The organism is Streptomyces sp. NPDC045955 (genome assembly GCF_056430805.1).
On the sequence record NZ_JBWKKY010000020.1, the window covers coordinates 1 to 56,526 of the forward strand.

The following is a 56,526-nucleotide window of genomic DNA, read 5'->3' on the forward strand; positions in this document are numbered from 1 at the left end:
GGGGGGGGGGGGGGGGGTGGGGGGGGGGGGGGGGGGGGGGGGGGGGGGGGGGGGGGGGGGGGGGGGGGTGTGTTTTTCCCCCCCCCCCCCCACCAAAAGGGGTGAACGGTCGTAACTTTCCCGTGCGGATCGCGTTCTGTCGCGCTAGGAGATCAGCCGGGCACGGATCGTCACGCCGCGGATCGTCATGCCGCGGCCGACTCCCGTCGCTCCGCCCGGCGTCGCGCGGCGACCTCCGGACCGAGCGCCGGTACGGCGGCCGGCGGCTGCCTGGTGTACGGGTCCTGCGGCGCCCCGTACACCTCGCACGCCTGTCAACTCCCGGGATACGGCCACGGGTTGGCGCGGCAGTGGATGCCGTCGTGGTCGAGGAACTTGGTCTGCTGCTGCATGACCGGGGCGAGGCCGCCGTCCTTGTCGCAGGTGACATGGCCGTAGCCGAGGCGGTGGCCGACCTCGTGGTTGATCAGCATCTGCCGGTAGGCGTGGATCTTGTCGCCGTACGTCTCGGAGCCCTGCGCCCACCGGTAGGCGTTGATCATCACGCGCTCGGTGGCGGCCGAGTCGCAGGAGACGTTGTCCACGGTGGTGTCCAGACCGGACTTGGCGCACCAGTCGGCGGTGGTGCCGGGGCTGGCGAGCGTGATCACGAAGTCGGGCTTGCCGGAGTAGATCCGCTCGAAGGTACGCGCGCCGTTGTGCGCCCAACTGCGCTGGTCGTTGAGCGTCTTCTGCACGGCCTCGGCGAACAGTTCGGCGTCGAGCCCGAGCCCCTGCTCCACGTCCACCCGGTAGGTGAACTTCTGCCCCGTCCCCGGCGCCTCGGCGATGCCGGGTACGGCGTCGAACTTCCCCGAGGCCTTGAGCTTGGCGCCGAGCGGGTACGTCCTGCCCATCTTCTCGTCGTACGTCAGCGACTTGGCGCCGGGGGCCGGTACGGGCGCCCGCCCGTCCGCGCGGGACGGGGAGTCCCGGAGGTCGCGGGCCTGGTCGGTGGCGGACTGCGACTGCACGCCGGAGCCGCCGGAGTCGTCGGTGACCTGACCGGCGACGACGACGGCCAGCACGGTGGTGACGGCGGCGGCCGCGATGCCCGTGAACGTACGGCCCTTGCCGCCCTTGGCCGGGGCGGGCGTGCCGGTGGGCGCCATGTCGTCGTCATCGTCAACGTCGTCGTCGGAGCGGATGCCGACCGGGGCGCCGGCCTCCCAGTCCGACACGGAGGCGTAGGCGTCCGCCGCGTGTGCGGAGGCGGGCGTACGGGGTGCGAAGACGTCGTCCTCCTCGTCGAAGGCGTTGAGATACTCCTGCCGCGGTCCGGGCCCGGGGGCCCGTCGCTGCCGCGGTATGGGAGCACCACCACTGCCCCTCAACTCACCCCAGCCACCCCCGGCTTCGCGCTGCTCGGGGTGCTCTCCCCGGGCGTGGGGGAAGCCGTGCGCGGGAGTGCCGTGCGCCGGAGTCCCATCCGGAAGCCGCGGAACACCCCGCGCCGGCGAGCCGTCGGGAAGCCGTGGGCCCCCCTGCGCAGGAGCCCCGTCGGGCAGCCGAGGAACCCCACTCGCCGGCGTGCCGTCAGGAAAACGCGGCAGCCCGCGCGCCGGCGTGCCGTCGGGCAGACGCGGAACGCCGTGCACGGGCGTGCCGTCCGGCAGCCAGCCGTCCGGAAGACGCGGCATCCCGGGCGCAGGCGTCCCATACGAAGGCCCAGGCGAAGCCGTTCCATGCGCAGACGACCCATACGAAGGCGTTCCCTGTGCAGGCGTAACATCCACCGTCGCGGGCCGGGGCCCCGGTGTCCGGCGCGGTCCCGCACCCGGCGGCGGCCAGCCGCCCTGCGACGCGGCCCGGGGCGGAGCCGTCCGGCCTCCCCGGCTGATGTCCGCTGTCTGGCCCGGCCCCTGTCCCGGCCCGGCCCGGCCGTCCCGTACCTCGGCGGTGTCCGCGGTGTCGCCCTTGGCGACCGGCCCACGGCGGCTGTGGCGTCCCACGTCGCGCCTCAGCCCCCCATGCTCTCGTCGGTGCCCACGTCGTCGACGGCCTCGTCCGCGCGAGCCCGCTTCGCTCGCCGTTCGCCCAACTCCCCCACATCTTCGAGGAGTTCACGAAACGCCATGGCCACCGTCTCCGGGTACTCCATCATGGCCACGTGCCCCGCGTCCGGCAACGTCACCAGCCGCGAGTCGCGATACGCCCGGGCGGCCTTCTGTGCCATCCGGAAGCCTACGAGTTGGTCGCGACCACCGTAGACGAGGAGCGTCGGCGCGAGAACGCGTTCGGCCTGGCGCCACAGTCCGTGCTGGCCACCCAGCGTGTACGCGTTGACGATCCCGCGCGCGGAACGCGCCATGGCGTCCCAGAAGTATGGCAGCCGAAGCCGCCGCTCCATCTCCTGGACGGCGTTGCTGAATCCTTCCGGCGTCACCCGTCCAGGATCCCCGTAACACAGTGCCATCACGCCGCGGACGCGCTGCTCCACCGTCCACTCCCGGGTCAACCGGGTGAAGAGCGGGGCGACACCGGGCACCGCCAGCAGCGCGGTGGGCACGGCGGTGCGCTGCACTCGGATTTCGGGCAGAGCAGGTGACACGAGCGTGAGCGTACGGACCAGATCGGGCCGAACCGCGGCGACACGGGTGGCGATGGCGCCGCCGAGCGAGTTCCCGAACAGGTGCACGGGACCGCGCCCCGTGGCGTCGAGGTAACGGATGACCGCGCGCGCGTGCCCCATGACCGAGTAGTCGCCGTCGTCCGGCGGTGGGGAGTCGCCGAAGCCCGGCAGGTCGAGGGCCTCGTTGTCGACGACGTCGTCCAGCAGCGGCATCAGCGCCGACCAGTTCTGCGAGGAGCCCCCGAGCCCGTGCACGTACAGCGCCGGTGCCAGCCCCTTGCGCGCCGGGCGCCTCGACCGCACCGCCAGCGTGAACCCGGGCAGCTCGACCGAGCTGAGCCGCTCGCCCTCGGCGACCCTGACGGCTGCCACCTTCGGCAGCACAGTGGCGGGCGGCACGAACGGCAGCTCGGTCGAAGACATGCGGCAATGTTACGAGACGATCACGTAGTGACTCATGTGTTCGCCGTCACAAGAATCGGCCATGCGGGAGGCGCACATGGGGTGAACACGGGGAAGGCGCGGGGAAGGAAAGGCACCCGAGGACAGGGAGGCACCTGGGAAAGACAGGGCACAGCGGAAGCAGTCAACGGGATGCGCACTGCGTCACGTCCCGGACGCGGATCGCATAGCGTCCGGATCGGGTGTCTCCTAGGCTCGTGGAGAGGGCACCCGCGTGTGGCCCCTGCACTCCCAGGGACGTTCGAAGGAAGGGAGCCCAGCATGGCCGTAGACCCCACCGACCCGGAGACGTTCGAGGCCGAGGAGGAACCGGAGACGCCGGAGTACGACGTCGAGGCCCCCGAGGTCGACGCTGCCGAGCAGCACACGGACGTCGCGCCGAACCGCGACGACCCGCTGACCGGTGTCGACCCGGACCGCGCCAATGAGGCCGACCTGGTGGAGCAGGCCCGGATCGTCTCTCTCGACGAGGACGACTACCGGTGACGCATGCCGCCGGGTGGCGACGAGCAGCAGCACCGAGCAGGAAAGGAGCCGCTTTTTGCCCGCTCTGCCCCTGTTTGAAACTTTCTCAACCGCTTTCGTGACCGTCCGGTCCGTGAAATTCTGCGCTCTCACCGCGCGCACCACGGTTACCGAAAAGTACGATGGCGACGCGGCCAGATCCGCAGTTGGACGACTTTGGGAGGCGGCGTGACAGCCATCGAGCAGACAGAGGCGGTACGCCCGCGCGGCACACGCCTGCCACGCCGTGCCCGACGGAACCAGCTTCTGGGCGCGGCCCAGGAGGTCTTCGTGGCCCAGGGCTACCACGCGGCCGCGATGGACGACATCGCCGAGCGCGCCGGTGTCAGCAAGCCGGTGCTCTACCAGCATTTCCCGGGCAAGCTCGACCTGTACCTCGCGCTGCTGGACCAGCACTGCGAGTCGCTCATCCAGGCCGTGCGGAACGCGCTGGCGTCGACGACGGACAACAAGCAGCGCGTCCGGGCGACCATGGACGCCTACTTCGCGTACGTCGAGGACGACGGCGGCGCCTTCCGCCTGGTCTTCGAGTCGGACCTGACGAACGAGCCCGCCGTGCGCGAGCGCGTCGACAAGGTCACCAACGAGTGCGCGGAGGCGATCTGCGACGTCATCGCCGAGGACACGGGCCTGTCGCGCGCGGAGTCGATGCTGCTCGCCTCGGGCCTGGGCGGCCTCGCCCAGGTGGTGGCCCGGTCCTGGCTGCACAGCGACCGCAGCGTGCCGCGCGACCAGGCCGTTCAGCTGCTCGCCTCGCTGGCGTGGCGTGGCATCGCGGGCTTCCCGCTGCACGGAACCGACCAGCAGCACCACTGACGGTCGCTTTGTTCCCGCCCGCTGTTCGCTCGTGGCGTTCTCGGGCGGAGCGTGCCGGTCCCCTCACCGGGCTAATGTGTGCTGCGTACGGCGCGGAAGGTCGCGCACATCACTGACCGTCGGAGGGACATAGCCGTGGAGGTCAAGATCGGCGTGCAGCACGCGCCCCGCGAGATCGTTCTGGAGAGCGGTCAGAGTGCCGAGGAGGTCGAGCGGGCGGTGTCCGAGGCGCTGGCCGGGAAGTCGCCGCTGCTGACCCTCGTGGACGAGCACGGCCGCAAGGTCCTGGTCCCGGCCGACCGTCTCGCGTACGTCGAGATCGGTGAGCCGGCCCCGCGCAAGGTGGGCTTCGGCGCTCTGTAGGCGCATGCGGGGACGGGGCGGGACGGCTGTCGGCCGGCCCGCCCCGTTCGCGTTCCCTCTCCCGTGCGGCAGCCCGGGCGATACCCGTACGGACACCCCGTGCGGCACACGGGTTCCTCCACGGACGGAGCACAGTCAACCCACAGAAGTAGGTTGGATTCCGCAGGTCAGGGGTAAGACGGGCTACGACCGATGTAGGCAGCCGGCCATGTGGGAGGGACCCCGACATGCTCCTGGAAGCGCTGAGTTCCGCGATTCTCGGCCTGGCTCTGTCATGGGCGGCCACGCATCGCCTGGCGCACCGGCTCCCGGCCCGCCCCCTGGTCCTGTCGACCGGCGTCGCGGGCGCCCTCTTCGGGGCCTTCGTCATGCACAGCGCGCTGGACGCCGGGCACCTGCTGGTGGTGCTGCTCGGCGCGGTGATCGTCTCGGTCGCCTCGCTGTCACTGCTGCTGCGCCCCTCGGGCCGCCTGCGCCGACGATCGGCGACGGCGTAGCCGGAGCCGTCAGCCGCGCGGGAAACCGCGCGTCCGGCCGACACCGGCCCGCAGCCGCGAAACGGCCGGAACCACGGCCGGCGCGTAGCGCTCACGGCCGCCACGCCCCTGCGCGGAGCGCCACACGACCGGAAACACCACGCGACCGGCCCCCTGCGCGGACCGCTACGCCGCCAGCCCCAACGCGGCCATCCGCTTCGTGTGCGCCTCGGTGATGCGGGAGAACATCTTGCCGACCTCGGCGAGGTCGAAGCCGTCCGCGACGCCGCCCACCAGCATGGTCGACAGCGCGTCCCGGTCGGCGACCACCCGCTGGGACTGCGACAGGGCCTCGCCCATCAGCCGCCGCGCCCACAGCGCGAGCCGCCCGCCCACGCGCGGGTCCGCGTCGATCGCGGCACGCACCTTCTCCACGGCGAAGCCGCCGTGTCCGGTGTCGTCGAGCACGGCCAGCACCAGACCGCGGGAATCGGAGTCCAGCCGGGCCGCGACCTCCCGGTAGAAGTCACTGGCGATGGAGTCGCCGACGTAGGCCTTGACGAGGCCCTCCAGCCAGTCCGAGGGGGCCGTCTGCTTGTGGAACCCGTCGTAGGCCGCGACGAACGGCTCCATCGCCCGCGTCGGCTCCTCCCCGATCTCGGCGAGCCGGTCGCGCAGCCTCTCGAAGTGGTGGAACTCGGCCGACGCCATCTTCGCCAGCTCCGCCTTGTCCTCCAGCGTCGGCGCCAGCTTGGCGTCCTCCGCGAGCCGCTCGAACGCCGCCAGCTCCCCGTACGCGAGCGCACCCAGCAGGTCCACGACCGCGGCGCGGTACTGAGGGTCGGCGGAGGCCGTCGCCCAGTCCCGGGCGGCGACTCCGGTGTGTTCGGCCGGGGTGGCGGTGGTGTCCGAGGCGTTCTCAGGCTTGTCAGAGCTCGTCATGAAGCGCACAATAGCCCGCCCGCCGGGAGGCGTAAGGCCCTGGTCAATCAGTGTGACGACGACTACGTGACCAAATCGGCCGTCGCGAGTGCGGGATTCCGGGGTATGGTGGTAATGCGCCTGCTGGTACGTCGACGTACCTCGACAGGCCGCACGTATGAGGATGCCCGGTCGGTGGCCCGATCGGCTCCGACCCGACAGACCTCCCGTCCATACGGCAGATTGCGTACGGATGCCGGAGGGACACCCTCAGCGGCATGAGCGCTAGAGCGTCGGCGCGGTCCCGTGCTCTACGGCCCGCCCGTAGGCAGCCGACGTCCCCGGCACGGTCCGACCAAGACCCCCGCGCTCGCCTCGCGCCGCCCACACAGAAGAGGCAGCACCCTGACTACGACGTTCCGAGAGCTCGGAATTCTCCCCGAGACCGCCGAGGCCCTGGAGGCCGTCGGCATCACCACCGCCTTCCCCATCCAGGAGATGACGCTCCCCGTGGCCCTTTCGGGCGCGGACGTCATCGGCCAGGCCAAGACCGGCACCGGCAAGACGCTGGGCTTCGGCCTCCCGCTCCTCGAGCGCGTCACCGTCCCCGCCGACGTCGAGGCCGGCCGCGCCAAGCCCGAAGACCTCACCGACGCCCCGCAGGCGCTCGTCGTCGTCCCCACGCGCGAGCTGTGCACGCAGGTCACCAACGACCTGCTGACCGCGGGCAAGGTGCGCAACGTGCGCGTCCTCGCGATCTACGGCGGCCGGGCCTACGAGCCCCAGGTCGAAGCCCTGAAGAAGGGCGTCGACGTGGTCGTCGGCACCCCGGGCCGGCTGCTCGACCTCGCCGGGCAGAAGAAGCTCAACCTGAAGCACGTCCGGTGCCTGGTGCTCGACGAGGCCGACGAGATGCTCGACCTGGGCTTCCTGCCCGACGTCGAGAAGATCATCAACATGCTGCCGGTGCGGCGCCAGACCATGCTGTTCTCGGCGACCATGCCGGGCGCGGTCATCGGACTGGCCCGCCGCTACATGTCGCAGCCCACGCACATCAGCGCCACGGCGCCGGACGACGCGGGCAAGACGGTCGCGAACACCAAGCAGTACGTCTACCGCGCGCACAACATGGACAAGCCGGAGATGGTCGCGCGCATACTGCAGGCCGACGGCCGGGGACTGGTCATGGTCTTCTGCCGTACGAAGCGCACGGCGGCGGATCTCGCCGACCAGCTCCAGCAGCGCGGCTTCGCCTCCGGCGCGGTCCACGGCGACCTCGGCCAGGGCGCCCGCGAGCAGGCCCTGCGGGCCTTCCGCAACGGCAAGGTGGACGTCCTCGTCTGCACCGACGTCGCCGCCCGCGGCATCGACGTCGAGGGCGTGACGCACGTCATCAACTACCAGTCGCCGGAAGACGAGAAGACGTACCTGCACCGCATCGGCCGTACGGGCCGCGCGGGCGCCAAGGGCATCGCGATCACGCTCGTCGACTGGGACGACATCCCGCGCTGGCAGCTCATCAACAAGGCGCTGGACCTGGGCTTCACCGACCCGCCGGAGACGTACTCCACGTCCCCGCACCTCTACGCCGACCTCGGCATCCCCGAGGGCACGAAGGGCGTCCTGCCGCGCTCGGAGCGCAAGCGCGCCGGACTGGACGCGGAGGAGCTGGAGGACCTGGGCGAGACGGGCGGCCGCGGGCAGCGCGGACGCGGTGGCCGCGGCCGCGGCGGCCGGGACGAGTCCCCGGCGGCCGACCGCGAGCGTTCGGCCCGTACCCCGCGACGCCGCCGCCGTATGCGCGGCGGAACGCCGCTGGACGGCACGCCGGAGTCCGCCGGCACCGCCGCCGCGGGCACCACGGCCACGGGCGGCTCCGCCGAGGCGGAGGCCGTCACGGCTCCTCGCACCCCGCGTCGCCGTCGCCGCACCCGCGGCGGCACCCCGGCGGCCGAGTCGGCGCCGGTCACGGCGGTCGAGTCCGCCGCGTCCGCACCGGCGGAGAACGCCGTGGCGACCGCGGAGAGCACGAGCACGGAGGCGGCGAAGCCGCGCCGGCGCCGTACGCGCAGGTCCGAGACGCCGGCGGCGGAAGCCGCGGTGACGCCTTCGGCTGCTGTGGACACCCCGGCGCAGGCGGACGCGGATGCCGCGTCGGCCGTGGCCGCCCCGGTGACCGAACAGCCCGAGGCGCCTGCGGCCACGCCGCGCCGCCGCACCCGCAAGGCCGCGGCTGCCTCCGCGGCCGAGCAGGCGGTCGACACGGCCGAGGGAACCATCGAGTCCGCACCGGAGCCGACGGAGACCAAGCCGCGCCGCACCCGCAAGACGGCCACCGAGTCCGAGGGCCCTGCCGCTCCGGCCGAGGCCGCGGAGACCAAGCCGCGCCGCACGCGCAAGGCCGCAGCCGAGGCGCAGGACGCCGTCGACACGGCCGAGACCGCCGAAGCCAAGCCCAGGCGCACGCGGAAGACGGCTGCCACGGCTGCGGATGCCGAGACCGCCGACGCCAAGCCGCGCCGCACCCGCAAGGCCGCAGCCGCGGCGCAGGACGCCGTCGACACGGCCGAGACCGCCGACGCCAAGCCACGGCGCACCCGCAAGGCCACGGCAGCGACCGAGGACACCGCCGGCGAGGCACAGGCCACCGAGCCCAAGCCCCGCAGGACGCGGAAGACCGCCGCAGCGGCCGAGACCGCCGTCGACACGGCGGAAGGCACGGAAGCCAAGCCGCGCCGCCGCACCCGCAAGGCCGTCCAGACCGCCGAGCCCGCCGAGTCCGTCGCCGCCGGGATCCCGGCCCAGACGGCTCAGGAGCCGGAGGCCACCGAGGCCAAGCCGCGGCGTACGCGCAAGGCGACGGCCAAGGCCGAGGCGAGCGTCGACACGGCCGAGGCGACCGAGGCGAAGCCGCGCCGGACGCGGAAGACGGCCGCCACGGCCGCGGATGCCGAGACCGCCGAGGCCAAGCCCCGCCGGACGCGGAAGACCGCCGCAGCGGCCGAGACCGCCGTCGACACGGCAGAGGGCACGGAGGCCAAGCCGCGCCGCCGCACCCGCAAGGCCGTCGAAGCCGCCGACATCCCGGCGCAGGCCGGGCAGGAGCCGGAGGCCGCCAAGCCGCGTCGCACGCGGAAGTCGGCAGCGGCCGCCACGGCCTCCGCCGAGGTCGCGGACGACGAGGCGAAGCCGAAGGCCCGCCGCACCCGCAAGGCCACGGCCGCCGCGGAGCCCACGGAGGGCTGACACTCCCTCGATGGCCCGGCCCCACCGCGTGTGGGGCCGGGCCATCGGCATTCCCCGAGCGCGGCCCGCCCCGCGTCTCACCGGCCGCCCCCGCCGGCACGGGTCACCAGCCCGCCACCCCACCCCCAGCCGCTACCCTCACCCCGTGACCAGGCAAGCCACCTTCACCCCACCCCCGGGCGCCCGCGCATACCCCCTGCGCACCACCCGCGGCGAGTTCGCCGTCGTCGACTCGTCGCCGAAGGCGGGGTCCGAGGCGGGCTCTCAGTCCAGGGGAGTCGCCCTGATGCTGCCCGGATTCACCGGCAGCAAGGAGGACTTCAGGCTGCTCCACGAGCCGCTCGCGGAGCGCGGGTACCGGGTCGTCGCCGTGGACGGGCGGGGGCAGCACGAGTCGTACGGCCCCGTGGACGACGAATCCGCCTACGCCCAGCGGGAACTGGCTCGGGACGTGCTGGCGCAGGCCGAGGCGCTCGGCGGGCCCGTGCACCTCGTCGGGCACTCGCTCGGCGGGCAGATCGCGCGGGCGGCCGTGCTGCTGGACCACTCCCCCTTCCTCTCCCTCACCCTGATCTCGTCCGGCCCGGCGCAGATCTCCGTCTCCCAGCAGCAGCGCGTGAAGCTGCTGCGGGACGCGCTCGCCGTGCTGTCGATGGAGGAGGTGTGGGAGGCCATCCAGGCGATGGGTCCGCCGGAGGAGGTCGGCGGGCCGGCTCGCGGTCCCGGCGATCCGGAGCAGTTGCGCCGCCGCTGGCTGGGCCACAGCCCGGCCCAACTTCTCGCCACGGGGCGCCAGTTGTGCACCGAGCCGGACCGTGTCGACGAACTCGCCGCCGTGCCGCTGCCGTTCCACGTCCTGTCGGGCGCGCACGACGACACCTGGCCGGTGGCGATCCTCGACGACATGGCCGTGCGGCTGAACGCGCACCGCACGGTCGTCGCGGGCGCCGAGCACTCCCCGGGCGCCGACCAGCCCCTGCCGACCGCCCGCGCCCTCGCCGACTTCTGGGACAGGGTCCTTCGGGACAGCACCCACAGGCCCTAGTACTGCGTCTGCAGGTGCTCCCAGAAGCCGTCCCGCAGTGCGCGCCGCAGGTCCGCCTGGCCGCGCAGCGAGTACTGCAGCAGGCCCTCCGCCTCCACGAGCAGGTCCTGGTCCACCGATCCGGGCAGGTAGGGGTGGCCGGGCAGCAGCTCGACCAGCGTGTCCCGGCCGCGGGCCGCCAGCCACTTCGCCGCGATCTGCGCGCCCACGAACCGCACGTCGTCACGGGTGGGCCGGCCCGCGGCGGCTTCGTGGGCGGGGGCCGTGCGGCGGGAGACGTAGGGCTTGAAGAAGTCGAGGTCGAAGGTGCGCTGGCTGTCGACCTCCCACAGGAGGGGCTCCGCCTGGTTGCGGCCCTCCGGCGCCTCGATGCCCCAGAGGTGGACGCGGGCGCCGTACCCCTGGGCCGCCTCGACCGCCGACACCAGGTCCTCGTCGCCGCCGAGCAGGGCCGCGTCGCTGATGGCGCGGTGCCGGGCGAGGGACTCCAGGTCGGTGCGGATCAGCGAGTCGACGCCCTTCTGCTGGTTGCTGGAGTTCAGGTTGCCCAGCCGCACCTTGACGTCCGGCAGTTCCGCGATGCTCTGCTGCTCCGCCGTGTGGATGCGGCGGCGGGCGCCGTCGTACCAGTAGACCCGCAGCAGCCGGCTGTCCGCGAAGATCGTGCGGGCCGTGTCGATGAGCGCGTCGATCAGGCCCTCCGCGTCGAGGTCGAAGGCCCGGCGGTCCTCCGTGCCGGCGACGAGCCGTCCCGCGGCCGCGTACAGGTACCCGGCATCGACGAAGATCGCATGGGTCGAGGGTGTCTTCGCCACCTCGGCGAGCATGCGCTGCAGCAGCTCGTTGGTGCGGTCGATGCGGGCGCTCAGGGCCGCGAGGTCGTCGTTCATCACTTCCATTGTCCCGGCGGTCACGCTGCGAACACAACCGGTCCCGGTCGGTCCCGTAACGACAACCTTACGGCTCGGTAATTAGTCAGACGAAAAATTTCCTTAGCGTAGGGAATGTTTCAACAGCCTCATGCTGTTGACCCATACGGAACACCAGGCACCGCTGCCTCGTGGGCCGACCACTCAGTAGTTCTCCTCAGGAGGATGACCAGACGAAGGGAGAAGCCCTTGCGCTTCGAAATCATGCACCTCGACGACGTCGACGGCACGCCCGTGGACACGACCGTCGTGGACGCCGCCTCCGTCAACCGCATCGTTCAGCAGGCCGCCGCCACAGGGCAGCGCCTCTGGATCCGCCCGGCCGGGACCACGGCCTCATAACGCGCGACGCTCTCCCCCACTTCAGAGCCCCCGCACGGCATCGGCCGTGCGGGGGCTCTGCTGTTGCGGACCTCCGTGGTGGCGGGCGTACTGGCTGAGGGGGCCGGCGAGAGCGAGAACAGGACGGTGGACGGCATGTCCGTGACGGGCCGGTCGAACGAGGAGCTGCACGAGCGGGCCACGGCCGAGGCCGCGCAGCGGTACGAGGAATCCGCCGCGGAGCGTGAGCGGGTCGAGGGCCGGATCGCGGCCGGTGTGCGGTTCCCGGACAACCCGGACGCGCTCGCCGTGCGCGCCGACCGGATCCTCGACCGGGGCGGTCTGTCGCCCTCGGCGGTGGTGGCGGACATCCGCGGCGAGGCCATGGACCTGCCCCAGGCCAACGAACGCATCATCGACCTGTCGAACGAGCTCCAGGCCTGGAGCTTCCTGCCGCGCGGGGTCAGGGCCGGAGCCACGGTCGCCCGGATCACCCTGCGCCGCGACGGCCGCGAGCTTCCGCACGGCACCGGCTTCCTGGTCTCGCCGCGGCTGCTGATGACCAACCACCACGTGCTGCCCGACGAGGGTTTCGCCCGCCAGTGCTTCGCGGAGTTCAACGCGCAGGTCACGGTCGACAACGTCCCCGACACGGCCGTCCGCATGGAGCTCGACCCGGGGACCTTCTTCGCGGCGGACCAGCGGCTGGACTTCGCCCTCGTGGCGGTGATGCCCACCCAGGACGGCCGCCCGCCGGGCGAGGTCTTCGGCTGGAACCGGCTCAGCGTGCAGCTCGGCAAGCTGGTGCTCGGCGAGAAGGTGAACATCATCGGTCACCCGGACGGGCGCCTCAAGGAGATCGTCCTGCGTGACAACGCGGTGCTGGTACGGCTCGACGACTTCGTCCAGTACCGGACCGACACCCGCCCCGGAAACTCGGGCTCCCCCGTCTTCAACGACCAGTGGGAGGTCGTGGCCCTGCACCACAGCGGCGTACCGAAGAAGGACGACCAGGGCCGCGTCCTGCGGAAGGACGGCAGGCCCTGGAGCCAGGGCGACGGCGACGACGCGATCGACTGGGTCGCCAACGAGGGCGTCCGCATCAGCTCGATCCTGAAGCACCTGGCCCGGCTGGACCTCGACCCCGGACGCCGCGCGCTGCTGGCCGAGATGGGCCCGGACTCCGGCCTGGACCAGAGCACGGCCGTCCTCGCGCCCCGGCCGGACAGAAGCACGCCGGGCCTGCCCGGCGTCACGACCCCGCCGGTCCCGGACACCCTCGTGACGGCGGCCATGCCCGAGAGCGAGGCGGGGACGACCCGGACGCAGGGCCCCAAGAAGGGACGCCCGGCCCGCAGCACCGCCTTCGGCGGCCGTCGGCACCTGGTCTTCCTGCACGGCAGGGACCAGCAGAGCAAGGAGCCCGACGTCCTCCGCCGGGAGTGGACGTCCGGCCTGAACCGCGGCCTCACGCTCGCGGCACTGCCCACGGTCGAACCGGAGGACGTGTGGTTCCCGTTCTACGGCACGCGACTGGCCGGCCTGGTGAGCGGGCGGGAGAGCACGGCCCGGCCCGTCGGACTCGACGAGGTGAGCGCCGCCGCTGCCGCCGAGGTCTTCGCCGCCGAATCACCCACCGGCTCCTACGAGCAGCTGCTCTACGAGGCGGCCGCCCGGGCCGGCATGCCCCAGAACGGGCCGGCGGCCACGGAGGGCTTCGGAACGGGCCTGGTCGGCGCACTGCACCGGCCGCTGAGCTGGCTCGCCGCCCGGTCCGACCTGGACGAGTGGACCATCGCCACGTTCCTGCGGGACGTCGACCTGTACCTCGGCGACAGCTCCGTGCGTCAGGCGGTTCTGGACAGCGTCCTGGAGACGATGCCCACCACGGGTGAACTGGTCCTGGTCACGCACAGCCTGGGCACGGTCGTCGGTGTGGACCTGCTGACCCGGCTCCCGGACGGCCTCGACCCCGTACTGCTGGTCACCGCGGGCAGCCCGCTCGGGCTGGACGGCGTCAACGAGCGGCTCCTGGCGCGCGGCCCGCACCGGCCGCCGAAGGTCCGCGACTGGGTCAACGTCTGGTGCCCCACCGACGCGGTGGCCATCGGCTGCCCCCTGGAGGACGAGCGGTGGGGCAAGCTCACGCAGCTGGCCGTCCAGAACGGCCGGGACCGCGCGCACAAGATCGAGGAGTACCTCGCCCACACGGGACCGGCCAGGGAGATTGGCGCCGTACTCACCCGCTCCGCCTGACGCGGCGGCGACTCAGCTCCCCTGGATCACCTGCGTGACCCCGTTGATGATCTGCTGCACGGCGATCGCGGAGAGCATCATGCCCGCGAGCCGCGTCACCAGGACCACACCGCCGTCCTTGATGATCCGGATGATCACCAGCGAGTAGCGCATGACCAGCCACAGCACGACGTGGATGGCGAGGATCGCCGTCCACACGGAGACCTGCGTGGCGACGCTGTGGGCCTTCTGCACGGCGAGGATGACCGACACGATCGCCCCCGGCCCGGCCAGCAGCGGCATGCCCAGCGGCACGAGAGCGACGTTGACGTCCTTGGTCTGCTTGGGCTCGTCCGTCTTGCCGGTCAGCAGATCGAGGGCGATCAGCAGGAGCAGCAGCCCGCCCGCGATCATCAGCGCGGGCACGGACACGTGCAGGTAGTTCAGGATCTGGTGCCCGAGCAGCCCGAACACGGTGATCACACCACCGGCGACGCAGACGGCCTGGAAGGCCATCCGCTTCTGCACCTTGCCGGGCCGTCCGGCGGTGAGCGCGAGGAAGATCGGGGTGATCCCGGGGGGATCCATGATGACGAAGAGGGTCAGGAACAGGGAGCCGAAAACGGCGAGGTCGAACATGACAGCGATGGCCTTGCGGAGTCGGTGAAAGAACGCGGCGGACGGTGCTGCCGCTCTGGGCAGGCGTTCCGCTGGGGATCCCCCAGGCCTTCAGGGCAGTGGGGGAGGAACGGGTGGGCACAGCCGACAACGCCGGGTGCCTGAACACGGAGCTACAGGACAGAAACCTCAGACCCCGCCGGCCACCGGCACGGGAAACGCCCCGAAGGCCCGCCGCGTGATCTCCCCGTACACCTCGGGATCCGTCGTGTACTCCCCGAGCACACAGGTCTTCCGGCTGCCGTGATAGTCGCTGGACCCGGTCACCAGGAGCCCCAGCTCCTTCGCCAGCCCCCGCAGCCGCGCCCGCGTGTCCGTGTCGTGGTCCATGTGGTCGACCTCGACGCCGTCCAGCCCGGCCGCGGCCATCTCGGCGATCGCGGCCTCCGGAACCGTACGCCCCCGCTTGTTCGCCCCGGGGTGCGCGAACACCGCGACCCCGCCCGCGCCCTTGATCAGCCGGATGGCCTCGAAGGGGTCGGTCTCGTGCTTCTCCACGTAGGCCCGGCCGCCGTCGGCCAGCCAGTCCTGGGTGAAGGCGTCGCTGACGGTCGGCACGACGCCCAGCTCGACGAGCGCGGTCGCCACGTGCGGACGCCCGACGGACCCGTCACCGGCGATCCGCGCCACCTGCTCCCAGGTCACGTGCACGCCCAGCTCCTGAAGCTTGGCGATCATGCCCTGCGCCCGGGGCACCCGGTCGTCCCGGACCAGCTCACGCTCGGCGAGCAGCGCCGGCTCCTCGGCGTCGAAGAGGTACGCCAGCATGTGCATGCTGATGCCGTCGAGCCGGCAGGAGAGCTCGGCTCCGGTGACCAGCGTCAGCCCCTGGGGCAACGCGGCGATCGCCTCGGCGTGGCCGCGGGTGGTGTCGTGATCGGTCAGCGCGACGACGTCCAGTCCCGTCGCGGCGGCCTTCCGCACCAGCTCGGCGGGAGCGTCCGTACCGTCGGAAGCGGTGGAGTGGGTGTGCAGATCGATGCGCACGACGCGGACTCCAGACACTGACGGGACGAGCAGAGCTGCTCCAGGATAACCGCATTTTCGACAACCCCTGTCACACCCGAACCCCCCAGGCGCCCCCTACAGCAACGCGTCGAAGGGGCGCGGGGAACCGCGCGACAAGCCCCCCCCCGCAGCCACCCGCACACCCGAAGCCCCACCCTCCGAAGCCCCACCCCCTGGGTGCTACGGCTGAAGCAATCGCGGCGACAGGGCCCCACACGGCACCAGCTCCACCTCCGCCCCGGCCTCCCGCAGATCCGCCAGCACCAACTCGTCGTACATCAGCAAGCCCGACTGCTCCGGCCACACGACCGCCCACAGCCACATCCCGAGCGCCTCACCGGCGAAAACCGCACGATCGTCCGGAGCGCCGGACACATGCCACAGCGGCGTGGGACGCCCGGCGGCGAGCACCTTCGCCTGCGCCGGCTTCCCGACGTCGATGTACGGCCCCGGGTCCGGACCCTCCATGCCCGCGTACCGCGCACCGAGTCCGACGCCGAGTTCCTCCGCCACCAGGATCAGCTCGCCCACCCCGCCGAGCGGCCCGGGCCCCGTGCAGGCCACGGCCGTGGCGCGGCCACCGGTGCGGTCGTCCCCCGCGCAGGCGACGCCCGTGAACAGCCATCCGACCGGCAGCGGCCAGGGCATCCACACCGGCACCTGAGTGCGGTGCACCACGACGGTGAGGGCGTCGACGCTCGGCGGTATCACGGGCTGCACCGGATGGACGGTGCCGTGCACATCGCACTGCCACGAGTCGGAGAAGAGGCCGGGAGCCCTGACCCGGCCACCACACTTCGGGCAACTGGGTTCGCCCCTCATAGGGCCCCACGGTCCTACCCGCGCCCCGTCGCGTCAAGGACGATCACCCAACCGGACGGAACCCTTCACGCCCACATTGGCTGTAGTTTGCATTAATTAGCCTCTCTAACTTAGTGTGTGTATATACCAACTACTTTCGTTCGGGAAAGGGAGCACGCAATGGACCCCTTCGACGCCGGAGCGGGCGGCCTCCTGAAGCAGCCCAAGTCCGTGTGGGCGACCGCCGGGGCGTCGGTCGTCGCCTTCATGGGCATCGGACTCGTCGACCCGATCCTGCCGTCCATCGCCCAGGGTCTGCACGCCACGGCCAGTCAGGTCTCCCTGCTCTTCACCTCCTACTTCCTCATCACCGCCGTCGCGATGCTGGTGACCGGCTTCGTCTCCAGCCGGATCGGCGGCAGGAAGACCCTGCTGCTCGGCCTCGCGTTCGTCGTGGTGTTCGCCGGGCTCGCGGGCACCTCCGGATCCGTCGGCGAACTGGTCGGCTTCCGGGCCGGCTGGGGTCTGGGCAACGCGCTGTTCGTCTCGACGGCCCTCGCGGTCATCGTCGGCGCGGCGGCCGGCGGAAGCGCCGCGGCGATCCTGCTGTACGAGTCGGCCCTGGGCCTCGGCATGGCGTGCGGTCCGCTGCTGGGCGCCCTGCTCGGCGACGCCAGCTGGCGCTACCCGTTCTTCGGGACGGCGTTCCTGATGGCGGTCGGCTTCCTGTGCATCGCCGTGTTCCTGAAGGAGCAGCCGAAGCCGGCCCGCAAGACCTCGCTCCTGGACCCGGTCAAGGCCCTCGGCCACGGCGGCCTCGCCTCGGCGGCGGTCTCGGCGTTCTTCTACAACTACACGTTCTTCACCGTGCTGGCCTTCACGCCGTTCGTGCTGAACATGAGCCCGTACCGGTCGGGGGCGGTGTTCTTCGCCTGGGGTGTGCTGCTCGCCGTCTTCTCGGTGATCGTGGCGCCGCGGCTGCAGAAGTGGTTCGGTTCGCTGAAGGTGCTCGGCGGTTCGCTCGTGCTGCTCGCGGCCGACGTGCTCGTGCTCGGCTACGGCTCCCACGCGACGGCCGTCGTCTGCACGATCCTGTCCGGCGCCTTCATCGGCGTGAACAACACCGTCTACACCGAGCTGGCCCTCGGCGTCTCGGACGCACCCCGGCCGGTGGCGAGCGCGGGCTACAACTTCGTGCGCTGGTTCGCAGCAGCGGCCGCCCCCTACTTCGCGCCGAAGATAGAGGAGTGGACCGACCTCCACATCCCGTTCGTCGTGGCGGCGGTCACCGCGGTCGTGGGCGCACTCGTGGTCGTCGTACGGCGGAAGGCCCTCACTCACGAAGCCGAAGAGCTGGAGCCGAAGCACGCGACCGAGGACAGTGTCGCCGTCTTCGCCAACTGACGCTTGTCAGCCAAGGGTTGGTGAGCTTCCTCACTCCAGCGGGACGGACTTCCGGGACGGATCCCGGAGGTCCGTCCCCTGGTTCAGCCACCTCTCCTGGAGCGCCTGCGCCCCGTGCACGCGCTTCCAGGCGGCCTCGTTCGGGGTCATCGGCAGCAACGGCAGGAACCGCACGGGGTCGAGGGGCTCGTCGAGCTCCAGGTCCTCGACCAGGCCGCCCGGCTCGGCGACCAGGACCGAGGTGAAGGAGGCTCCGGGCCACAACGGCTCGCCGACGTCGAGCGAGGCTCCCGGGGCCACGACCAGGCCCTCCACCTGCGGAGACGCGGCGAGTACGGCGAGCGGGCGGAGCACCTTGTCGGTGTCGGCCAGCCCGGCGCGCACGGAGAGGACCAGCTCGGCGCGCGCGCCCTTGACCGGGTCGGCGACCACTGCCGTGGGCTCGGTCATGGGGTGCGCGGACATGCCGAGCGTGGCGTAGCGGACGATCTCTCCCTCCTGGAAGCGGAGCACCTCGATGCGGTCCGTGCCCAGGAAGGTGACCGCCGCGCGCCCGTCCGGTTCGCCCAGCGCGCTGCGCAACCGGGCTTCGACCAGAGGAAGAACATTCGCCATGCGGCGAGCATAGAACTCGTCAGTAGCGGGCAAACAAGGGCCTTGACACGTCGGGCGGCTGATACTCTTGCCCGGTGGTTCGGGGCAGCACGCAGAAGCGTCGCGATCAAGCCCCGACGCCGAAGGAACTCCCTTACGAGGGACCGGCCGGAGGAGGTGGGACTGCAATGGACCGAAGTCGACCGTGCAGTAGCACCACGCTCTTCCCGCCGCTGACGTAGCTGTTCTGGCTCTGGCTGGTCGCCACCTCTCGCACTCGCTTCACGCGGAAGAGCGCTTCGTTTCGCTTTGCCTGATCTGCCTCAGTAGCTGAATCAGTAACGAGACTCGCCACCGCGACGGTGCGGTGCTCCCCGCTTTGTGGACGTGCCAAACATCATCGGTCCCAACGTCCTCATTCCGGGTAGTTCCACCTGTCGGGTCCGGCGCCTTTCGTTGCCTGTCGCGAAGGAGCCCGCCATGTCGATGATCCGCGACCTGCGCGCCGTCGTCCGTCCGTCCCGCGTGTCGCTGCGCAAGGAGGGCGGGACGTACGACGCCACCCGCAGCCCCGCGACGTCCTCCGCCGTCGTCGACTGCGCCGTCTACCGGGACGGCCGCCGCATCGAGACCGAGACCCCGCTGACCCCGCACGAGGCGGTGCGCCTGGCGCGCCGCGACGGCGGCTTCGTGTGGATCGGCCTGCACGAGCCCACCGAGGCCGAATTCTCCGGCATCGCCAGTGAGTTCGGGCTGCACCCGCTGGCCGTGGAGGACGCCGTCCAGGCCCACCAGCGGCCCAAGCTGGAGCGCTACGACGACTCCCTCTTCACGGTCTTCAAGACCATCCACTACGTGGAGCACGACCAGCTCGACGCCAACAGCGAGGTCGTCGAGACCGGCGAGGTCATGTGCTTCACCGGACGGGACTTCTTCATCACCGTCCGGCACGGCGGACAGGGCTCCCTGCGGGCCCTGCGGCACCGGCTCCAGGACGACCCCGAGCTGCTGGCCAAGGGCCCCTCGGCGGTGCTGCACGCCATCGCCGACCACGTCGTCGACGGCTACATCGCGGTCGCCGACGCCGTGCAGGACGACATCGACGAGGTCGAGACCGAGGTGTTCTCCCCGGGGCGCAAGGGCTCGCCGCGCGGCTCGGACGCCGGCCGGATCTACCAACTCAAGCGTGAGGTGCTGGAGTTCAAGCGGGCCGTGTCGCCGCTGCTGCGGCCCATGCAGCTGCTGAGCGAGCGGCCGATGCGGCTGATCGACCCGGACATCCAGAAGTACTTCCGGGACGTCGCCGACCACCTGGCCCGGGTCCAGGAGCAGGTCCTCGGCTTCGACGAACTGCTCAACTCCATCCTCCAGGCCAACCTCGCGCAGGCGTCCGTGGCGCAGAACGAGGACATGCGGAAGATCACCTCGTGGGCCGCGATCATCGCCGTGCCGACAATGGTGTGCGGGGTGTACGGCATGAACTTCGACCACATGCCGGAGCTGCACTGGCGGTACGGCTACCCGGTGATCATGGGCATCACGGTGGCCATCTGCCTGGGCATCCACCGCACGCTCAAGCGGAACGGCTGGCTGTGAACGGCGTGGATAGGCTGGGGGCCATGACAAGCGAGCTGCTCGGCCAGGCCCTCGTCGAGGAGGCCACGAAGAAGTCCGGCCTCGTCTGGGTCCAGGGCCCCGACGGCCCGGCGCGCGCGCTGTGGCACGTGTGGCACGAGGGGGCCGCTTGCCTGGTCGGTGACGGGCCCGGCGAGCAGCCGCTGCCGGATCTGTCCGACGGGGCCGAGGCCCGGGTGACGGTCCGCAGCAAGGACAAGGGGGGCCGGCTGGTCTCCTGGACGGCCCGGGTCACCCAGCTCGCACCGGGCTCCGAGGCGTGGGACGCGGCGGTCGCCGAGCTCAAGGGCAAACGGCTGAACGCGCCCGACGGCGAGGCCATGACCGAGCGCTGGGCCCGCGAGTGCCGGGTGCTGCGCCTGGAGCCGACCGGGACGAGAGCGCCGCTGCCCGACGACTCCCTGTCCGAGCCGCCGCTGCCGACCCCGGCGACCACCCGCCGGCCGATTCCGGCGGGTCTGCCCCGCCTGCTGCTGAGGAAGCGCAAACGCAGGTGACGGCCTACGAGGCCGGCAGCTGCCTGCCGTAGTCCACCGTCTCGTTCTTCTCCGGCTCCCTCAGGGAGAAGTCCTGCCCCCACGCGGAGAACGTGAGGGTACCCGCCCCACCGGCCCGCTCCAGGCGCAGCGGATACGGCTTGCCCTCCAAGGACACCTCCAGGGTGCCGCCGGAGCCCTTGTCGCCCGAGATGCGGATGGTGTGGATGCCCGCCTGCTCGTCGTGGCCCTCGGTCGCGAGCTTGCCGTGCAGGGTCAGCAGACCGTCGAGGAGGACACCCTTGTCCGTGAAACCGCTGAACTTCTTGTACGAAGGGTCGCCCTGCGGCACCTTCACGAACTTGCCGCCGAGCTTGGCGGCCGCGGCGGCGTCCGCCTTGCCGTCCCCGCCCTGGTCCGCGCCATGACTCCAGAACTCCGCGTCGGCCATGACGAAGAGCTGCTCGCCCACGCGCAGCAGCCGGAAGGTCGTCCCCTTGGTGGTGACCGACCCCTCGCCGCCGTCGGTCTTCAGCCGCATGTCGAGCGCGTAGCTGCGCCCGCCGCTGACGACGCTGCCGTGCACCCGGACCGCCCCCGCGGACTCGGCGGCCGTACGGGTCTTGGCCTGGATCTTCTCGGCGGGCAGTCTGCCGACCCCGTTGGTGCCCTCGTTCGGATCCTCCTCCGCGCAGCCCGTGAGCACCGTTCCGGTCACGGCCAGTACGCACATCACGCTCGCGAGTGCGGCACGGTGGTTGCGGCCCTGGCGAATCGGAGTCACAGGTGGGGCTGCCTCTCTGACGGGAGACCTGAACGGCGTACCGCAGGGTACCGGGGACGTGCGGGCAGGTCGGAGCCAGTCCGTCCGGTGCGCCCGCCGACGCGTCCCCGATCAGGACGGGCTAGCCTGAAGCCCACCCGAGCGGGCAATTCGGAACAGACAGGTACACAGACAGGCAGCACGGAACACCCCGCACGAAAAGGAGCCGCGGCCATGGCAGCGGGCGCCCCCCGGATCTTCGTATCGCACCTCTCCGGTGTCGCCGTCTTCGACCCCGCCGGCGACCAGGTGGGGCGTGTCCGCGATCTGGTCGTCATGCTGCGGGTGGGGCAGCGACCGCCCCGGCTGCTCGGCCTCGTCGTCGAACTCGCCACGCGCCGCCGCATCTTCCTGCCGATGACCCGGGTCACGGCCATCCAGTCGGGTCAGGTCATCACCACCGGTGTGCTCAACGTCCGGCGTTTCGAGCAGCGGCCCACCGAGCGGCTGGTCTTCGGCGAACTGCTGGACCGGCGGGTCGTCCTCACCGAGACCGGCGAGGAGGTCACCGTCCTCGATCTGTCGGTGCATCAGCTGCCGGCCCGCCGGGAGTGGGAGATCGACCGGGTCTTCGTCCGCAAGGGCCGCAAGGGCAGTGCCTTCCGGCGCGCCAAGGGCGAGGCACTGACCGTCGAGTGGACCGCCGTCACCGGCTTCTCGCTGGAGGAACAGGGACAGGGCGCCGAGAGCCTGCTCGCCACGTTCGAGCAGCTGCGCCCCGCGGACCTGGCCAACGTCCTGCACCACCTCTCCCCCAAGCGCCGGGCCGAGGTCGCCGCCGCCCTCGACGACGACCGGCTGGCCGACGTGCTGGAGGAGCTCCCGGAGGACGACCAGATCGAGATCCTCGGCAAGCTGAAGGAGGAGCGCGCCGCCGATGTCCTGGAGGCCATGGACCCCGACGACGCGGCCGACCTGCTGGGCGAGCTGCCGACGGACGAGCAGGAGCGGCTGCTGAGCCTGATGCAGCCCGGCGACGCGGCCGACATGCGGCGCCTGATGTCGTACGAGGACCGCACGGCGGGCGGTCTGATGACCACCGAGCCGATCGTGCTGCGCCCGGACGCCACCGTCGCCGACGCCCTCGCCCGCGTCCGCAACCCCGACCTCTCCCCCGCCCTGGCCGCCCAGGTCTACGTCTGCCGGCCACCGGACGAGACGCCGACCGGCAAGTACCTCGGCACGGTCCATTTCCAGCGCCTGCTGCGCGAGCCACCGCCCTCCCTGGTCAGTTCGATCGTGGACAGCGACCTGCAGCCGCTCGACCCCGACGCGGACCTGCACGCCATCGCCGGGTTCTTCGCCACGTACGACATGGTCGCGGCGCCCGTGGTCGACGAGGCCGGCTCGCTGCTGGGCGCGGTGACCGTGGACGACGTACTCGACCACATGCTCCCGGAGGACTGGCGGGAGACGGAGTTCCACCTGGACGAGGAGGAGGTGGCGACCGATGGTTCCTGAGCGCGAGAACCTGCGCGAGCGCACGCCGTCCGGCTCCACGGCCGCGGGCCGGCCGCGGACCGCCCGCCTCGACCAGCCGGGCGTGCCCAAGCGCCGGATCCTGCCCGAGTACGACCCGGAGGCTTTCGGGCGGCTGTCGGAACGCATCGCGCGCTTCCTCGGCACCGGACGGTTCCTGGTCTGGATGACGGCCGTCATCATCCTGTGGGTCGCCTGGAACAGCCTCGCCCCGCGCGACCTGCGCTTCGACGAGTACCCGTTCATCTTCCTGACCCTGATGCTGTCGCTCCAGGCCTCCTACGCCGCCCCGCTGATCCTGCTCGCGCAGAACCGGCAGGACGACCGCGACCGGGTCAACCTGGAGCAGGACCGCAAGCAGAACGAGCGGTCGATCGCGGACACCGAGTATCTGACCCGCGAGGTCGCGGCCCTGCGCATCGGCCTCGGCGAGGTCGCCACCCGCGACTGGATCCGCTCGGAACTCCAGGACGTGGTCAAGGAACTGGAGGAGCGGCACAACGGCCACCGTCACGACCCGGTCGTATTCCCGGCGGAACGGTCACGGGGACGTGACGCAGACGACCGCTGAGACGCTTTCCTACGCACCGGTACAGCGCCGTACCATCGTCCTTATGGCTACGGAAGACGCGGTGCGCGAGGCACTGGCGACGGTGAACGACCCCGAGATCCACAAGCCCATCACCGAACTCGGGATGGTCAAATCCGTGGAGATCGGCGCGGACGGGGCGGTCGCGGTCACCGTGTACCTGACGGTCTCGGGCTGCCCGATGCGGGACACGATCACGCAGCGCGTGACCGAGGCGGTGTCCCGGGTCGAGGGCGTCACCCGCGTCGACGTCACGCTCGACGTGATGAGCGACGAGCAGCGCCGCGAGCTGGCGTCCGCCCTGCGCGGCGGCCAGACCGAGCGCGAGGTGCCCTTCGCCAAGCCGGGCAGCCTGACCCGCGTCTACGCGGTCGCCTCCGGCAAGGGCGGTGTGGGCAAGTCCTCGGTGACGGTGAACCTGGCGGCGGCGATGGCGGCCGACGGCCTCAAGGTCGGTGTCGTCGACGCCGACATCTACGGCCACAGCGTGCCGCGCATGCTGGGTGCCGACGGCCGTCCCACTCAGGTCGAGAACATGATCATGCCGCCGTCGGCGAACGGTGTGAAGGTCATCTCCATCGGCATGTTCACCCCCGGCAACGCCCCGGTCGTCTGGCGCGGCCCGATGCTCCACCGCGCCCTCCAGCAGTTCCTGGCCGACGTGTACTGGGGCGACCTGGACGTCCTCCTGCTGGACCTGCCGCCCGGCACCGGCGACATCGCGATCTCCGTCGCCCAGCTGGTCCCGAACGCCGAGATCCTGGTCGTCACGACCCCGCAGCAGGCCGCCGCCGAGGTCGCCGAGCGCGCCGGCTCCATCGCGGTCCAGACTCACCAGAAGATCGTCGGCGTGGTCGAGAACATGTCCGGCCTGCCCTGCCCGCACTGCGGCGAGATGGTCGACGTCTTCGGCACGGGCGGCGGCCAGGTCGTCGCCGACGGCCTGACCCGCACGACCGGCACCAACGTCCCGGTCCTCGGCAACATCCCCATCGACGTCCGCCTGCGCGAGGGCGGCGACGAGGGCAAGCCGGTGGTCCTGACGGACCCGGACTCCCCGGCGGGCTCGGCCCTCCGGGCGATCGCCGGAAAGCTGGGAGGACGGCAGCGGGGCCTTTCGGGCCTGTCCCTGGGGATCACTCCGAGGAACAAGTTCTGATCGAAGCGCGGTAGGGGCAGCGCCCTCAGGGGCGCGGGGAACTGCGCGAGCAACCACACACGGCCCGCAGCCGCACGACGCCATCGAGCCCTACGGCGAAGGGGCGCCGAATCGAACCCGGCGCCCCACACTCACGCGTAAGCGGCGATGTCCTTCACCACGGCGAAGCCGAGCCCGTACGCACTCATGCCCCGCCCGTACGCCCCCACGTGCACACCCGAGGACGTCGACCCGGCCAGCACCCACCCGAACTCGGACTCCCGGTAGTGGAAGACCGTCGGCACACCGTCCACCGGCAGCGACAGCGTCGACCAGTCGGCCCCGTCCAGGTCATCCGCCAGCACCCACGCCGTCTCCGTCTGCTGCTCCAGCCAGTCGTCCCGCAGGGAGTGGTCCATCTGCCCGGGCCACGTGAAGGACAGCAGCCCCACACCCGCGAGCCACGCCGCCGAGGACACCGACGTCGCTTCCAGCAGCCCCGTGCCGTCCGCGCTGCGCCGTGAGGGATTCGCCGCCACGGTCACCACGACCGCGAACTTCTCCTTGGCCTCCGGATCACCCGCGGCGGCATGCTCGTTGCGCACCGTGGGCTCGTCACCGTGCCCGATCGACCCGTGTTCCACGGCTCCGTCGGCCGTCGTACCGACCTGCATCAGCCAGCGCGGCCCCGTGAACGCCTCGTCGAGGCCGTACCACGGGAAGGGCGCACGCAGGTAGCCGTCGACCGTGCCCCGGGCGGAGGGGACCTGTTGTCCGCCCTCCGCGGCCGGCGCCTGTGCGACTGCCCGACTCGTCGTCTCCATATGCCCGGACGCCTCCTCGCTCTCGTCGGGCCGGAACGGCCCGCCCCCCTTCGGGCGGCGTTGCTGGTCCAGTACGGCCCGCCCATCAACTCGGCAGCATAGCCACACCGCTGCGAGCAGCAGGGAAACCGCCCGGCGCATGGGCCGCACGGGCGCCTGGTTCAGGCCGTACGCAGCCCGACCGGAGTATGAAACGCGTCACGCGCGGCGGGAGCGTACGCCCCGGTGTGTCACTCAGGTGGCGTCCGCGTCGAAGGGCGGCCGGTCGTCCCGGTCCGGGGTCTCGGGCTTCTTCGTCATGTCGATACGGCCGCCGGAGGACGACGAGGAGGAGGTGTCGGAGTCCCGGCTGTGGACGGCGTCGGTGACCTCGGCCATCTCCTTCTTCAGGTCGAAGCCGTTGCGGATCTCCTTGAGCCCCAGGTCCTCGTTGTCCAGCTGCTTGCGGATGAACGTCTTGGGGTTGAGATCCTCGAACTCGAAGTCCTTGAACTCCGGGCCCAGCTCCTCCCGGATGTCGTTCTTGGCGCTCTCCGAGAACTCACGGATCTTCCGGATCGTGCGCGTCACGTCCTGGATGACCTTCGGGAGCTTGTCCGGACCGAAAACGAGCACGGCGAGGACGATGAGCGTCACCAGCTCGAGTGGTCCTATGTCATTGAACACCTGAAGCTCCTAGCGATGTCCTCGGTCCTCGGCCCTCGGTGGTCATGCGGGTCTTGCCGTGGTCCGGGCCGGATCCACGGTACCCGGCGATCCTGTCCGACCGGTACCGTCCCGAGACCTCCGAGTGCGGCCAGTGGGAGCGCTTTCCCGATTGTTTGCCTTCTTCGTCCCTGTATGTACCGGACATCACGACTCAGCTGCTGCCGGAGGACCCGAGGACGAGCGACACCGTCCGCTCCTTGCCGCCGCGCTCCACGGTCAGCTCCAGCCGGTCGCCGGGGCGGCGGGCACGGGTCTTGACGATCAGTTCCTCGCCGGAGTGGACGCGCCGGCCGTCGACCCGGGTGATGACGTCGCCCGCCTTGATGCCTGCCTTGGCGCCCGGGCCCCCCGTGGTCACCGGTGGTCCGCCGGCACTGCCCTCGGCGGCGACGCGGGCGCCGTCGCCCGCGTAGTCCATGTCGAGGGTGATGCCGATGACCGGGTGGGTCGCCTTCCCGGTATTGATCAGTTCCTCGGCGACGCGCTTGCCCTGGTTGATGGGTATGGCGAAGCCGAGGCCTATCGAGCCGGCCCGGCCGCCGTCCAGCTCGGAGCCGCTGTCCGCCGACCGGATGGCCGAGTTGATGCCGATGACCCGGGCCTTGGCGTCGAGCAGGGGCCCGCCGGAGTTGCCCGGGTTGATGGGGGCGTCGGTCTGGAGCGCGTCGACGTACGACACGTCGCTGCCGTCGCCCTTCTCGCCGCCCGCCGTGATGGGCCGCTGCTTGGCGCTGATGATGCCGGAGGTGACGGTGCCGGCCAGGTCGAAGGGCGCGCCGATGGCCACGACCGGGTCGCCGACCTGCACGTTGTCCGAGTTGCCGAGGGCCAGCGGGGTGAGTCCGCGCACGCCCTTCACCTTCACGACGGCGAGGTCGTAGCCGCTGTCCCGGCCGACGAGTTCGGCCTCGGCGGTCTCCCCGCCGTTGAAGGTGACCGTGATCTCACCGGTCACCCCTGCGGCTCGCACGACGTGGTTGTTGGTGAGGATGTGCCCTCGGGTGTCGAGCACGAAGCCGGTGCCCGTGCCCTGTTCGCCGGAGCCGCTCACATGCAGCGTGACCACGCTGGGCAGGGCCCGCCCGGCGATCCCGGCCACACTGTCCGCGTCCCGCCCGGCGGGCTCCTTCCCGGCCTGCGGCAGTTCGACGGTCCCGATGCCGCCGTTGCGCTCCAGATACGTCCCTATGCCGCCGCCGACGCCCCCGGACACGAGCGCCAGCAGCACGGCACCGGCGAGCAGCGCCTTCCTGCCCCGCCGGCGCCGCTGTTCCGTGCTGAGCACTCCGGCCCCGGTCTGCTGGAGAGGGCCGTGGCCGCCGGGGGCCGCGGGGGCTGCCCACGGGTCGTAGCGCTGCCAGGGGCCGGGGGCGGGCGCCGGAGGCTGGGCGTCGGCGTAGACGGCCGCAGCGGGCACCGGCACGGGGGCACTGGGCGGCAGGGGCGCGGCAGGCGCGGGGATGCCGGGAGGCGCCCCCGGTGGCCCCTGCGGCGGCGCAACGGGCGTGCCGGGCACGGCCGGCCGGTCCGCCGTCACCACACCACGCGCCGGAGTCGCCGCCGGATGCTGCACCGGCGGCGCGGGCGCCCAGGGCCCGGGTTCACCGTAGGGCGGCGTGCTGTACGGGTCGGGATCGTGCAGGGGCTTGGGCCGGCCATCGACCGGCACGGCGGAGGCGGCGTCCGCGGCCTCCACAGCGCCCCGGGTCTCCACGGCGCCCCCGGCGGGCCTGCCCGGGGCCGGCACGGCGGAGGGGACGTCCCCGTCCCCCACAGCACTCCGGGATTCCACGGCGCTTCCGGCCTCCGCCACACTCCCGGCAGATCCGCCCGGGGCCGCCGCCACGGCAGAGGGGGCACCCCCAGCCTCCGCCACACTCCCGGCGGGCCTGCCCGGGGCCGGCACGGCGGAGGGGACGTCCCCCTCCCCCACAGCACTCCCGGATTCCACGGCGCTTCCGGCCTCCGCCACACTCCCGGCGGGCCTGCCCGGGGCCGGCACGGCGGAGACGGCGCCCCCGGCCTCCACGGCGCTCCCGGCCGGTCCTCCCTGGGCCGGTACAGCGGACGTGGCGGGACCGCCGTCCTCGGCGCCCCCGGCAGGCACGGCGGGCACGGCGGGCTCGCCGCCGGCCGGCTGCTGTTCGGGGCGCCTCAGCTCGTAGTCGCCGTCGGCCTCGTCCTGCCGCACGGCAGGCCGCGCCAGCTCGAAGTCACCGTCGGGGTCGGCCGAGTCCGCCGGCGCCCGCCCCGTACTCTCCGGCTCCCCCGAAAGTCCCTGCGGCCGAGGACGGCTCCACCACTTGGCCTTCGTGGGCTTCCCCTCGTTCATGCTCTCCCCACAGCCGCGGCACGGCTCGACGGCGGTAGCCGCAGTTCGTCGAATCGGCGCCACGGCCACGCCTCGGCCGCGGGCGCCACCCCCGGATTCAATCAGGTTCGCTCGCCGCCGCGCAGCGGCCGGTCAGCGGGCCGTACGGGAGGAGGCGGGAGAAGAGGGGGACGAGGTCGTGTCCGGGAGGGGCACGGCGAGCAGGGGCGCCGCGATCTCGGGGACCGTCGACCATGAGGTCAGTGCGGCCGGCGGGGCCGCCTCCAGCGGACGTATCAGCGGGGACACGACGGCGGCACCGGCCATCACCGGGGCGGCCAGCGCGTGTACGGCGTGCTGCCCCGCGGCGGAGTGCGGCACACCCGGCAGCAGCGGTGCGGACACCTCCGTCGGGGCGGCCGGGGTACGGCCGAGCACACTCTGGCCGTGCATCTGCCCGAGCAACGGCCCCGTGCGGCGCCGCTGGGTCTCGGGCTGTGCCGCGGCGCCCGTGCCCTGTGTGCGCATCGGGGTCACGTTGCTTCCCGCGCCGGCGCCGCGGGCCTCCGTGTCCGTCGGGGTGCCTGTCGTGACGCCGCCCAGTGCGATCGCGGCCAGGGACACGGCTCCGGCGGCCGCGAAGGCGAACCGCAGCCGCGAGGAGGATCGGTCGGGCTCGTGCCGCCCGACGTCGTGGATACGGAAGCCCCGGCTGCCCGTGGGAAGGCCGCGGTCGTCGGACGGCAGGCCCCGCCCGCCCGAGCGGAGGCTCTGGTTCCCGGCGGCGGGCGGGAGCACGGGGGCGTGCTGCCGGGCCGGGACGTATCCGAACTCGAACCGGTCGCCGCGCTTGACTCCGAAGGCTCCGGACGATCCGAACCGTCCGGACAGTCCGCCGGGCAGCGCTGCCCCGCCCGGCGGTGTGGCATCACCGTCCGGGCCGCCGCCCGCGGGTAGTCCCTGCAGGCGGGCCAGGAAGCTCTCGGACGGGGGCGGCGGGGCCGCCGCCGCGAAGACGTTCTTCAGCCGGCGCTGGGCGTCCACCTCCGCCTTGCACTTCGGGCAGGTGGCCACATGCGCCAGTACACGCTCGCGCGCGTCATGACCGAGTTCTCCGTCGACCAGGGCGGAGAGTCGGTCTCCAAGGTGCTGCTCTGCGAGGTGACCCTCGGAAGCTTCAGGCCGTGATCCGCTCACGCGCTCGCGCCCCCTCCTCCCAGTGCGGGTACACGCGGCATGAAGGAGCGGCGCTCGGCGCGCGCCTCCGGAGAGCGGTGTGCGAGGGCCTTGCGCAGCTGCGAGCGGCCCCGGTGGATCCGCGACCGGACCGTGCCGAGCTTGACGCCGAGGGTCGCGGCGATCTCCTCGTACGACAGTCCTTCGATGTCGCACAGGACGACCGCGGCGCGGAACTCGGGGGCGAGGGTGTCGAGGGCCTGCTGGACGTCCGCGTCGAAGTGCGCGTCGTTGAAGACCTGCTGCGGCGAGGGCTCCTTGCTGGGCAGCCGCTCGGCCGCGTCCTCGCCGAGCGCGTCGAAACGGATGCGCTGCTTGCGGCGGACCATGTCCAGGAACAGGTTCGTCGTGATGCGGTGCAGCCAGCCCTCGAAGGTGCCCGGCGTGTACGTCGACAGGGAACGGAAGACACGGACGAAGACCTCTTGCGTGAGGTCCTCGGCGTCGTGCTGGTTGCCGGTGAGGCGGTAGGCGAGCCGGTAGACCCGGCCGCTGTGCGTGCTGACGATCTCCTCCCACGTGGGCGGAGTCCACGCCTGCCCGTCCGCGTCGGTGGTGAAGGTCGCGGTCTGGGCGAAGTCAGCGGCGTGGCTGTGGTCAGCAGTGTCGTTCACGGATGTCGGCCTGCCCGCCGATGTGAAGAAGCGCCGGAGCACTCCTCCCCTATCCACAGGCGCAGCCGCACCTCCCCTGTCAGCTCTGGTGGTGTCCAGTGGAGCCCCTACCATAGCCACCTCGCCCGTTAGGACCGGATAAGCGGTTTTACGAGAATTTGATCTGGGCTGATACGCCTCGTACTGCTGCGTCGCCACTTGCTCGGCGCCTCGATCCACTGCCTGCCCCCCGTCACGACCCGCGCCACTCGCTTCCCCCTTTAAACGACCGGTCCCATCTGCGGGTTCCCGGGCCCAACGGATACAGTCACGCCCAGGCATTCACGGGGACAGGAGAGGGTCATTACCGGCAACCGGCAGACGAGCTGGGCGTTCGCCGACGCCTATGTCGCCGAGGACGACGCGCTGCGCTGGGCCCGCGACCGGGCCCGTGAGGCGGGTCTGCGCTCGGTGTCGCCCGGCACGGGCGCCGCGCTGCGGTTGCTGGCCGCCTCCGTGGACGCCAAGGCGGTCGCGGAGATCGGGACCGGCTGTGGTGTCTCCGGGATCCACCTCCTGCACGGTATGCGCCCGGACGGCGTTCTGACCACAGTGGATCCCGAGCCGGAGCACCAGCAGTTCGCCCGCCAGGCCTTCCGCGCCTCCGGCTTCGCCAGCAACCGGGCCCGTTTCATCCCGGGCCGCGCCCTGGACGTGCTGCCCCGCCTCGCGGACGCCGGCTACGACCTCGTCTTCTGCGACGGCGATCGCCTGGAGGTCATGGACTACCTCGCTGAATCGTTGCGGCTGCTGCGCACCGGCGGGCTCGTCGTCTTCGAGGGCGCCTTCGCGAACGGCCGGACGGTGGACTCCGGCCCGCAGCCCACCGAGGTACTGCGGCTGCGGGAACTGCTGCGCGCGGTGCGCGAAAGCCAGGAGCTGGTGCCGTCCCTGCTGCCGGTGGGCGACGGGCTGCTGTGCGCGGTGAAACGGTAGCCGGGCAGCACGTTAGCCGGGCCGAACCCGGGGCAGGCGAAAGACATCGGTGAGAAAACAGCCGCCCCGGCACCTCATGTGATGCCGGGGCAGCTGAAAGGGTATGGTCGCTTGCGCGTCAGCCGACGACCTTCTTGAGGGCGTCGCCCAGGGCGTCGGCCTCGTCCGGGGTCAGCTCGACGACGAGCCGACCGCCGCCTTCGAGCGGAACGCGCATGACGATGCCCCGCCCCTCCTTGGTCACCTCGAGCGGGCCGTCACCCGTCCGCGGCTTCATGGCCGCCATGCTCGTTCCCCTTCCTGAAACCCAGCTCATCGTCAAGGCCGACGGACCCCTGAAGAAGGGCACAGTGCGGTCCTTGAGGCAGGACACGCGACACCGGCATCGAACACATTGCTTCCAAGCCATTATCCCGCATCTCAGGACCCGATGACCAACATCAGTCGGCATCGCTTGGGCAACGCACGCGAGCAAAACCACTCAATTCGGCGGTGTGGCTGCGATACTCCGCCACCGCACACACATCCGCCGAACGAAAACGGGCGAGAATTCTTTGACGCAGGTCACACGTCCGGTCCGGTCGACCCCCGGCGATCTCGGTCATGCTGTCCTCAGACCAGGGACGTACCGGCCGGTACGTCCCCGAGCAGCGACCGGAGGGGATACTCCATGGCCGACACCGTGCTCTACGAGGTGAGCGACGGACTCGCGACGATCACGCTGAACCGCCCGGAGGCGATGAACGCGCTGAACGTGGCGGCCAAGGTCGCCCTGCGGGACGCGGTCAGCTCCGCGGCGGACGACACCGCCGTACGGGCGGTGCTGCTGACGGCCGCCGGTGACCGGGCGTTCTGCGTCGGGCAGGACCTCAAGGAGCACATCGGCCTGCTGACCGAGGACCGGGAGACCGGCTCGGGGCAGACCATGAGCACGGTGCGGGAGCACTACAACCCGATCGTGCGGGCGCTGACCGAGGCCGCGAAGCCGGTCGTCGCCGCCGTGAACGGGGTGGCGGCCGGGGCGGGCTTCGGCTTCGCGCTCGCGGCGGACTACCGGATCGTGGCGGACACGGCCGCGTTCAACACCTCGTTCGCCGGGGTGGCGCTGACCGCCGACTCGGGGGTCTCGTGGACGCTGCCGCGGGTGATCGGCCCCGGGCGGGCGGCTGACCTGCTGCTCTTCCCCAGGAGCATCAGCGCGCAGGAGGCCTACGAGCTCGGCATCGCCAACCGGCTGGTGCCGTCCGGGGAGCTGCGCGCGGAGGCCGAGAAGGTGGCGCGGGCCCTGGCCGAGGGGCCGACGGTGGCGTACGCGGCGCTGAAGGAGTCGATGGCCTACGGCCTGACGCACTCCCTGGCGGAGACGCTGGAGAAGGAGGACGAGCTCCAGACCCGGGCGGGCTCCTCGGAGGACCACGCGATCGCGGTGCAGGCCTTCGTCAACAAGGAGAAGCCCCGGTATCTGGGCCGCTGACCGGCCCGCCGATCGAACCGCTGACCCGCTGCGGCGGCGTCATGCGCGACGCGCGACGCAGGCCTGGAGGTGGTCGTCGACCAGTCCGCAGGCCTGCATCAGCGCGTACGCCGTCGTCGGGCCGACGAAGCGCAGGCCCCGCTTCTTCAGCGCCTTGGACAGGGCCGTCGACTCGGGGGTGACGGCCGGGACGTCGGAGAGCGCCTTCGGGACCGGGCGGGTGCCCGGCTCGGGGGCGTGCGACCAGATCAGCTCGTCCAGTTCGCCCGGGGCCCACTCGGCCAGCACGCGCGCGTTGGCGAGCGTCGCGTCGATCTTGGCGCGGTTGCGGATGATGCCGGCGTCGGCCAGGAGGCGCGCGCGGTCCTCGTCGGTGAAGGCCGCCACCGAGGCGATCTTGAAGTCGGCGAAGGCGGCGCGGAAGCCGGGGCGGCGGCGCAGGATCGTGATCCAGGACAGGCCGGACTGGAAGGCCTCCAGGCTGAGGCGCTCGTAGAGCGCGTCGTCGCCGTGGACCGGGCGGCCCCACTCCTCGTCGTGGTAGGTCACGTACTCAGGGGCGGACAGGGCCCAGGGGCAGCGCAGCGCGCCGTCCGGGCCGGCGAGTGCGGTGCCGTCGCTCATGGCCGGTCCTCCTGGCCCGGGGCCGGCTTGTCCAAGGACACGTGGTTCTGCGCGGAGGTGTGGTTCTCCCCGGACACGGGGCCGTGGCCGGCGGCTGTTCTGGCGCCCGCCAGGGCCGACTCCAGGTCGGCGATGCGGGCGTCACGCTCGGCGAGCTCGGCGCCCAGGCGGCTGAGGGCGTCGTCCACGTCCGCCATGCGGTAGCCGCGGGCGGCGAGCGGGAAACGGAGGCCCTCGACGTCGGCACGGTCGAGCGGGCGGTCCGGGGGCAGCGGGTCCCGCAGCCGCTCGGGGGCGGCCTCGGGCAGCGGGCCGTTCTCGCCGCCGCCCACCACGGCGAGGGTCACCGCGGCGACCACGACGGCTAGCGCGACGACCAGGAACAGGAACATAACCATCGCGGAGCCCCCACGGTCGGATCTGTCGGTGTCTTCGGACACCGATGGTGTCAGGCTCCGATCGTGCCATGCGAGTCCGACAGTTAGGGTCGCAGGCGGCGGAAGACGGGGACGTACCAGGAAAGGTCACAGCGGATGCTCAGGCTGGGCAGGCGGGAATTCGGGCCTCACGAGCCGGTGATCATGGCGATCGTGAACCGGACCCCGGACTCCTTCTACGACCGGGGCGCGACCTTCCGCGACGAGCCGGCCCTCGCGCGCGTGGAGCAGGCGGTCGCCGAGGGAGCCGCGATCATCGACATCGGCGGGGTGAAGGCCGGGCCGGGCGAGGAGGTCACCGCCGCGGAGGAGACCCGGCGGACGGTCGGTTTCGTCGCGGAGGTGCGGCGGCGCTTCCCGGAGGTGGTCATCAGCGTGGACACCTGGCGGGCCGAGGTCGGCGAGGCCGTGTGCGAGGCCGGGGCGGACCTGCTGAACGACGCGTGGGGCGGGGTCGATCCGGGGCTTGCCGAGGTCGCCGCGCGGTACGGGGTGGGGCTGGTGTGTACGCACGCGGGTGGTGCGCAGCCGCGGACCCGGCCGCACCGCGTGGAGTACGACGACGTCATGGCCGACATCCTGGACGTGACGGTCGGGCTGGCGGAGCGGGCGCTGGCGCTGGGCGTGCCGAGGGAGTCGATCATGATCGACCCCGGGCACGACTTCGGGAAGAACACGCGGCACAGTCTGGAGGCGACCCGGCGGCTGGGGGAGATGGTCGCCACGGGGTGGCCGGTGCTGGTGTCGTTGTCCAACAAGGACTTCGTCGGGGAGACGTTGGACCGGCCGGTGAAGGAGCGGGTGATCGGTACGTTGGCGACCACGGCGGTGTCGGCGTGGTTGGGGGCGCGGGTGTACCGGGTGCATGAGGTCGGGGAGACGCGGCAGGTGCTGGAGATGGTGGGGGCGATCGCGGGGTCGCGGGAGCCTGCGGTTGCCCGGCGTGGGCTGGCCTAGGGCATCGACCCGAGGTACCAGGGGGCTCCGCCCCCTGGCCCCCCCGCCGTCTCTACCTGCCCGCCTCCTTCGACACCAGCGCCACCGCCTCGTCCACGTCGTCCGTGACGTGGAACAGCAGGAGGTCCTTCTCCGCGGCCTTGCCCTGGGCGATGACCGTGTGGCGGAGCCAGTCGACCAGGCCGCCCCAGTACTCGCTGCCGAACAGGACGATGGGGAAGCGGGTGACCTTCTGGGTCTGGACGAGGGTGAGGGCCTCGAAGAGTTCGTCGAGGGTGCCGAGGCCGCCGGGCAGGACCACGAAGCCCTGGGCGTACTTGACGAACATCATCTTCCGGACGAAGAAGTAGCGGAAGTTCAGGCCGATGTCGACGTACGGGTTCAGGCCCTGCTCGAACGGCAGCTCGATGCCGAGGCCGACCGAGATGCCCTTGGCCTCCAGGGCGCCCTTGTTGGCCGCCTCCATCGCGCCCGGGCCGCCGCCCGTGATGACCGCGAACCCCGCGTCCACCAGGCCCCGGCCCAGCCGGACGCCCGCCTCGTACTCGGGCGAGTCCGCCGGCGTCCGGGCCGACCCGAACACGCTGATCGCGGGCGGGAGTTCGGCGAGCGTGCCGAAGCCCTCGATGAACTCCGACTGGATGCGCAGCACGCGCCAGGGGTCGGTGTGCACCCAGTCGGAGGGCCCGCCCGCGTCCAGCAGCCGCTGGTCGGTGGTGCTGGCCTGTACCTGGTCCCGCCGCCGGAGGACCGGGCCCAGGCGCTTCTCCTCCGGCGGCTGCTTCTTCCCCTCGGGGTTGCCGGTCGCCATGTGCGCTCCCTCCGTCGTGCCTGTCTTTCCACCTCAGCGTAGATCTACGCGGGTTACGAACGAGGGACGTGAGCATGTCCGCGATCGAGCGCCGTAAACACGATGGCGTTCCGGTCCGTCAGGCCGTCAGCCAGGTCCGCAGGCGCTCCTCGCCCGCGAGGATCTTCGCGATCTCCACGCGCTCGTCCCGCTTGTGCGCCAAGTGGGGGTTGCCCGGGCCGTAGTTGACCGCGGGGACGCCCAGGGCCGAGAAGCGGGACACGTCCGTCCAGCCGTACTTCGGCATCGGGGTGCCACCCACCGCCTCGATGAACGCCTTCGCCGCCGGGTGGGACAGACCCGGCATCGCGGCCGAGCTGTGGTCGACGACCTCGAACTCGTCCACGCCGCAGTCCGCGAAGACCTCCCGGACGTGGGCCACGGCCTCCTCGGGCGTGCGGTCGGGCGCGTAGCGGAAATTGACGGTGACGACGCACTCGTCGGGGATCACGTTGCCGGCCACTCCCCCGGTGACGCCCACCGCGTTCAGGCCCTCGCGGTACTCCAGGCCGTCGATCACCGGCCAGCGGGGCTCGTAGGAGGCCAGGCGGGCGAGGATCGGGGCGGCCGCGTGGATCGCGTTGGAGCCCATCCAGCCGCGCGCCGAGTGGGCCCGCTCGCCCCTGGTCTTCAGCAGCACCCGCAGCGTGCCCTGGCAGCCGCCCTCGACCTGGCCGTCCGAGGGTTCCAGGAGTACCGCGAAGTCGCCCTGGAGCCACTCGGGGTGCGCCTCGGAGACGTGCTTGAGGCCGTTCAGCTCCGCTGCGACCTCCTCGTTGTCGTAGAAGACGAAGGTCAGGTCGCGGTTGGGGGCGGGGACCGTGGCCGCGATGCGCAGCTGCACCGCGACGCCCGACTTCATGTCGCACGTACCGCAGCCCCACAGCACGCCGTCCTCGTCGAGCCGGGAGGGGACGTTGTCCGCGATCGGGACGGTGTCGATGTGACCGGCCAGGATCACCCGCTCCGGGCGGCCCAGCTCCGTCCGGGCCACGACGTTGTTGCCGAACCGCTCGACCGTCAGATGGGGCAGCGCGCGCAGCGCGGTCTCGATCGCGTCCGCGAGCGGCTTCTCGGTGCCGCTCTCCGAGCGGAAGTCGACGAGCCGGGCGGTGAGCTCAGCGGCGTCCAGCGTGAGGTCAAGTGAGGTGTCGGCCATGCCGTCGACCCTAACGCGCCAGCCCTGGCCCCACTGTCCACACATGGCACAAGGCACTCCGTACTCTCCAGTACCTTGTACGGCGTGCCAGAGCCGTCCTCTCCCAAGCGTCGCGGCCGCCTCTTCCGATGCGGGTCCGCGTTCGTGGTCCTGCTCGCGATCGCCGGTTACCTCGTGGTGCAGTACGTCACCGGAGGCACCGGCGGACCGGGCTGCAAAGTCGTCTCCGGAAAGGGCGACGGGGCGTCGTACGAGTTCACGCCCGAGCAGGCGGTGAACGCGGCGACGATCGCCGCCGTGGGCGACGGACGCGGCCTGCCGGAGCGGGCCGTCACCATAGCGCTGGCGACCGCCCTCCAGGAGTCGGGCCTGCGCAACATCAACCATGGCGACCGGGACTCGCTCGGCCTGTTCCAGCAGCGCCCCTCGCAGGGCTGGGGCACGCCGAAGGAGATCCTGGACCCGACGTACTCGGCCGGCGAGTTCTACGACCACCTGGTCAAGGTGCCCGGCTACACGCGGCTGCCCCTGACCGACGCCGCGCAGCGCGTGCAGCGCAGCGGCTTCCCGCAGGCCTACGCCAAGCACGAGCCGGACGCGGCGCTGCTCGCCGCGGCCCTCACCGGGCACTCCGCGGCCACGCTGACCTGCGAGGGCCGGCCGGCCGCGACCCGGGCGACGGGCCCGGACGGGGTGCGTGCGGCGCTCGTGCGGGACTTCGGGCGCGATGTGCTGGAGCCGGCCGGTGCGGAGGTGGCCCGCTCGTCGGGGGCCACGCCGACGCCGTCCCCGAGCGGCACGGGCGGGTCCGACGGGCGGACCATGACGCTGCCCGTGACCGCCGGCACGGGTGCCGCCGGCGGTCAGCGCGCGGAGGAGCGCGGCTGGCAGCTGGCGCACTGGGCCGTGGCCAACGCCTCCGAGCTGCACATCGCACGCGTCACGTACGCGGGGCGGGAGTGGGTCGCCGGGAACACCGCCAGCGAGTGGCGGGAGGCCGGGGCGAAGGGCACGGCGGGTGCGGAGCGGGACGCGGACGCCGTCCGCATCGTGACGATGGGCTAAGGCCCGTGCAAGGGTGCGGGGCCTCACTCCTGGGGGCTACCCGGGTGGCGTGGCGGCGGTCGTGTGCGCGGGCTTTCGTGTCCTCGACCCGGTAAGCGTGAGAACCCTTGGGAACAGGGGGCTGGAAGGATTCGGCAGGCTTTCCGGCGGGAGCCTCTTTGCCCGTTTTTATCCGCAGGCGATAATGCGACGCATTACCAACTCTTTACGTTGCGGCGCCGCAACCTTCGCGGGCTTCGAGCGGTAGTCACTGCGTCCGAGCCGGGGAGATCAACAGCCAGTCGATCAACTCCCGGACCCGGCCGGACACTTCACAACCTCACCGTTCTCTCCCGTCGAAGGAGCACCATGTCCCTCCCCCTGACCCGCCGGATCGCCCGTGCCGCGTTGATCGTCGCTGCGGGAGCGGCTGCCGGGGTCGGTGCGGCCGGCTCCGCCAGCGCGGCCTCCGAGCTGCCGGCCACCCCGAACCTCGGCGGGCTGACCGCCCTGGACGAGGCGAACGTCGGCAACACCGTCGACGACGCGGCGCAGAACGTCACCGAGTCCGCGGGTGACAGCAAGAGCGTCACGAAGGCGGTGCCGGCCGCGGGCAAGACCGGCAAGACGGTCAAGAAGACCACGCCGGTCGCGCAGAAGGCCGCCGGTGACGCGGCGGGCCCCGCCGGGCAGCTCGTCGGTGACACGGCCGGTTCCACGCAGGGCGGTCTGCCGACGGACTCCGTGACGACGGGCGGGGTGCCGTCGACCGACTCGGTGCCGGTGAAGGGCCTGCCGGTCGGCTGACGCCGGGCCTCAGCGGGCGAGGGGTCCAGGGAGTTTCCCTGGACCCCTCGGCCGTGTCGGTTCAGCCCGAGCGCCTTTGCCGGTGCTCGGCGCTGGTGGCTGTGCCCACCCGTTCCGCACCGGCGGAACCGCTGCCCACAGCCACGCACTACAGGCGCTGGACCGCTGCCGCCACCCGCTCGTCCGTCGCCGTCAGGGCTACCCGGACGAACTCCGCGCCCGCCGGGCCGTAGAAGTCGCCGGGGGCGACCAGGATGCCTCGTTCGGCCAGGTGGGACACCGTGTCCCAGCAGGACTCGCCCCTCGTGGCCCACAGGTAGAGGCTGGCCTCGCTGTGCTCGATGCGGAAGCCGTGGGCGAGGAGCGCCTCGCGCAGCAGGGTGCGGCGGGCGGCGTAGCGCTCGCGCTGGACACGGACGTGCTCGTCGTCGCCGAGGGCCGCGATCACCGCTGCCTGGGTCGGTGCCGGCGTCATCATGCCGCCGTGCTTGCGGATCTCCAGCAGCGGGGCCAGGACCGCCGGGTCACCGGCCAGGAAGGCCGCCCGGTAGCCGGCCAGGTTCGAGCGCTTGGAGAGGCTGTGGACGGCGACGATGCCCTCGTACGAGCCGCCATTGACCTCCGGGTGCAGCACCGAGACCGGGTCGGCCTCCCAGCCCAGCTCCAGATAGCACTCGTCGGAGAAGAGCAGGATGCCGTGCTCGCGGGCCCAGGAGACGATCCGGGTGAGCTCCTCCTTCGGCAGGACCCTGCCCGTCGGGTTGGACGGGGAGTTCAGCCAGAGGAGCTTCAGGCCCTCGGGGTCCAGCTCCGTCGGGTCGTCGTAGGCCTCGTACTCGGCGCGGGCCAGGCGGGCGCCCACCTCGTACGTCGGGTAGGCCAGGCGCGGGTAGGCCACCCGGTCGCCGGGGCCGAGGCCCAGCTGGGTCGGGAGCCAGGCGACGAGCTCCTTGGAGCCGACCACCGGCAGGACGTGGCGGTGGGTGACGTCCCGGGCGCCGAGGCGGCGCTCGACCCAGCCCGTGATCGCGTCGCGCAGCTCGGGCGTGCCCCAGACGGTCGGGTAGCCCGGGGAGTCCGCCGCGGCCACCAGCGCCTTCTGGATCAGCTCGGGTACCGGGTCGACGGGGGTGCCGACCGACAGGTCCACGATGCCGTCCGGATGGGCGGCGGCCGTGGCCTTGTACGGCGTCAGCTTGTCCCAGGGGAAAGTGGGGAGACGGTCGGAGACTGCGGACACGGTTTCTGGCTCACTTTCTGGTACGGACGAGCCGTCGCGGCAAACGCCTCGGCCCCGTACGGCGACCAGGGCGTGGTCGGGCCGTACGGGACCGAGGCGGCACGGATGTGCGGGCCGCTTGCGGTGACTAGGCCTGCGGCGGCAGCGCGGCGATGAAGGGGTGGTCGCGCTCGATCAGCCCCAGCTTGCTGGCGCCGCCGGGCGAGCCGAGCTCGTCGAAGAACTCGACGTTCGCCTTGTAGTAGTCCTTCCACTCCTCCGGAGTGTCGTCCTCGTAGAAGATCGCCTCGACCGGGCAGACCGGCTCACAGGCACCACAGTCGACGCATTCGTCCGGGTGGATGTACAAGGACCTGGAGCCCTCGTAGATGCAGTCGACCGGGCACTCCTCGATGCACGCCTTGTCCTTGACGTCGACACAAGGCTGCGCGATGACGTAGGTCACGCTGTCGTTCCTCCTCGATAGGGCGCTGGCGGGCCTCCTCAGGCTCCGCCGCCTGGCGCGCGGGAGCGCGGCGTCGTCGATGCCCGCCCCTAGTATCTCCGTTCCTGGGCATGATCCGAACAGGAGGGGTGAACTGACCAGTGGAAATCTCTGCCGCCGGGCGACTCGAGGTCCGTATCACCGCTGCTGACGTGGGCAAACGGGTCTCCGTACGGAGCATGATCGAACATGCGGCTCCGAGTGAGAAGTTCACCGACACGGTCGGAATTCTCACATCATGGGACAAAGGCGTGTTGCGGATCACACGCAAGAGCGGCGAGAGCGTCCGCATCGCGGAATCCGCGCTGGTCGCGGGCAAGCTCGTGCCCGCCGCTCCGGCGCGTCGCCGCGGTCCGGCCGCCTCCTACGACGAGCTGGCCCGGGTCGCCGCGCGGGCCTGGCCGCCCGTGGAGAGCGAGCGGCTCGGGGACTGGGAGCTGCGGGCCGCGTCCGGGTTCACGCGCCGGGCGAATTCCGTGCTGCCGCTCGGTGACCCGGGCGTGTCCCTGGACGAGGCGCTCGACGCCGTCCGGCGGTGGTACGGCGAGCGCGGCCTGCCCGCCTACGTCCAGACCGCGACCGGTGCCGAGGGCGCGCAGGAGCTGCTGTGCGCGGAGCTGGAGAAGCGGGGCTGGGTGCGCGAGGTGACGGCCGAGTTGTGGGTCGGGCCGCTGGCGCCGGTCGCCGACCTCGCCGAGCCGTCGGGGGTCGTGCTGTCCCGGGAGGCCGACGAGGCGTGGCTGGCCCGGTACCAGCGCAAGGGCGTGAGCGAGGTCGCGCTGCGGGTGCTGGGGGCCGGGCCTTCGGTGTGGTTCGCGACCGTGCCCGGTTCGGCGGAGGCAGCTGCTCCGGCCGCCATCGGGCGGTGTGTCGTCGACGGGCGGTGGGCCGGGTTCGCCGCCGTCGAGGTCGATCCGGAGCTGCGGCGGCAGGGACTGGGCACGGCCGTGATGGCGGCGCTGGCCCGGCGGGCCCTGGACGAGGGCGCGTCGGCCGCGTGGCTTCAGGTCGAGGCCGAGAATGAGGGAGCGCGGGCGTTGTACGCCGGGATGGGTTTCGCGGCGCACCACGCCTACCACCACTACCGGGAGCCGGACGACCGCGCCTTCGGCCGGTAACCGATCGTCGTGAGAGGGCACGAGCCAGACATGCGTCCCCCGTATCCCCCGTCCCCCGAGCGTTCCGCCGAGCTGCGGCGGCGGTTCGCCGAAGAGGCCCGGTCCGAGCGGCCCGATCTGTCGACGCTGTGCCTGCTGATGGGCGCGGCGGCGGACGGAGCGCTGGACGAGGCGGGCATGGACGCCGCGCAGGTCGAGCTGGACCGGCTGGCCGGGCTGCTGCCGTTCCGGCCCGGCCACCCGCAGGCGTGGGCGGTAGCCCTGCGGGAGCTGCTCGGGGACCGGCTGGGGTTTCACGGCGCCCCGGCCGACTACCAGCGCCTGGAGTCCTCACTCCTGCACGAGGTGCTGGTGCGGCGTCGTGGGTTGCCGATCCTGCTGTCCGTGGTGTGGATGGAGGTCGCCCGGCGGGCCGGGGCGCCGGTGTACGGGGTGGCTCTGCCCGGGCATTTCGTCGTGGGATTCGGGCCTGACGAGGGGCAGGTGCTCGCCGATCCGTTCGACGGGGGGCGGGTGCTGACGGGGGCGGACGCGGAGTTGCTGGTCGCCGGGGCGACGGGGGCGCACCTCGAGCCGTGGATGCTGCGGCCGGCCGATCCGCTGGATGTGGTGTTGCGGATCCTGAACAACGTGCGGGCGTGGGCGGCGGCTCGGCCGGAGCGGTCGGAGGTGGCGTTGTGGGCGGTCGAGTTGTCGTTGCTGTTGCCCTCGCATCCGGCTCGGTTGCGGTACGAGCGGGCGCAGCTGCTGGTGGGGCGGGGGGATTTCCTGGGTGGGGCGGTGGAGTTGGAGGCCTATGCGGAGGTCCTCGGAGCGGTGGATGAGAGGGCCGCCGAGCGGGTGCGGGGAGAGGCTCACGCGGCCAGGGCGATGCTCAACTGACGCCTTCTCGCCGTGGGGACCTCGTTCATGGGCGAGTGCGAGTGCGGGTGCGTTGTGGTCGATCGCGCCCGCGCGGCGGAGCCGCATATCGATACAGCCCCGCGCCCCTGAGACTTCGTGGGTGTCGGCGGGGGCCGTGCCGCGCGTCCGGAGTGCCGCGTGACAGATGTCACGCCTCTCGGGTGACAGCGACGAAAGCCCCTGTCCGGTGTGGGCAGGGGCTTCGTGCGGCCGGGCGGCCGGAGGTCAGTTCGGGGTGGTGTCGATGACCACGGTGCGTTCCGCCGGCGTCTTGCCGCGCAGGGCCTCGCGCAGCGCGGTGACGACGTCCTGCGGCGTGACGTCGCGCTTGCCGCTCGCGCCCTCGATCTTCACGCCGTCGAACGTGGTGCCGTACGCCTCCTGGAGGGCCTTGAGATTGTACGTGTCCACGAGCTTGCCGTCGACGGCCTTGAAGCTGAGGATCTTCGGCAGCGACAGCGCGCCGAACGGAATGCTGTGCGCCGGGTCGGTCTGCACGATGGCCTTGGCCGACATCGCGGGCTGCGCGATGTCCTTCAGCACCCGGTCGACCTCGGCGTTCGAGACCGTCGGCTGCCGGGTGGTGGTCGGGAGGTTCACCGTGCCGGGGGTGCCGGTCTCCACCTGCGTGCGGTACGCCTCCTCGACCGCGGCGGTCGACTTGGCGACGTCGATGCCCTTGCCCGTCTTGCCGTACACGGGGACGGCCTTGCCGCCCTCGAACTTGATCGTGCCGTCGGTCGACGCGCCGGAGCCGCCCGCCGCGTCCTCCAGGGAGGCGTGCAGCTTCTCCTCGTCGACCGGCATGACGGGCGTGACGACGCGGTGGTTGCCGAAGAGCGAGCCGATCACGGAGACCGGGTTGTAGTCGCTCTTCGCCGCCGCGTCGGCCGTGGCGTCCATGTCGAACTGGAGTCCCGCCTTGTCCGGGTCGAGGGACACGGTCTTGCCGTCGACCGACAGCTTCAGCGGCTTGCCCACACGGCCGTCGAAGGCGTCGTTGAGCTTCTTGACCGCGCCGTCGCGGGTGGTGCCGCCGATGTCCACGCCGAGCACGCTGGTGCCCTTGGGTACGTCGGTGCGGTTCATCAGCAGTCCGGCGCCGTACACGCCACCGGCCACGACCACCAGGCCGGCGGCGAGCAGCACGAGCTTGCTGCGCCCCTTCTTCTTCGGTGCCTTCGAGGAGCTCGCAGGGGGCGGGGAGACCGGCTCGGGCAGCTTCGGGGCCGTGTGGGGCACCGGGCCGTCACCGGGCGCGCCCGGACCGAACGACGAGGCCGCGCCCGGCGGTACGACCGGGATACCGCTGGTGACGGTGTGCCCGGAGACGTTGTCGTGCCGGGGGCCGTAGCCCTGGCCGTCCGGGGGCTCGGGGGCCGGCTTCTGCGGGGTGAGGATGGCGGTGTCGTCGCTCATCCCGCCGCCGGGGCCGTGGCCGGTGGAAGCGGCGGGGCCGGGGGCGCCGCCAGGATTTCCGGGGCCGGGGCCTCCGGGCCCCGCCGTACCGGCAGGTCCTCCGGGTCCGCCCGTGCCGGCGGGGTCGCCTATGGCGCCGGGACCGGCAGGGGCGCCGGGGCCGCCCGGTCGGCCGGGGGCGTTGAAGGCGCCGGGGGCGCCGGGGCCACCGGGCGTGCCGGGGCGACCGGGATCGTCGAAGGCGCCGGGCCTGCCGGGCTCGCCGAAGCTGTCGGGGCCACCAGGCCTGCCCGGCTCATCGAAGCCGCCGGGGCCACCCGAGCGGCCGGGCTCGTTGAAAGCGCCAGGACCACCGGGCCTGCCGGGCTCGCCGAGGCTGCCAGGGCCGCCGGAGCGACCGGGCTCGTTGAAGCCGCCCGGGCCACCGGGCCTGCCGGGCTCGTCGAAGCCGCCCGGGCCACCCGCGCGACCCTGCTCGTTGAAAGCGGCAGGCCCGCCGGGGCCGCCCGGCTCGTCGAAGCCGCCCGGGGCGCCGGGGCCGCCGGCCGGTGGGGCCATCGGGCCGGCGCCGGTGACCGGGCCGCCCGTCGGGCCGGCCGGGCCCTGGGTGCCGGGGCCGCCCTCGTCGCCGTAGCCGTGGGGAGCGCCCGGGCCGCCGTAGCCGCCCTGGCCGTTCTGGCTGAGACGGTCGTTCTCCGAGAAGTACGGCAGGTCGTCGCGGCGCGTCTCGCCGCCGTCACCGCCGGGGGCCGGACGTGAACCGTTGCCGAGGGGGCCCGCCGCCAGTGCCTCGGTGACGTCGAAGGAGCCCGTGCCGCCGCCGTGCCCGGGCGCGATGGGGCCGCCGGTCGCCCCGCCGGGAAGCCCCGCGCCGTTCGTGCCGCCGGACCGGGAGCCGCCGGGCCTGCTCATGGAACCGACCACGCCACCGGGCCGCCCGGTACCGGAACCACCCGCACCGGAACCGCCCGCCGCGGGGCCGCCCGAACCGGTACGGCCGGAACCACCCGCGGCCGGACCCGAACCGCCCGGCAGACCGGCCCCGTTGGTGGAGCCGCCGCCCTGACCGGGCTTGCCCGAGCCGGACTTGCGCGGCGCGAACCAGTCACTGGTCGGCTTGTCCTCACCGGACTGGCCCGACGGACCGGACGGGCCGGACTCGGCAGCGGGCTCGACCGTGCCGGTGCCCCCGGGCGGGGCGGCGCCCGGAGCCTTCGCTTCGCTGCCCGCTCTCGCGCCGGAACCGGTACTGATGTCGCCGGAGCCCTCCGCATCCGCGACGGGCTTGCGCACCACGACCGGCGGAATGGGCCGTGACCCGGGGATGTTGATCCGGATCCGGGTCGTCAGCGTGGTCTCGGTCTTGCGTTCCTCCGGCCGCGTGGCCGAACGGCCCGCTTCCGTACCGCCGTCGGACACCGTCGGGGTCCCGTACGGCGGCGTACCCGACGGGTAGGCGGCTCCGCCGCGCCCGTTGGGCCCGGAGGACGGAGTGTCAGTTTCACGACTCAAGGCAGGTTCTCCCGGTTGGCTCCGCCGCCCGACACAACCTCACGCGGGCAGCTCGGCGGCGCGCACCACCATACTGGCCACTTCTCACCCGTATCTCAGGACCGCTGGGGAAACTCACACCGGACCCCCACGGGCGCGTCCTGGCGAAGTGGTACGTCACTTGCCAAGTCGGACGGGTTCGCCGTCCGGTTGCCGCCTCGGGGCGAGGGTGGCGCAGATCACAGCCACAGCGATGCCGCCGAGCAGGAAGAGATAGGAGCCTCCGCCGGCCGCGAAGAGAAAGTCGCCCTCCGGGCGGCTGGCGGTGAGCAGCACCACGGAGAGCATCCAGCCGGCGGCGGCCGCTACGCCCCCGGCCCGCCCGCGGGTGACCCGCGCGGCACCGAGGACGAGCCCGGCCTCACCGGCGAGGGCGAGCAGCAGCCCGCCCGGGAACCACGCGGGCTGCACCAGTGCCCCAGCCGCGCCGATCACGGCCCCGAGCAGGAAGAAACCCGCACAGGCGGCGGCCCGTCCGGCGGAGGGCGGCCGCATCGGCTGGGCGAGCATCGGACTCCGGTCGCTCATGAGGACTCCTCGACACCGGCGAACAGGTCCGTCTCCCGTTCGCCGGGGCCCCGCTCGCCCCGCACCAGCTCGTAGTACTCGGTCGTGAGGATCGGCTGGGCGAGTTCGTTGGACAGCGCGAAGTACGGCCCGGACACGCTGATCTGGGTGGCGTGGGCGCGCATCGCGGCGGCTTTGGCGGCGGCGTGCGCGGTGCCGTCGACGACGGTGGTGATCCGCTCCTCGGCCACGACACCCGGAACGTCGTCGACGTCGGCCGCCTTGGTGAAGGGCGTGCCGGGCAGGTCCTCGCGGAGCCGGGCGAAGGATTCCTCCACAACCGGCCGGGGGACCCGGTTCCAGTAGACCTTGGGGATCGTCCAGCCCGACTCGGCGGCCAGCTCGACGGCCCGCATGGCGACGCGGTGGGCCTGGATGTGGTCGGGGTGGCCGTAGCCCCCGTTGTCGTCGTAGGTGACGAGGACCTGGGGACGTACCTCGCGGATCACCTCGACGAGGTGTGCGGCGGCCTCGTCGACGTCGGCCTGCCAGAAGCAGCCGGGGTCGTCGTTGTCGGGCAGGCCCATCATCCCGGAGTCGCTGTAGCGTCCGGCGCCGCCGAGCAGGCGGAAGTCCCGGACGCCGAGCTCGGCCATGGCGGCGGTGAGCTCCCGGCGGCGGTGCTGGCCCAGGGCGGGACCGCTCAGGTGCGCGAGCTCGGGCGGGATGACCTCGCCGCGCTCGCCGAGGGTGCACGTGACCAGGGTGACGTGGGCACCCTCGGCCGCGTACCTGGCCATGGTCGCGCCGTTGTTGATCGACTCGTCGTCCGGGTGCGCGTGCACCAGCAGCAGACGCCGGTCGGGCAGTTCCGTCATGGACCCCAGCCTACGAGGTCACGCGGTCAGAACTTGATGCTGCCGATCATGCCCGCGATGTTGGTCGTCAGCTCGTTGATCGTGGGAGCGACGGTCGAGGAGGCGAGATAGAAGCCGAGCAGCATGCAGACGATCGCATGCCCCGCCTTCAGTCCCGACTTCTTGATCAGCAGGAAGACGATGATCGCCAGCAGCACCACCGCCGAAATCGAGAGTGCCACGGCGGCTCACCTCCAAAGATCCACGAGGGCGCGGGGGGTCGGACTATGGGGGCATCAAATCCGTACAGCAGCCAGCAGGTTCATACCCACTATGCGACATTGATCATAACTATCCGTCCGTGCGCATCGATCGGCGCACGGCCGCACAAGGGGGCGCATGGCCAATATGGTCAGGGCATGACGACCGAGCCTGACTCCTTCCCCCGGCGGCACGCCCGTACCCAGCGCTTCACGCTCGGCGCGCCGCGTTCGTTCACTGTGGCGCCCGACGGTTCACGTGTCGTGTTCCTGCGCTCCGGTTCCGGTACGGACCGGGCGAACTCACTGTGGGTCCTCGACACGGAGGAGGGCGGGGAGCGCGTGGCCGCCGACCCCCGCGCCCTGCTGGGCGGGGCCTCGGAGGACCTCTCACCCGAGGAGCGCGCCCGGCGTGAGCGCAGCCGGGAGGGCGGCGCCGGCATCGTAGGATACGCCACCGACACGGCCGTCGAGTTGGCCTCTTTCGCCTTGTCAGGGCGGCTTTTCGCGGCCGAGCTGCGGGCCGGGACGGCGCGTGAACTGCCCACGCCCGGGCCGGTGATCGACCCGCGTCCGTCGCCCGACGGGCGGTATGTCGCCTACGTCGCGCAGGGTGCGCTGCGCGTCGTGGGCGCGGAGGGGGACGGCGACCGGGCGCTCGCCGAGCCGGAGTCGGAAAATGTCTCATATGGACTGGCCGAGTTCATCGCGGCCGAGGAGATGGGGCGGTCGCGCGGCTTCTGGTGGGCGCCGGAGTCGGACCGGCTGCTCGTGGCGCGCGCGGACGACACGCCGGTGGACCGGTGGTGGATCTCCGACCCGGCGCATCCGGAACGAGAGCCGCAGCGGGTGGCGTATCCGGCGGCGGGCACCGGCAACGCGGACGTACGGCTGTTCGTGATCGGCCTGGACGGGGCGCGCACGGAGGTCGCCTGGGACCGGGCGCGGTACCCGTATCTGGCACGTGTGCACTGGTCAGCGGCGGGCGCGCCGCTGCTGCTCGTCCAGGCGCGCGACCAGCGCAGCCAGGTGATCCTCGCGGTGGATCCGGAGTCGGGCGCGACCCGGATGGTGCACGCCGACGAAGATCGGATTTGGCTTGATCTTTTCCCCGGGGTGCCGTGCTGGAGTCCGGCCGGGCGGCTGGTGCGGATCGCGGACGAGGGCGGTGCGCGGCTGCTGGCGGTCGGGGACCGGCCGCTCACGGGGGCGCAGCTGCATGTGCGGGCCGTGCTGGACGTCTCCGACGACGACGTGCTGATCTCGGCGTCGGCGGGCGAGGAGGCCGCCGAGGCGGAGACCGGCCAGGTGCATGTGTACCGGGTGAGCGAGCTGGGAGTGGAGCGGGTGTCGCGGGAGCCGGGCGTGCACTCGGCGGTGCGGGCCGGGGACGTGACGGTTCTGGTCTCCGCGGCGCTGGATCGGCCAGGTGCGCGGGTGCAGGTACTGCGCGACGGGAAACCGACGGTTGTTGTCCCTTCGTACGCAGAAGACCCCGCTATGTCCCCCCGCGTGACGCTCACCGAGGGGGGCGCACGTCGCATCCCGTGCGCCGTGCTTATGCCTCGGGACTACGCCGGTGACACCCCCCTGCCGGTGCTCATGGACCCGTACGGCGGGCCGCACGGGCAGCGGGTCCTCGCGGCCCACAACCCGCACCTGACCTCACAGTGGTTCGCGGACCAGGGATTCGCGGTGGTCGTCGCGGACGGCCGGGGCACCCCGGGCCGCTCCCCCGCCTGGGAGAAGGGGATCCACCAGGACTTCACGCTCTCCCTGGACGACCAGGTGGAGGCCCTGGAGGACCTGGCGAAGAGGTATCCGCTGGACCTGTCCCGGGTGGCGATCCGCGGCTGGTCCTTCGGCGGCTGGCTGGCGGGCCTCGCGGTGCTGCGCCGGCCGGACGTCTTCCACGCGGGGATCGCGGGGGCGCCGGTGACGGACTGGCACCTGTACGACACGCACTACACGGAGCGCTACCTGGGGGACCCGGCCGAGCAGCCGGACGCGTACGCGCGCAGCTCCCTCGTCACGGCGGACGGCCTGTCCTCCCCCGCCGAGCCGCACCGCCCGCTGATGATCGTGCACGGCCTCGCCGACGACAACGTGGTCGTCGCCCACGCCCTGCGCCTGTCCTCGGCCCTCCTGGCCGCCGGCCGCCCGCACGAGGTGCTGCCGCTGTCCGGGGTCACCCACATCACCCCCCAGGAACAGGTCGCGGAGAACCTGCTCCTGCTCCAGGTCGACTTCCTGAAGCGGTCCCTGGGCATCACCGGCACCTGAACACGGCAACGGGCCGGGGCGACATGGCGCGCCCCGGCCCGTTTACGGCACCCGCACGGCCGTACGCTGTCCAGCCTGACGCGTCCGTATATCGGAACCGGGTCGGCGAAGTTGCCTGCGTGTTAACGCAGTTCGCGGGGGTTTACGGGCACTTCGGCAGCGACCAGCTCGACCTCGAACCCGTCGCTGTTGGTGAGGTAGGCGGCGTAGTGCCCGGAGCCTCCGGCGTGCGGGTAGCGGTCGGCGAAAAGAGGCTCCCAGCCGTGTGCCGGGGCGTCCCGAGCCAGCGCGTCGACGTCCGCCGGCGTCCCGGCATGGAAGGCCAGGTGGTTGAGGCCCGGCCTCGTGCGGTCGTGCTCGGCGGCACTCATCGCCGGTGACTGCTCGACGACGAGGTACGTCGGACCGAGCCGCCAACTGCGGCCGCGCTCCCACTCCTGATACGGGTCGTAGCCGAGCCTGCCGAGGAGCCAGCCCCATGCGCGGGTCGCCCGGGGAAGGTCGGGAACCCAGAGTTCGATGTGATGCAGCAATCCAGATCCTCGAGCACCGGTTCCCGGCGCCTTCGACGAGAAGGGCCGGGAACCGGAAGGGATGCCATACCGGGCCGTCAGGCCGCGTGGACCACGTCCTTCTCCTCGGCGAAGTGGCAGGCCGACTCGTGGGCCGCCGGGGTGTCCTCGCCCTTGAAACGCTCGGGGATGGCCAGGAGAGGGGTCTCCTGGGCGCACTTGTCCTGGGCCTTCCAGCAGCGGGTGCGGAAGCGGCAGCCCGAGGGCGGGTTGGCCGGGGACGGGACGTCGCCGGTGAGGATGATGCGTTCGCGGCCCTCGCGGGACTCCGGGTCGGGGACCGGGACCGCGGAGAGCAGGGCCTGCGTGTAGGGGTGGGTCGGGTGGTCGTAGATCTCCGTGTCCGTACCGATCTCGGCCATCTTGCCCAGGTACATCACACCCACCCGGTCCGAGATGTGCCGGACGATCGACAGGTCGTGCGCGATGAAGAGGTAGGACAGGTTGAACTCGTCCTGGAGCTTCTCCATCAGGTTGATGACCTGCGCCTGGACGGACACGTCCAGCGCGGAGACCGGCTCGTCGCAGATGATGATCTCGGGGTTGAGCGCCAGGCCGCGGGCGATGCCGATGCGCTGGCGCTGACCGCCCGAGAACTGGTGCGGGTAGCGGTTGATGTACTCGGGGTTGAGGCCGACCACGTCCAGCAGGTCCTGGACCTTGCGGCGGCGGTCGCCCTTCGGCGCCACCTCCGGGTGGATCTCGAAGGTCTCCCCGATGATGTCGCCCACCGTCATACGGGGGTTGAGCGACGTGTACGGGTCCTGGAAGACCATCTGGATGTTGCGGCGGACCGCCTTCAGGGCGCGCCCGGACAGCTTGGTGATGTCCTGGCCCTTGTAGAAGATCTCGCCCGCGCTCGCCTTCTCCAGCATCATCAGCAGCTTGGCGACCGTGGACTTGCCACAGCCGGACTCGCCCACGATGCCGAGCGTCTCACCCTGGTAGAGGTCGAAGGAGACCCCGTCCACGGCCTTGACCGCGCCGATCTGACGCTTGAACAGGATCCCCTGGGTCAGCGGGAAGTGCTTGACCAGGTTGCGGACCTGCAGGATGGGCTCACCGCGCTCGACCGGCGCTTCGATCGCCGCGACGGCCTCCTCGTCGGTGGCCGCGTCGACCGTCTCCACCTCGGTGACGTTGGGGGTGGCGTCCATGGACTCGCCCTTCTTGTCCTGCTCAGCCATGGATCGTCTCCTTCCAGAAGTGGCACGCGCTGCCGCGGCCGACCAGCTCGCCGCCGTCCCGCTCGGTGACCGGGTGCAGCGGCGGGACGTCCGTACGGCAGATGTCCTGCGCCTGCGGGCACCGCGGGTTGAAGGCACAACCGGACGGGATACGCGTCAGGTTGGGCGGCAGACCCTTGATGGCGTACAGGTCCTGGCCCTTCTGGTCCAGGCGCGGGATCGACTCGAGCAGACCCTTGGTGTAGGGGTGCGCGGGCCGCTTGTACAGCTCGTGGACGGGCGCGGTCTCCACGATCCGGCCCGCGTACATCACCGCGATCTTGTCGGCGACGTCGGCGACGACGCCGAGGTCATGGGTGATCAGGATCAGGCCCATGTTGTACTCGCGCTGCAGGTCCGAGAGCAGGTCCATGACCTGGGCCTGGACCGTCACGTCGAGGGCCGTGGTGGGCTCGTCGGCGATGATCAGGTCCGGCTCCAGGGCGAGCGCCATCGCGATCATGATGCGCTGGCGCATACCGCCGGAGAACTGGTGCGGATAGTCGCCGACGCGTTCCTTCGCGGCCGGGATCTTCACGCGGTCCATCAGCTCGATGGCCTTGGCCTTGGCGTCCTTCTTGCTCAGGCCCTGGTGGACGCGGAACATCTCGCCGAGCTGGTAGCCGACGGACAGCACCGGGTTCAGCGCGGACAGCGCGTCCTGGAAGATCATCGCGATCTTCCTGCCCCGGATCTTGCGCCGGGCGTCGCCCGACATGGTGAGCATGTCCTCGCCCCGGTACAGGATCTGGCCCTGCGGGATCCGCCCGGGCGGCATGTCGAGGATGCCCATGATCGCCTGGGCGGTCACGGACTTGCCGGAGCCGGACTCGCCGAGCACGGCGAGCGTCTCGCCGGAGCTCACGGTGTAGTTGACGCCGTTGACGGCCTTGGCCACACCGTCACGGGTGTGGAACTCGACGTGCAGGTCGCGCACTTCGAGCAGGGGAACATCGCCCTCGGCCGCGCCTCGCGGCTCGGGCACGTTCCTGGTCTTGTCGATGGTGGTCACGTACGCCCTCCTCAGCGCAGCTTCGGGTCAAGGGCGTCGCGGACCGCGTCGCCGAGCATGATGAACGCGAAGACCGTGAGGCTGAGCATGCCCGCCGGGAACAGCAGCGTGTGCGGGTTGTCCCGGATCACCTTGCTGCCCTCGGAGATGTCGATGCCCCACGAGATCGTCGGGTCGCTGAGGCCGAGGCCGAGGAACGACAGCGTCGCCTCGGCCGAGATGTAACCGCCGAGGGCGATCGTGGCCACGACGATGGTCGGCGCGACGGCGTTCGGCATCACGTGGCGGAACAGGATCCGCGTGGTGCCGGCGCCCAGCGCCCGGGCCGCCGTCACGTAGTCGGCCTGCTTGGCCGTGATGACGGAGCTGCGCGTGACGCGGGCGATCGAGGTCCAGCCCAGGAAGGCCAGGGCCAGGATGACCACGTACACCTTGCGCTCGGTGAAGGCGTTCAGGACGACCATGGTGCCGAGCAGGAACGGCAGGCCGAAGAAGATGTCGACGATCCGGGAGATCACCGAGTCGATCCAGCCGCCGAAGTAGCCCGCCAGCATGCCGAGCAGACCGCCGAGCAGCGTGACGGCCACGGTGACGCACACGCCGACGAGGATCGAGGCGCGGGTGCCGTGGATGACGCGGGCGTAGATGGAGCGGCCCTGCTGGTCGTAGCCGAACCAGTCGGGCTGGAAGAAGTGGCTCAGCTCCGGCTTGCCCAGGTAGTGGTGGACCAGGTCGCCGTCGCGCGGGTCGACGCTGGTGAACATGCCGGGGAACGCGGCGATCACGAGCAGCAGGACCAGCAGCACCGAGGAGATCCAGAACATGGGCCGGTGCCGCAGGTCGTACCAGGCGTCGCCCCACAGGGAGCGGGGCTTCTCGGTCTTCTGCGCGCTCTGCTTGCCGGCCCTGTCGACGGCAGGCGGGGCCACGGCGTCCACGGTCGCGGCGTCGGTGGTCTGGGCCTTGGTCACGTCAGGCATACCGGATCCTCGGGTCCAGGACCGCGTACAGCAGGTCGATGAGCAGGTTGATCAGGAGGATGACGAGGACGAGCACCGTCACCACACCCGTGACCGTCGAGCCCTCGCTCGTCTGGATCGCCCTGTAGAGGAGGTTGCCGACACCCTGGATGTTGAAGATGCCCTCGGTGATGACCGCGCCGCCGATGAAGCCGCCGACGTCGGTGCCGACGAAGGTGACGACCGGGATCAGCGAATTGCGCAGCAGGTGGACACCGATGATGCGGCGCCGGGGCAGGCCCTTGGCGAGCGCGGTGCGCATGTAGTCGGCCCGCAGGTTCTCGGCGAACGTCGTCCGGGTCAGCCGGGCCACGTAGGCCATGGACAGCATGGCCAGGACGAACGCCGGCAGGAACAACTGCGAGTAGTCCGTGGAGTCCTGGACGTTGGGCGGCAGCCAGCCGAGTTCGTCGGCGAAGATGAACCGGGCGATGAAGCCCAGCACGAACACGGGGATGGAGATCACCGTCAGGGTGAAGACCAGCACGCCCGTGTCGGCGGCCTTACCGGCCCGCAGACCGGCCCACGCGCCGAGGCCCACACCGATGATGATCTCGATGGTGATGGCCAGCAGCGTCAGGCGCAGGGTCACCGGGAAGGCGTCGGCCATCAGGTCGGCGACCGGGCGCCCCGCGAGGTTGCTGCCGAAGTCTCCCTTGAGGAGATTCAGCATGTAGTGGAAGTACTGCTCGAGGACGGGCTTGTCGAAGCCGTACTCGCGCTTGATCTGCGCGATCTGTGCGGGATCGGGAGCCTTGTCCCCGTAGATGGCCCGGACCGGGTCGCCCGGCAGGATGTGGACCATCAAGAAGATCAACAGAGTTGTCCCGATGAAGATCGGGATCATCTGGAGCAGTCGCCTGGCGGCGTAGCGCCCCATCTTGCGCCTCCATGCCGTGAGGGGTCGGCGAGGCCTGCGCACTCATCTACCGCAGGTGAGGGGGTGAGGTGGAGGCCTGTGCCTACGGGCCGGTGCCGCTCCCCTTTTTTGGGAGGGGCGGCACCGGCCTGCGGTCGTCTTGTTACTTCTGCTTGACCTGGATGGTGTCGAAGATCGGGTCACCGTCCTGGCCGTACTCGATCTTGCCCAGGATGTTCTTGGACTGACCGCTGTTGACCTTGTAGAACCAGAGCGGGATCGCCGGCATGTCCTTGGCGAGGAGCTGCTCCGCCTGCTGGTACAGCTTCACGGTCTCGTCGATCGAGCTGGCCTTGTCCGCCTCGGAGCTCAGCTTGTCGAACTCCTTGTTGGAGTAGCCGCTGGTGTTGCCGGCCGCCGTGGAGCCGTACAGGTCGCGCATGAAGTTCGAGTTGACCGGGTAGTCGAGCACCCAGCCACCGCGGTACATGGACTTGACCTCGTGCTTGTCACGGGTGTCCAGGTCGGCCTGGAAGGTCGGCTTCGGGTCGCCGGTGCACTCCACGCCGACGGACTTGCGGATCGAGTTGCAGACCGCGTCGACCCAGGGCTTGTGGTCCTGGTCGGCGTTGTACTGGATCTGGATCTTGTTGCCCGGGACGCCGCCGCCGTCCTTGATGAGCTTCTTGGCCTGGGCCGGGTCGAACTTGACGATGTCGCCGAGCGCGCCCTTCTTGTAGCCGAGGACGCCCGGGGCGACGTAGGAGTCGGCCGGGGTACGCGTGCCCTGGAGGACGGTCTTGGTGATCGTCTGGCGGTCGATCGCCATGGACAGACCCTGGATGACCTTGGGGTCGATGTCCTTGAACTGCTTGGTGTAGAACGCCGGGACGATCGACTGGACGGCCGAGTACGGCTGGTCGATGGCGCGGTCGCCGAGGTCCGTCTTGTAGTTCGTCAGCGCGGTGGTCGGGACCTGCTCGATCCAGTCCACGTTGTCGGAGCGCAGGTCCGAGTACGCGGCGTCGGCGGTCGTGTAGTTCTTGAAGTCGATACCGCCGTTCTTGGCGACGTTCGGGCCCTTGTAGTCCGCGAACTTGCGGACCTTGATGAGCTTGTTGTGCTCCCAGGAGACGAACTTGTACGGGCCGTTGCCGATCGGCTTCTCGCCGAACGCCTTCGGGTCCTTGAAGAAGGCCTCGGGCAGCGGCGCCCACACGTCGTAGCCCAGCTTGTACGCGAAGTACGAGACCGGCTGCGTCAGCTTGATGGTGAAGGTGTTGTCGTCGACGACCTTCAGGCCCGACATCTTGTCGCTCTTCGGGGCACCCTTCTCCGGGTGCACGTCCTCGAAGCCCACGATGTCGGAGAACCAGCTGGAGTTGGTCTGGTTGTTCTTGATGTTGGCCGACCAGTTCCACGAGTCCACGTAGGACTTGGCGGTGACCGGGGTGCCGTCGTGGAACTTCCAGCCCGGCTTGAGCTTGACGGTCCACTCGGACGAGTCGTCGTTCGGCGTGACGGACTCGGCGTTGACGTACTCGAGCTTGCCGGTGCCGGGCTCGTAGTCGACCAGGCCGGCGAAGATCGTGCGCAGCACGCGGCTGCCCTGGCTCTCCTTGGCGTTGGCCGGCTGCAGCGGGTTCTGAGGCTCGCTCAGCTGCGCAGTGACGATGCCGTTCGGGTCGGCCTTCCCCTTGTTCATGTCGTCGCCGGCACTGTCGTCGCCGCCGCCGCAGGCGGTGGCGGCCAGGGCGACGACTATCGCCCCCGCGACCCACTTGGCGCTCTTGGCACCGCGCATGGGTTCCTCCTATGAAGTCATTGGTTCACCGCAAAGGGAGCACAGACAGACCACCGCCACCGCCCGTCGCCGGTGCCGGAAATCGTCAGGTGCCCCCGCGCTCGTGAGTCGGCGCCGCCTCCAGCGAGTGACCCGTTCATCCGAGCTCTACGCGCCTAACTATCTGCCATGCGCCAGGAGCGAACCACACTCTCGAGGTCTCGGTTCGATCACAGCTCGCGCCTACTTCTTCCAAAATCCGGACAAAGGGTTTGGTGAAAGATCCCTGCGAAACGGACTTGTTACACATCTATCGGTGGCACGTGTCCGCATTCCGGACGCGAGAATGAGATAAACCGCTTGCGGCTGCGGTGGCTGCCGTGCAGGCTGCCAACCGTGGCTGCCGCTCGCTCAAGTGGCCATCGCCGCAAGGCCGTTGTACAGGCCTGTGCGCGGGCAGAGCGCGGCACTTCCGCAGCAGGGTAGTGCGAACAGGGCGCGCCGGACGGCCGTCCCCGGCAAATCGAGGGTTTTCCCTACCCTTCCCTTCGCTTTCCCTCCGCTTTACGACGGCACCGACGACACCGGGCACCCCGCCTAGCGCGGGGTGCCCGGTGTCGTCGAACGGCAGGCGTCAGCCGTGCTTGGCGCGGCTCGCGGCGCGGGCGCGCTCGCGGGCGTCCAGGTTCACCTTGCGGATGCGCACGGCCTCCGGGGTGACCTCGACGCACTCGTCGTCGCGGCAGAACTCCAGGGACTGCTCCAGCGACAGCTTGCGCGGCGGGACGATCGACTCGGTCACATCGGCCGTGGACGACCGCATGTTGGTGAGCTTCTT

General features: G+C 71.5%; 54 protein-coding genes (1 of these 54 only partly in view). 22 read left to right on the plus strand and 32 right to left on the minus strand.

All coding sequences use genetic code 11. From position 1 onward, the window contains the following. Positions 1–314: 314 nt before the first annotated feature. Together AC07F0_RS31580 and AC07F0_RS31585 are read right to left on the minus strand one after the other, a co-directional pair. Positions 315–1,991, minus strand: a complete 1,677-nt coding sequence (locus AC07F0_RS31580; RefSeq protein WP_478983417.1) for a DUF3152 domain-containing protein — start codon at positions 1,989–1,991, stop codon at positions 315–317. Positions 1,992–1,999: 8 nt separating this feature from the next. Further along, positions 2,000–3,034, minus strand: a complete 1,035-nt coding sequence (locus AC07F0_RS31585) for an alpha/beta fold hydrolase (protein ID WP_478983418.1) — start codon at positions 3,032–3,034, stop codon at positions 2,000–2,002. A 300-nt stretch (positions 3,035–3,334) separates the two neighbouring features. Here AC07F0_RS31585 and AC07F0_RS31590 point away from each other — a divergent pair, with 300 nt between their 5' ends. From AC07F0_RS31590 to AC07F0_RS31605, 4 genes are all read left to right on the plus strand, one after another. After that, a complete protein-coding gene (locus AC07F0_RS31590) occupies positions 3,335–3,559 on the plus strand; it encodes a hypothetical protein (RefSeq protein WP_356928423.1) in 225 nt (74 codons plus the stop codon). A gap of 207 nt (positions 3,560–3,766) precedes the next feature. Next, complete coding sequence (locus AC07F0_RS31595; protein ID WP_020269805.1) at positions 3,767–4,414, plus strand: TetR/AcrR family transcriptional regulator; 648 nt, start codon at positions 3,767–3,769, stop codon at positions 4,412–4,414. Positions 4,415–4,549: 135 nt separating this feature from the next. Further along, complete coding sequence (locus tag AC07F0_RS31600) at positions 4,550–4,777, plus strand: DUF3107 domain-containing protein (protein WP_031114311.1); 228 nt, start codon at positions 4,550–4,552, stop codon at positions 4,775–4,777. A gap of 227 nt (positions 4,778–5,004) precedes the next feature. Next, complete coding sequence (locus AC07F0_RS31605; RefSeq protein WP_436731342.1) at positions 5,005–5,274, plus strand: hypothetical protein; 270 nt, start codon at positions 5,005–5,007, stop codon at positions 5,272–5,274. Positions 5,275–5,439: 165 nt separating this feature from the next. Here AC07F0_RS31605 and AC07F0_RS31610 read toward each other — a convergent pair whose 3' ends face one another. Continuing rightward, complete coding sequence (locus AC07F0_RS31610; RefSeq protein WP_208641468.1) at positions 5,440–6,195, minus strand: ferritin-like fold-containing protein; 756 nt, start codon at positions 6,193–6,195, stop codon at positions 5,440–5,442. A 477-nt stretch (positions 6,196–6,672) separates the two neighbouring features. On the opposite strand from AC07F0_RS31610, the gene AC07F0_RS31615 reads away from it, so the two are divergent. After that, positions 6,673–9,420: a DEAD/DEAH box helicase gene (locus AC07F0_RS31615; protein WP_478983419.1), complete on the plus strand. Its 2,748-nt coding sequence runs from the start codon at positions 6,673–6,675 to the stop codon at positions 9,418–9,420. A 145-nt stretch (positions 9,421–9,565) separates the two neighbouring features. Next, positions 9,566–10,465, plus strand: a complete 900-nt coding sequence (locus AC07F0_RS31620; RefSeq protein WP_478983420.1) for an alpha/beta fold hydrolase — start codon at positions 9,566–9,568, stop codon at positions 10,463–10,465. Here the strand turns inward: AC07F0_RS31620 and AC07F0_RS31625 are convergent. Then, a complete protein-coding gene (locus tag AC07F0_RS31625; RefSeq protein WP_436731542.1) occupies positions 10,462–11,355 on the minus strand; it encodes an NYN domain-containing protein in 894 nt (297 codons plus the stop codon). The two genes, AC07F0_RS31620 and AC07F0_RS31625, sit on opposite strands and share 4 nt — an antisense overlap. A gap of 204 nt (positions 11,356–11,559) precedes the next feature. Here AC07F0_RS31625 and AC07F0_RS31630 point away from each other — a divergent pair, with 204 nt between their 5' ends. Next, on the plus strand, positions 11,560–11,736 hold the full coding sequence (locus AC07F0_RS31630; protein ID WP_167337993.1) for a hypothetical protein: 177 nt from the start codon (positions 11,560–11,562) through the stop codon (positions 11,734–11,736). Between the two features lie 135 nt (positions 11,737–11,871). Beyond that, positions 11,872–13,971, plus strand: a complete 2,100-nt coding sequence (locus AC07F0_RS31635) for a trypsin-like serine peptidase (protein ID WP_478983421.1) — start codon at positions 11,872–11,874, stop codon at positions 13,969–13,971. A 12-nt stretch (positions 13,972–13,983) separates the two neighbouring features. Here AC07F0_RS31635 and AC07F0_RS31640 read toward each other — a convergent pair whose 3' ends face one another. From AC07F0_RS31640 to AC07F0_RS31650, 3 genes are all read right to left on the minus strand, one after another. Continuing rightward, on the minus strand, positions 13,984–14,589 hold the full coding sequence (locus AC07F0_RS31640) for a MarC family protein (RefSeq protein ID WP_086562955.1): 606 nt from the start codon (positions 14,587–14,589) through the stop codon (positions 13,984–13,986). A gap of 168 nt (positions 14,590–14,757) precedes the next feature. Then, entirely contained in the window at positions 14,758–15,615 is an 858-nt protein-coding gene (locus AC07F0_RS31645; protein WP_478983422.1) for a PHP domain-containing protein, read from the minus strand. Positions 15,616–15,816: 201 nt separating this feature from the next. Beyond that, a complete protein-coding gene (locus tag AC07F0_RS31650; protein ID WP_436730638.1) occupies positions 15,817–16,458 on the minus strand; it encodes a DUF6758 family protein in 642 nt (213 codons plus the stop codon). A 159-nt stretch (positions 16,459–16,617) separates the two neighbouring features. Between AC07F0_RS31650 and AC07F0_RS31655 the strand changes: the two genes are divergently transcribed. Beyond that, positions 16,618–17,841: an MFS transporter gene (locus AC07F0_RS31655; RefSeq protein ID WP_478983423.1), complete on the plus strand. Its 1,224-nt coding sequence runs from the start codon at positions 16,618–16,620 to the stop codon at positions 17,839–17,841. Between the two features lie 30 nt (positions 17,842–17,871). On the opposite strand, the gene AC07F0_RS31660 is transcribed toward AC07F0_RS31655, so the two are convergent. Beyond that, entirely contained in the window at positions 17,872–18,456 is a 585-nt protein-coding gene (locus AC07F0_RS31660; RefSeq protein WP_478983424.1) for a suppressor of fused domain protein, read from the minus strand. Positions 18,457–18,915: 459 nt separating this feature from the next. On the opposite strand from AC07F0_RS31660, the gene AC07F0_RS31665 reads away from it, so the two are divergent. Both AC07F0_RS31665 and AC07F0_RS31670 read left to right on the plus strand, forming a co-directional pair. Then, a complete protein-coding gene (locus tag AC07F0_RS31665) occupies positions 18,916–20,031 on the plus strand; it encodes a magnesium and cobalt transport protein CorA (protein WP_478983425.1) in 1,116 nt (371 codons plus the stop codon). A 23-nt stretch (positions 20,032–20,054) separates the two neighbouring features. Next, positions 20,055–20,567: a hypothetical protein gene (locus AC07F0_RS31670; RefSeq protein WP_436730642.1), complete on the plus strand. Its 513-nt coding sequence runs from the start codon at positions 20,055–20,057 to the stop codon at positions 20,565–20,567. Between the two features lie 4 nt (positions 20,568–20,571). On the opposite strand, the gene AC07F0_RS31675 is transcribed toward AC07F0_RS31670, so the two are convergent. Further along, positions 20,572–21,330 (minus strand): hypothetical protein, encoded by a 759-nt coding sequence (locus AC07F0_RS31675; protein WP_478983426.1) that lies wholly within the window; start codon positions 21,328–21,330, stop codon positions 20,572–20,574. 213 nt (positions 21,331–21,543) lie between these two features. Here AC07F0_RS31675 and AC07F0_RS31680 point away from each other — a divergent pair, with 213 nt between their 5' ends. Genes AC07F0_RS31680 through AC07F0_RS31690 form a run of 3 tightly spaced genes read left to right on the plus strand, consistent with a single transcriptional unit; the run spans position 21,544 to position 24,596 of the window. Further along, positions 21,544–22,830, plus strand: a complete 1,287-nt coding sequence (locus AC07F0_RS31680; protein WP_478983427.1) for a magnesium transporter MgtE N-terminal domain-containing protein — start codon at positions 21,544–21,546, stop codon at positions 22,828–22,830. After that, positions 22,820–23,419, plus strand: a complete 600-nt coding sequence (locus AC07F0_RS31685; RefSeq protein WP_478983428.1) for a DUF1003 domain-containing protein — start codon at positions 22,820–22,822, stop codon at positions 23,417–23,419. Before AC07F0_RS31680 ends, AC07F0_RS31685 begins: the two co-directional genes overlap by 11 nt. 43 nt (positions 23,420–23,462) lie before the next feature. After that, positions 23,463–24,596, plus strand: coding sequence for an Mrp/NBP35 family ATP-binding protein (locus AC07F0_RS31690; protein WP_306963914.1), 1,134 nt, complete (start codon positions 23,463–23,465; stop codon positions 24,594–24,596). Positions 24,597–24,727: 131 nt separating this feature from the next. Here AC07F0_RS31690 and AC07F0_RS31695 read toward each other — a convergent pair whose 3' ends face one another. From AC07F0_RS31695 to sigE, 5 genes are all read right to left on the minus strand, one after another. Then, the gene (locus tag AC07F0_RS31695) at positions 24,728–25,399 is read right to left on the minus strand and encodes a hypothetical protein (protein WP_478983429.1); all 672 of its coding nucleotides are present in this window, start codon (positions 25,397–25,399) and stop codon (positions 24,728–24,730) included. 234 nt (positions 25,400–25,633) lie between these two features. Continuing rightward, a complete protein-coding gene (locus AC07F0_RS31700) occupies positions 25,634–26,065 on the minus strand; it encodes a sec-independent translocase (RefSeq protein WP_436730646.1) in 432 nt (143 codons plus the stop codon). Positions 26,066–26,258: 193 nt separating this feature from the next. Beyond that, positions 26,259–28,040, minus strand: coding sequence for a S1C family serine protease (locus AC07F0_RS31705; protein WP_478983505.1), 1,782 nt, complete (start codon positions 28,038–28,040; stop codon positions 26,259–26,261). Positions 28,041–28,571: 531 nt separating this feature from the next. Beyond that, positions 28,572–29,543: an anti-sigma factor family protein gene (locus AC07F0_RS31710; protein WP_478983506.1), complete on the minus strand. Its 972-nt coding sequence runs from the start codon at positions 29,541–29,543 to the stop codon at positions 28,572–28,574. A 68-nt stretch (positions 29,544–29,611) separates the two neighbouring features. Continuing rightward, complete coding sequence (sigE, locus tag AC07F0_RS31715) at positions 29,612–30,382, minus strand: RNA polymerase sigma factor SigE (protein ID WP_356928443.1); 771 nt, start codon at positions 30,380–30,382, stop codon at positions 29,612–29,614. Between the two features lie 162 nt (positions 30,383–30,544). Here sigE and AC07F0_RS31720 point away from each other — a divergent pair, with 162 nt between their 5' ends. After that, on the plus strand, positions 30,545–31,243 hold the full coding sequence (locus AC07F0_RS31720) for an O-methyltransferase (protein WP_280117579.1): 699 nt from the start codon (positions 30,545–30,547) through the stop codon (positions 31,241–31,243). A 118-nt stretch (positions 31,244–31,361) separates the two neighbouring features. On the opposite strand, the gene AC07F0_RS31725 is transcribed toward AC07F0_RS31720, so the two are convergent. Next, positions 31,362–31,529: a DUF3117 domain-containing protein gene (locus tag AC07F0_RS31725; protein ID WP_003966491.1), complete on the minus strand. Its 168-nt coding sequence runs from the start codon at positions 31,527–31,529 to the stop codon at positions 31,362–31,364. Between the two features lie 384 nt (positions 31,530–31,913). Here AC07F0_RS31725 and chcB point away from each other — a divergent pair, with 384 nt between their 5' ends. Beyond that, complete coding sequence (chcB, locus tag AC07F0_RS31730; protein WP_478983430.1) at positions 31,914–32,717, plus strand: 2-cyclohexenylcarbonyl CoA isomerase; 804 nt, start codon at positions 31,914–31,916, stop codon at positions 32,715–32,717. A 39-nt stretch (positions 32,718–32,756) separates the two neighbouring features. On the opposite strand, the gene AC07F0_RS31735 is transcribed toward chcB, so the two are convergent. Continuing rightward, positions 32,757–33,341 carry a DNA-3-methyladenine glycosylase I gene (locus AC07F0_RS31735; RefSeq protein WP_436730648.1) on the minus strand — a complete coding sequence of 195 codons (585 nt, stop codon included), beginning with the start codon at positions 33,339–33,341 and terminating at the stop codon, positions 32,757–32,759. Beyond that, entirely contained in the window at positions 33,338–33,739 is a 402-nt protein-coding gene (locus AC07F0_RS31740; RefSeq protein WP_478983431.1) for a DivIVA domain-containing protein, read from the minus strand. The genes AC07F0_RS31735 and AC07F0_RS31740 overlap by 4 nt, the downstream gene beginning before the upstream one ends. Positions 33,740–33,874: 135 nt before the next feature. On the opposite strand from AC07F0_RS31740, the gene folP reads away from it, so the two are divergent. Next, entirely contained in the window at positions 33,875–34,735 is an 861-nt protein-coding gene (gene folP / locus AC07F0_RS31745) for a dihydropteroate synthase (protein ID WP_478983432.1), read from the plus strand. A gap of 52 nt (positions 34,736–34,787) precedes the next feature. Here the strand turns inward: folP and AC07F0_RS31750 are convergent, their stop codons facing one another. Both AC07F0_RS31750 and dapE read right to left on the minus strand, forming a co-directional pair. After that, positions 34,788–35,546 carry an LOG family protein gene (locus AC07F0_RS31750; protein ID WP_356928448.1) on the minus strand — a complete coding sequence of 253 codons (759 nt, stop codon included), beginning with the start codon at positions 35,544–35,546 and terminating at the stop codon, positions 34,788–34,790. 118 nt (positions 35,547–35,664) lie between these two features. Continuing rightward, complete coding sequence (dapE, locus tag AC07F0_RS31755) at positions 35,665–36,744, minus strand: succinyl-diaminopimelate desuccinylase (RefSeq protein WP_478983433.1); 1,080 nt, start codon at positions 36,742–36,744, stop codon at positions 35,665–35,667. Between the two features lie 84 nt (positions 36,745–36,828). Here dapE and AC07F0_RS31760 point away from each other — a divergent pair, with 84 nt between their 5' ends. Beyond that, entirely contained in the window at positions 36,829–37,809 is a 981-nt protein-coding gene (locus AC07F0_RS31760) for a VldE C-terminal domain-containing protein (RefSeq protein WP_478983434.1), read from the plus strand. A 348-nt stretch (positions 37,810–38,157) separates the two neighbouring features. Next, entirely contained in the window at positions 38,158–38,595 is a 438-nt protein-coding gene (locus AC07F0_RS31765) for an ATP-binding protein (RefSeq protein ID WP_478983435.1), read from the plus strand. Between the two features lie 148 nt (positions 38,596–38,743). Here the strand turns inward: AC07F0_RS31765 and AC07F0_RS31770 are convergent, their stop codons facing one another. Continuing rightward, the gene (locus tag AC07F0_RS31770) at positions 38,744–39,835 is read right to left on the minus strand and encodes a bifunctional succinyldiaminopimelate transaminase/glutamate-prephenate aminotransferase (RefSeq protein WP_478983436.1); all 1,092 of its coding nucleotides are present in this window, start codon (positions 39,833–39,835) and stop codon (positions 38,744–38,746) included. Between the two features lie 127 nt (positions 39,836–39,962). Beyond that, positions 39,963–40,280, minus strand: a complete 318-nt coding sequence (gene fdxA, locus AC07F0_RS31775) for a ferredoxin (protein ID WP_010047804.1) — start codon at positions 40,278–40,280, stop codon at positions 39,963–39,965. A gap of 140 nt (positions 40,281–40,420) precedes the next feature. On the opposite strand from fdxA, the gene AC07F0_RS31780 reads away from it, so the two are divergent. Continuing rightward, entirely contained in the window at positions 40,421–41,437 is a 1,017-nt protein-coding gene (locus AC07F0_RS31780; RefSeq protein WP_478983437.1) for a GNAT family N-acetyltransferase, read from the plus strand. Positions 41,438–41,467: 30 nt separating this feature from the next. Beyond that, the gene (locus AC07F0_RS31785; protein ID WP_478983438.1) at positions 41,468–42,319 is read left to right on the plus strand and encodes a transglutaminase family protein; all 852 of its coding nucleotides are present in this window, start codon (positions 41,468–41,470) and stop codon (positions 42,317–42,319) included. 246 nt (positions 42,320–42,565) lie between these two features. Here the strand turns inward: AC07F0_RS31785 and AC07F0_RS31790 are convergent, their stop codons facing one another. The 4 genes from AC07F0_RS31790 to AC07F0_RS31805 form a co-directional block, all read right to left on the minus strand. Beyond that, positions 42,566–45,271 (minus strand): hypothetical protein, encoded by a 2,706-nt coding sequence (locus tag AC07F0_RS31790; RefSeq protein ID WP_478983439.1) that lies wholly within the window; start codon positions 45,269–45,271, stop codon positions 42,566–42,568. A gap of 156 nt (positions 45,272–45,427) precedes the next feature. Beyond that, positions 45,428–45,838 carry a DUF6113 family protein gene (locus AC07F0_RS31795; RefSeq protein WP_478983440.1) on the minus strand — a complete coding sequence of 137 codons (411 nt, stop codon included), beginning with the start codon at positions 45,836–45,838 and terminating at the stop codon, positions 45,428–45,430. Further along, the gene (gene mshB / locus AC07F0_RS31800) at positions 45,835–46,695 is read right to left on the minus strand and encodes an N-acetyl-1-D-myo-inositol-2-amino-2-deoxy-alpha-D-glucopyranoside deacetylase (protein ID WP_478983441.1); all 861 of its coding nucleotides are present in this window, start codon (positions 46,693–46,695) and stop codon (positions 45,835–45,837) included. Before mshB ends, AC07F0_RS31795 begins: the two co-directional genes overlap by 4 nt. A gap of 26 nt (positions 46,696–46,721) precedes the next feature. Further along, positions 46,722–46,916, minus strand: a complete 195-nt coding sequence (locus tag AC07F0_RS31805) for a hypothetical protein (RefSeq protein ID WP_030842840.1) — start codon at positions 46,914–46,916, stop codon at positions 46,722–46,724. Between the two features lie 177 nt (positions 46,917–47,093). Here AC07F0_RS31805 and AC07F0_RS31810 point away from each other — a divergent pair, with 177 nt between their 5' ends. Next, a complete protein-coding gene (locus tag AC07F0_RS31810; RefSeq protein ID WP_478983442.1) occupies positions 47,094–49,217 on the plus strand; it encodes a S9 family peptidase in 2,124 nt (707 codons plus the stop codon). A gap of 122 nt (positions 49,218–49,339) precedes the next feature. On the opposite strand, the gene AC07F0_RS31815 is transcribed toward AC07F0_RS31810, so the two are convergent. The 7 genes from AC07F0_RS31815 to typA all read right to left on the minus strand — a co-directional run. Next, on the minus strand, positions 49,340–49,750 hold the full coding sequence (locus tag AC07F0_RS31815; RefSeq protein WP_478983443.1) for a VOC family protein: 411 nt from the start codon (positions 49,748–49,750) through the stop codon (positions 49,340–49,342). Positions 49,751–49,827: 77 nt separating this feature from the next. Next, positions 49,828–50,976, minus strand: coding sequence for an ABC transporter ATP-binding protein (locus tag AC07F0_RS31820; RefSeq protein ID WP_478983444.1), 1,149 nt, complete (start codon positions 50,974–50,976; stop codon positions 49,828–49,830). Then, positions 50,969–52,027 carry an ABC transporter ATP-binding protein gene (locus tag AC07F0_RS31825; RefSeq protein WP_467364432.1) on the minus strand — a complete coding sequence of 353 codons (1,059 nt, stop codon included), beginning with the start codon at positions 52,025–52,027 and terminating at the stop codon, positions 50,969–50,971. Before AC07F0_RS31825 ends, AC07F0_RS31820 begins: the two co-directional genes overlap by 8 nt. Before the next feature lie 11 nt (positions 52,028–52,038). Next, complete coding sequence (locus AC07F0_RS31830; RefSeq protein WP_478983445.1) at positions 52,039–53,007, minus strand: ABC transporter permease; 969 nt, start codon at positions 53,005–53,007, stop codon at positions 52,039–52,041. Continuing rightward, positions 53,000–53,926: an ABC transporter permease gene (locus AC07F0_RS31835; protein ID WP_086561509.1), complete on the minus strand. Its 927-nt coding sequence runs from the start codon at positions 53,924–53,926 to the stop codon at positions 53,000–53,002. Before AC07F0_RS31835 ends, AC07F0_RS31830 begins: the two co-directional genes overlap by 8 nt. Positions 53,927–54,068: 142 nt before the next feature. Beyond that, positions 54,069–55,709 (minus strand): peptide ABC transporter substrate-binding protein, encoded by a 1,641-nt coding sequence (locus AC07F0_RS31840; protein WP_478983446.1) that lies wholly within the window; start codon positions 55,707–55,709, stop codon positions 54,069–54,071. Positions 55,710–56,322: 613 nt separating this feature from the next. Further along, positions 56,323–56,526 carry the 3' end of a translational GTPase TypA gene (gene typA / locus AC07F0_RS31845; RefSeq protein ID WP_436728597.1) on the minus strand. It continues 1,704 nt past the right edge of the window, so 204 of the gene's 1,908 nt are visible here — the last part of the coding sequence; its start codon lies beyond the right edge, outside the window; it ends in the stop codon at positions 56,323–56,325.

Coding starts and splice junctions, on each gene's coding strand:
- AC07F0_RS31725 (WP_003966491.1), bottom strand. CDS start 31,529: ATGGCGGCCATGAAGCCGCGGACGGGTGACGGCCCGCTCGAGGTGACC.
- AC07F0_RS31765 (WP_478983435.1), top strand. CDS start 38,158: ATGTCCCTCCCCCTGACCCGCCGGATCGCCCGTGCCGCGTTGATCGTC.
- AC07F0_RS31740 (WP_478983431.1), bottom strand. CDS start 33,739: ATGGTTATGTTCCTGTTCCTGGTCGTCGCGCTAGCCGTCGTGGTCGCC.
- AC07F0_RS31585 (WP_478983418.1), bottom strand. CDS start 3,034: ATGTCTTCGACCGAGCTGCCGTTCGTGCCGCCCGCCACTGTGCTGCCG.
- AC07F0_RS31650 (WP_436730638.1), bottom strand. CDS start 16,458: ATGAGGGGCGAACCCAGTTGCCCGAAGTGTGGTGGCCGGGTCAGGGCT.
- AC07F0_RS31660 (WP_478983424.1), bottom strand. CDS start 18,456: ATGGCGAATGTTCTTCCTCTGGTCGAAGCCCGGTTGCGCAGCGCGCTG.
- AC07F0_RS31605 (WP_436731342.1), top strand. CDS start 5,005: ATGCTCCTGGAAGCGCTGAGTTCCGCGATTCTCGGCCTGGCTCTGTCA.
- AC07F0_RS31635 (WP_478983421.1), top strand. CDS start 11,872: ATGTCCGTGACGGGCCGGTCGAACGAGGAGCTGCACGAGCGGGCCACG.
- AC07F0_RS31640 (WP_086562955.1), bottom strand. CDS start 14,589: ATGTTCGACCTCGCCGTTTTCGGCTCCCTGTTCCTGACCCTCTTCGTC.
- AC07F0_RS31835 (WP_086561509.1), bottom strand. CDS start 53,926: ATGGGGCGCTACGCCGCCAGGCGACTGCTCCAGATGATCCCGATCTTC.
- AC07F0_RS31615 (WP_478983419.1), top strand. CDS start 6,673: ATGACGCTCCCCGTGGCCCTTTCGGGCGCGGACGTCATCGGCCAGGCC.
- mshB (WP_478983441.1), bottom strand. CDS start 46,695: ATGACGGAACTGCCCGACCGGCGTCTGCTGCTGGTGCACGCGCACCCG.
- dapE (WP_478983433.1), bottom strand. CDS start 36,744: ATGGCCGACACCTCACTTGACCTCACGCTGGACGCCGCTGAGCTCACC.
- AC07F0_RS31810 (WP_478983442.1), top strand. CDS start 47,094: ATGACGACCGAGCCTGACTCCTTCCCCCGGCGGCACGCCCGTACCCAG.
- AC07F0_RS31830 (WP_478983445.1), bottom strand. CDS start 53,007: ATGCCTGACGTGACCAAGGCCCAGACCACCGACGCCGCGACCGTGGAC.
- folP (WP_478983432.1), top strand. CDS start 33,875: ATGCTCAGGCTGGGCAGGCGGGAATTCGGGCCTCACGAGCCGGTGATC.
- AC07F0_RS31670 (WP_436730642.1), top strand. CDS start 20,055: ATGACAAGCGAGCTGCTCGGCCAGGCCCTCGTCGAGGAGGCCACGAAG.
- AC07F0_RS31840 (WP_478983446.1), bottom strand. CDS start 55,709: ATGCGCGGTGCCAAGAGCGCCAAGTGGGTCGCGGGGGCGATAGTCGTC.
- AC07F0_RS31685 (WP_478983428.1), top strand. CDS start 22,820: ATGGTTCCTGAGCGCGAGAACCTGCGCGAGCGCACGCCGTCCGGCTCC.
- AC07F0_RS31820 (WP_478983444.1), bottom strand. CDS start 50,976: ATGGCTGAGCAGGACAAGAAGGGCGAGTCCATGGACGCCACCCCCAAC.
- AC07F0_RS31735 (WP_436730648.1), bottom strand. CDS start 33,341: ATGAGCGACGGCACCGCACTCGCCGGCCCGGACGGCGCGCTGCGCTGC.
- chcB (WP_478983430.1), top strand. CDS start 31,914: ATGGCCGACACCGTGCTCTACGAGGTGAGCGACGGACTCGCGACGATC.
- AC07F0_RS31690 (WP_306963914.1), top strand. CDS start 23,463: ATGGCTACGGAAGACGCGGTGCGCGAGGCACTGGCGACGGTGAACGAC.
- AC07F0_RS31750 (WP_356928448.1), bottom strand. CDS start 35,546: ATGGCGACCGGCAACCCCGAGGGGAAGAAGCAGCCGCCGGAGGAGAAG.
- AC07F0_RS31590 (WP_356928423.1), top strand. CDS start 3,335: ATGGCCGTAGACCCCACCGACCCGGAGACGTTCGAGGCCGAGGAGGAA.
- AC07F0_RS31610 (WP_208641468.1), bottom strand. CDS start 6,195: ATGACGAGCTCTGACAAGCCTGAGAACGCCTCGGACACCACCGCCACC.
- AC07F0_RS31680 (WP_478983427.1), top strand. CDS start 21,544: ATGGCAGCGGGCGCCCCCCGGATCTTCGTATCGCACCTCTCCGGTGTC.
- AC07F0_RS31795 (WP_478983440.1), bottom strand. CDS start 45,838: ATGAGCGACCGGAGTCCGATGCTCGCCCAGCCGATGCGGCCGCCCTCC.
- AC07F0_RS31785 (WP_478983438.1), top strand. CDS start 41,468: ATGCGTCCCCCGTATCCCCCGTCCCCCGAGCGTTCCGCCGAGCTGCGG.
- sigE (WP_356928443.1), bottom strand. CDS start 30,382: ATGGTAGGGGCTCCACTGGACACCACCAGAGCTGACAGGGGAGGTGCG.
- AC07F0_RS31695 (WP_478983429.1), bottom strand. CDS start 25,399: ATGGAGACGACGAGTCGGGCAGTCGCACAGGCGCCGGCCGCGGAGGGC.
- AC07F0_RS31665 (WP_478983425.1), top strand. CDS start 18,916: ATGTCGATGATCCGCGACCTGCGCGCCGTCGTCCGTCCGTCCCGCGTG.
- AC07F0_RS31630 (WP_167337993.1), top strand. CDS start 11,560: ATGACCAGACGAAGGGAGAAGCCCTTGCGCTTCGAAATCATGCACCTC.
- AC07F0_RS31655 (WP_478983423.1), top strand. CDS start 16,618: ATGGACCCCTTCGACGCCGGAGCGGGCGGCCTCCTGAAGCAGCCCAAG.
- AC07F0_RS31625 (WP_436731542.1), bottom strand. CDS start 11,355: ATGAACGACGACCTCGCGGCCCTGAGCGCCCGCATCGACCGCACCAAC.